This window comes from Halomonas sp., assembly GCF_041689495.1.
GTDB lineage: Bacteria > Pseudomonadota > Gammaproteobacteria > Pseudomonadales > Halomonadaceae > Halomonas.
This window is the reverse complement of sequence record NZ_JBDNGD010000162.1, coordinates 1-53,068: the sequence shown is the minus strand read 5'-3', so window position 1 is coordinate 53,068 and position 53,068 is coordinate 1. Positions and strand designations below refer to the sequence as shown.

Genomic DNA, 53,068 nt, shown 5'->3' with positions numbered 1-53,068 from the left:
GGCCGACAACTGGGTCAGCATCGGCTCCTGCAACTTCGACCACTGGAGCCTGCACTGGAATCTGGAAGCGAACCAGGAAGTGGAGGATCGGCGCTTTGCCACCGAGGTGGCCGGCCTCTTCGAGCGTAATTTCGCCTCGAGCCGCCAGATTACCCGGAAAGACTGGGCCCAACGTCCCCGCTGGCAACGGTTGAAGGAATGGTTGTTCGGCGGCCTGGACGGCTTGTTGACGCGGATGCGCTAGAGTCGAGTAGGCCGGATAAGCCGAAGGCGCATCCGGCGGAGCCGCCCGGTGCGCTGTCGCTTACCGGGGCTACCGCTTTTCTCTTCCCTCTTATCTGCTGTGGCTGCCGCCCTTTCCGGCGGGTATCTTCTTGCGCGGCTTGGGCTTGGGGGTCTCAGGCGGCACGCGGTAATGCAGGTAGAGGTCCAGTATCAGTTCCGGCAACTGGCTGGCCAGGCTCTCCATCCGCGCGGTGTCGGCGATGAAGTCGGCCATGTCGGCCTCGTCGTCGAACAGTCCCGAGAGTGCCATGAAGGGCAGCAGCAGAGTCGCGGCAGCTTCCTCGTCCTCCTCGAACCAGGCCGCCTCCTCGAGGAAGACCCCTTCCATGAAGCCGGCGCACCAGTCTCCGACGGGCGTCTCTTCCGCGGGCAGGCCGTCGAGGGTGAGCGAAATGGGCAGCTCCGGGAGCTGCCCCTGCTCGAGAGCGGCGATGGCATTGCGGCGGAGCTTGTCCAGCAGGCCCAGGATGGTCTCGCGCTCGGTGTCATCGCTGAAGGCCGGTTCGCCATGGAAGAGTTCGGCGACCCAGGTGGCCGGATCTGCATCACAGGGTGCCACGGCCAGGGCCACGAGAAAGCCATGGGCGCCGATCAGGTCGAGGGCATCGGCATCCACGCGTTCCGAGTCGAGAAAATCATCGAGGCGTTCCAGGGCCTCATCGTCCAGCAGGGCTTGGGGCAGGGAGGTATCGGACATCGGTCGTCTCTCGGGGCGGTGTGGTCTGGCGGCGCAGCACCTCTGGCGTTTCCGGCTCAGGTACTTTACGTGCGCCGCGCCAGGCGACATTCTATCACCCCATGAATCGTCCCGTGCTCCCCCATCCCGACCCGGACCGGCTGGCCGGCCTCGACCCCCAGGCACTGCTGGCGGCCTTGCATGCCCGTATCGAGGAGTCATGGCGATTATGTCGAGAGGTCCATCCGAGCTTGCCCCGACCCGGGGTGTGGTGTGACCTGCGCGGCAGGTCGGCCGGCCAGGCGCACTTCGGGCGGGAAGGTCTGCGCTTCAATCCGGTGTTGTACGACGAGAATCGCGAGACCTTCCTGGTCGAGGTGGTTCCCCACGAGATGGCCCACTGGCTGGTGCATCATCTCGAGGACTGCCACCGAGCGCGACCCCACGGCCGCGAATGGCAGGTCGTGATGCGTCGTCTCTTCGGCCTGGTGCCCCGTGCCGCCCATCGCTTCGATACCCGCCGAGCGAGTCCGGCCCCCTATCGTTATCGTTGCGGCTGCCGTGAACACGGCTTCACCGCTCGCCGTCATGGCCTGGCTCTCAAGGGAAGGGGCTATCGCTGCCGACACTGTGCTCAGACCTTGGTCTATCTCGGCCGTGATTTTCACGAAATGCGCATGTAGTTCATTGTTATAAAAGGATATTTTTTTTCTACTAAGGTCTAAATGGAAGACCACGTCGAGACATATATGCTGGAAGCGGTTTTCATGGAGCCGGCACGCTCAACCAGAACGCGGTCGGACGCTGTTGTGCCTGGTTCTCTCCCTGATCAATGAGGTCTATTTTATGACTGAGCAGCACAAGAACATCTACCCGGTTCCCGAGTCGCTGGCGAAAAGTGCCTGGATCGACAAGGCGGACTATGAGGCGCTCTATCGGCAGTCCATCGAGGACCCTGAGGGCTATTGGGCGGAGCAGGCCAAACGGCTCGACTGGATCAAGGCGCCCACCAAGATCAAGAACACATCGTTTGACGTGAACAACGTCGATATTCGTTGGTTCGAAGACGGCACCCTCAACGCCAGTGCCAACTGCCTCGATCGCCATCTCGAGACTCGCGGTGACCAGCCGGCAATTATCTGGGAAGGTGACGATCCCGCTAACGACAAGACGCTCACCTATCGTGAGCTTTACGAGAAGACCTGCCAGCTGGCCAACGGACTCAAGGAGTTGGGGGTCAGCAAGGGCGATGTGGTCACGCTCTACATGCCGATGATTCCCGAGGCCGCCATTGCGATGCTGGCCTGTGCCCGCATCGGGGCGATTCACTCGGTGATCTTCGGCGGTTTCTCACCGGATGCCGTGGCCCAGCGCGTGATTGGTGCCGATTCCAAGCTGATCATCACCGCCGATGAATCGGTGCGTGGTGGCAAGCAGGTACCGCTCAAGGACAATGTCGACGCGGCCCTGACGCGCAAGGGCACCGACGTTTGCGAGAAGGTGCTGGTGGTCAAGCGCACCGGCGGCGAGATCGATTGGAAGGAGGGTCGCGACGTCTGGTATCACGACGTCGTCGACAAGCAGTCCACCGATTGCCCGGTCGAGGAAATGAACGCCGAGGATCCGCTGTTCATCCTCTACACCTCGGGCTCCACGGGCGCGCCCAAGGGCATGAAGCATACTACCGGTGGCTACTTGACGTTCGTTGCCCAGACCCACCAGCACGTCTTCGACTACCACGATGGTGACATCTACTGGTGCACCGCCGACGTCGGCTGGGTCACCGGCCACAGCTATATCGTCTATGGCCCGCTGGCTAACGGTGGCACCACCCTGATGTTCGAGGGCGTACCCAACTATCCGACACCCGGCCGCATGGGCGAGGTGGTCGACAAGCACAAGGTTAGCATCCTCTATACCGCCCCCACCGCCATCCGTGCCCTGCGCGCCCACGGCGATGACGTCATGGCCTCCAGTAACCGCAACAGCCTGCGGCTGCTCGGTTCGGTGGGCGAGCCGATCAACCCCGAGGCCTGGGAGTGGTACTATCGGGTGATCGGCAACTCGAAGTGTCCGGTCGTCGATACCTGGTGGCAGACCGAGAACGGCGGCATCCTAATCTCGCCGCTGCCCGGTGCCACCGACCTCAAGCCGGGTTCCGCCACGCTGCCGCTGTTCGGCGTTCAGCCGGGTATCGTCGACAACGACGGCAACCTGCTGGAAGGAAAAGCCGAGGGTAACCTGGTGATCCTCGATGCTTGGCCGGGGATTGCACGTTCCATCTGGGGCGACCATGAGCGCTTCGTCCAGACCTACTTCTCCAACTACAAGGGGATGTACTTCACCGGCGACGGCTGCCGCCGTGATGAGGACGGCTACTACTGGATCACCGGGCGGGTGGACGATGTGCTCAACGTCTCCGGACACCGCATGGGTACCTCCGAGATCGAGTCCTCGCTGGTGGCCCACGAAAAGGTGGCCGAGGCGGCCGTGGTCGGCTTCCCGCATGACATCAAGGGGCAGGGCATCTATATCTACATCACCCTCAACGATGACTTCGAGCCGAGCGACGAGCTCAAGAAGGAACTCACCCAGTGGGTGCGCAAGGATATCGGCCCCATCGCTTCACCGGACGTGATTCAATGGGCCGTCGATCTGCCCAAGACTCGCTCGGGCAAGATCATGCGCCGCATACTGCGCAAGATCGCTGCCAACGAATGCGATGGTCTCGGCGACACCAGCACCCTGGCCGACCCCTCCGTGGTTGATGAACTGATCGAGCATCGTGCCAATCGCTGAGGCCACGCCTGACGAGATCCTCACTCGCCGTTGATCCGCCTCTCGAGGGCGGATCACACCGAGATGACGCAACGAACGGCATCCTCCCACGCCGGCCCATCGGGTCGGCGTTTTCTTATCCTGTGTCAAGCCAAGCGGTAACGTCGGATCAGCAAGGGAGGTTGCCGGCCCTGCGCTAGGCTCGGGTGCTTGGGAATCGCTCTGCACATGGGGTAACATGCGCTTGATCTCTCATGATGGCGGCCGCCGGCGCGCTGCTCGAGGAACCGGAGGATGATCCATGGCCTTTGCCCAGAAATTCATCGTAGCCGATGACCATCCGTTGTTCCGTGCGGCCCTTACCCAGGCGCTTCGCCAGATGGCTCCCCAGGCAGAGATTGTGGAGTCCGACACCATGCAGGCGACCACCGAGGTGGTCATTCGCCACCCGGACGCCGACCTGATACTGCTCGATCTGCACATGCCGGGTGCTCATGGGTTCTCTGGCCTGATCCAGTTGCGCGGCCAGACACCGGATATCCCGGTGGCGGTGGTATCCGGCAGCGACGAGCCCCATGTGGTGCGTCGCGCCATCGACTACGGTGCCTCCGGCTTCATTCCCAAGTCCTCGTCGCTGGCGCTGATCGCCGAGGCGGTCGGGGAGATCCTCGACGGTGAAGTCTGGCTGCCCGCGGCACTCGCCGAGGCGCTGGGGGAATCCGACGAGGAAGAGACCCGTTTCGCCGAGTCGATCGCCTCCCTAACCCCTCAGCAGTTTCGGGTGCTCAACATGCTGACCGGGGGACTCCTCAACAAGCAGATCGCCTACGAGTTGAGTGTCTCCGAGGCCACCATCAAGGCCCATGTCACCGCTATCCTGCGCAAGCTGGGCGTGCACTCGCGTACCCAGGCAGTGATCGCCGCCCAGAAGCTCGAGGTCGAGCCACCGAAGGTGGTGTCCTAGCGTCAATCTAGGCGCTAGGCGCTAGGCGCTAGGCGCCCGGCTCGCCTGCAGGGTCCGCGTGAGCAGGGCGCGCAGGGCGGCGGGGCGAACCGGCTTGAGGAGCAGCTGGTAGCCCGCGCGGCGGATTTCCTCGGCCACTTCCTCGGTGCGATCGGCGGTGATCAGAATGCCGGGTACGGCACTCTGGAAGCGTTCGCTCAGTGCCTCCAGGGCCATCAGGCCGGTCACTTCATTGTCCAGGTGGTAGTCGGCAAGCACGGCATCCGGATCCCCATCGAGATGACGCAATACCGACTTGGCCCCCCCTATGCTGGTGGCGGTGAAGACCTCGCAACCCCAGCCGGTGAGCATCGCCTTCATCCCTTCCAGAATCAGGGTCTCGTTATCGATACACAGGATCCGTGTATTGAACAGTTTGTTGCCTGCTGCGCGTCGGGGCGAGTCCTCGCCGTCCGGTCGGGTTTCGCTCCGCGCCTCGACGATCGGAACACTGACCGAGAACATGGTGCCGAACGCCTGCCAGGAACGGACGCGGATCGGATGGTCGAGGACGCGACTCATGCGGTCGGCAATCGATAGTCCCAGGCCCAGCCCCTTCTCGCTCTCCTTGTGACGGGAGGCCTGGTCCAACCGCCGGAATTCCTGGAAGATCTCGGACTGCTTGGACTCGGGAATCCCCGGACCACTGTCCCAGACCTCAATGGTCAACCTGTCGCCATGGCGACGACACCCCAGCAGCACTCGACCCTCCTGGGTGTAGCGAATGGCGTTGGACAGAAAGTTCTGGATGATCCGGCGCAGCATCTGGGGGTCGCTGTCTACCCAGCTCCGGGTGGGGACCACCTCCAGGTCCAGTCCACGATCCTCGGCCATTACCTCGAACTCGGCGCGTAATGGCCGGAAGATGTCCGCCAGTGCGAAATGGCTGCGCCTGGGCGTCAGGGCCCCGGCATCCAGCTTGGAGATGTCCAGCAGGGTGCCCAGCAACTCCTCGGCGGCCTGGAGTGAATTGTCGATATGGCCGATGGTGCGCTTCATGTCCTTGGCGTCCATCTCCTGGGCGAGTGCCGAGGTGAAGAGTCGAGCGGCATTGAGTGGCTGCAGGAGGTCATGGCTGGCGGCGGCAAGGAAGCGTGTCTTGGAGGCATTGGCATCCTCGGCCAGCTGCTTGGCCTGTCGCAGGGCCAGCTCGGCCTCGGCACGCACCCGGTTTTCCTGTCGCAGGGCGGCGTTGGCTTCCGAGAGTGCCTGGGTCCGTTCTCGAACGCGTTCTTCGAGGGTCTCGTTGGTCTCCTTGAGGGCGACTTCCGCCAGGCGACGCTCGGTGATGTCCTGGTAGAGGGCGAAGAACCCCAGGATGGTGCCGCTGTCTCCGAGGTGAGGGGTGTAGGTCACCAGCATGTAGCGGGTGCCTTCCGGAAGAGTGAGAGAGACCTCGAAGCTGACCCTCTCGCCGGCCAGGGCGCGTCTGATCCAGGGTTCACGCTCCCGGGCCATGTCCGCCGGGATGACATTCTCCAAATGCTTGCCGATGACGGTGTTGCGATCGATGCCGAAGGTCTGCTCATAGGCCCGGTTGGTGAAGAGGTAGCGGCGCTCCTTGTCGAAGTAGGCGATCAGCGCGGGAACGTTATCCGTGTAGATGCGAATGTTGTTTTCCGAGTGGATCAAGGCCTCCTCGATGCGCTTCTGCTGGGTAATGTCCTGGTAGGTGTAGACGAAGCCGCCACCGGGCATGGGATTCCCCTGGACCTCCAGCACGCTGCCGTCCTGGCGATAGCGGACATAGCGATGGGGGTGGCCCTTGCGGATGTTATCGATCAAGAGGGTGACGTGTTCTTCGGGGTCGCCGGGGCCGTATTCGCCGCTGTGGGCGTTGTAGCGGAAGATCCGGTCGATGGGGGCACCGACCCGGATCAGGTGGTCGGGGAAGCGGAAGAGTTCCAGGTAGCGCTGATTCCACACCACCAGGCGCAGGTTCTGGTCGACCACGCTGATGCCCTGATTGATGTTCTCTATGGTGGCCTGCAGCAGGGCACGATTGAATTCCAGCACCTGGGAGGCTTCGTCGACGATGGAGATCACATCGGAAATGCCGATACCCCGACCCTGGAGTGCCGAGTTGACCACGATGCGTGCCGAGGACGCACCGAGCACCGAGGCGAGGAAACGTTCGGTGAACTGGATGATGTCGATGGAGGCCCGGGTGTTGTCCTCCAGGGGCTTGCCGATGCGTCGTGCATAGTCGTCGAAGGCGCGACTGACCTGACCGGCACCCAGGAAGCGTTCGCACAGCACCTTGAGATCGCCAACGGTGGTGGCGCCCGTCCAGGGCCGGTTGACCGAGGTCTGGCGGGTCTCGACGCTGTCGACGAAGAGGGATGCCTGGATGCGTTCCACCACGCGCTGGGAGGTGACCTGCGAGATGAAGATGTAGCAGAAGAGGTTCACGCCCAGCGACAGCATGACGCCATGGGTGAAACCGTCACCGACATGGAGGCCGAACAGGGAGGTCGGCGTCAGCCATGCCAAGCCCAGGGGGCCGCCATCCATCCAGTGGTCCGGCAGGACACCGGCCGAGATCATGGCAGGCATCAACAGGCTGTAGGCCCAGATACCGAAGCCCGCGTTCATGCCCGCGATCACGCCCAGGCGATTGCCGCGTTTCCAGTACAGGCCGCCGATCAAGGCCGGGGCGAACTGGGCGGCGGCAGCAAACGAGAGCATGCCGATGGCCGCCAGGGAGGTGAATTCGCCGATCAACTGATAGAAGCCATAGGCCATGGCGAGGATGGCGGCGATGGTGATGCGCCTTGTGCGCAAGACCAGCCTGCCGTAGTCGCGTGCCTTGGTGTCGAACCAGCGCAGCCGGAAAAGCGCCGGGATGACGATCTCGTTGGAGATCATGATCGATACCGCGACGGCCGCCACGATCACCATGCCGGTGGCGGCCGAGAAGCCCCCGATGAAGGTCAGCAGGGTCAGCCACTCGCTGCCTGCGGCCATCGGCAAGGCCAGCACATAGGTATCGGCCTCGATGCCACTGTCACCGAAGAGGGTCAGGCCGGCAGCCGCCAGCGGAATCACGAAGAAGGCGAAGGCCACCAGGTAGAGCGGAAACAGCCAGCGTGCCTTGGTGGCATCATCCTTGTGGGTGTTCTCCACCACGGCCACATGGAACTGGCGTGGCAGGCAGAGGATCGCCAGCATGGCCAGCAGTGTCTGGGCCCAGAAGCTCTGGCCGAAGTCCTGCTCGGCGAGTTGCCTTTGCAGCGCGAGTTGGGCCTCGGCGCGGCCCAGGAGGTCGCCCAGGCCATCGAACATGCCCCAGGTGACGTAGGCACCGAGTACCAGGAAGGCGATCAGCTTGACCAGCGACTCGAAGGCCACGGCGTGGATCAGCCCCTCGTGGTGCTCAGTGGCATCGGTGTGTCGGGTTCCGAAGAGGATGGCGAAGACCGCCATGACCACCGCGACATAGAAGGCGGTATCGGCGAACAGCGGGGTTTGGGTAATGTCACTGGCATCGGTGAGCACACTGAAGGAGGTCGACACGGCCTTCAGCTGCAGGGCGATATAGGGCAGGGTGCCGACCAGTGCCACCAGGCTGGCGAAGGCGGCCAGGGATTGGGTCTTGCCGTAACGCGAGGCGATGAAGTCGGCGATCGAGGTCACGTTCTGGTGTTTGGCGACACGGATCATCTTGGCCAGCACCGGCCAGAACAACAGGAAGGTGAGGATCGGACCCACATAGATGCTGGCAAAGGACCAGCCAGCGGTGGCGGCCTGACCCACGGCCCCATGGAAGGTCCAGGACGTGCAATAGATGGCGAGTGCCAGGATATAGATGATCGGGCGCCGTCGCGTGGCTCCGTGTCGCCTCGCGTGACGGTCTCCCCGCCAGGCGATGGCGAAGAGCACGGCAATGTAGACCAGTGAAATGGAGATCAATAGCCAACCGGCGAACATGCACTCTTCTCCCTTCCGGATGCGCCCATTCTAGCAGGCTGTCGGGGCAGCCGGCGGTGAAGAGACGTCGGGTCAGCTCTCCTTGCAGATGGCGTGGAAGAGCGGGCTGGACTGCTCGAAGCGTCGCATCTCATCGGTGCGCGAGGTCCGCGCTTCTCCCTCGAGTGGCAGCATTTCCCGGGTCGCGCAGTTCATCAGCCAGGCCTGCTGGCTCACCTGGTCCACGTACTCCTTCTTGAATCGGTAAAGGATGAATTCCACCAGGCGTTGATCATCCGTTTCCCTGGCGCGCAGGTTGGCGGTATCGACGACGCTGAACGAGATGGTCATCGGGAACATATAGGTCCAGGGTCGCCAGAAGGCGCCGCCCTTCTCGAAGGAGACTATCTCGGTCGAGTCGGGTAGCTGCTGCTGCTTGTAGCTGAACCAAGAGTACTCATGGTGTATCTGGTAGGCCAGCATGCCCAGGTCGGCAAAGACGGGAACGATCCAGCGCGGTAGCCGTTTGCCGCTGATGACGCGCAGCGTCAGGCCGATCCCTGCCGCCGCCAGGCCGGCAAAGATTGCCGCGATCAGGTGCCATACCATAGTCAACCTTCCTGAAAGCGATCGGGCTTCCCTGAGGAAGCCCGATCGAGTGGTGTTGTCCGGCCCGGAGTGACCGGGCCGGGTGACCATTATGGCCTAGTGGTCGATGGCGATGCCAGCGCCTTTCGGGAAGCGAACGCTTTCCACCAGGTCCTGGATTTCCTGCGGAGGTTCTTCGGTGGCGTAGGAAACCGCGAAGGCCACTGCGAAGTTGAACATTGCGCCCACCGCACCGAAGGGCAGCGGCGAGATGCCGAGGATCCAGTTATCCGGCGTGTTGGGCAGCATGTTGGTGCCCGGAATGAAGAGCCAACCCAGGTAGGTGAAGATGTACACCAGGGTGGTGCACAGGCCGGTCAGCATGCCGGCAACGGCGCCCTTGCTGTTCACCCGCTTGGAGAAGATGCCCATCATCAGTACCGGGAACAACGAGGCACCGGCGATACCGAAGGCCAGCGCCACCGTCTGCGCCGCGAAACCGGGAGGATTCAACCCCAGGTAGGTCGCCAGGAGGATGGCGCCGCCCATGGAGATCCGGGCCGCCAGCATCTCACCCTTCTCGGAGATCTTCGGGTTGATCATGGTCTTGATCAAGTCATGACTGATGGCCGATGAGATGGCCAGCAGCAGACCCGCTGCCGTGGACAGTGCCGCGGCGATACCGCCGGCGGCGATCAGGCCGATGACCCAGCCGGGAAGGTTGGCGATCTCCGGGTTGGCCAGTACCAGGATGTCGTTATTGACGGTCAACTCGCTGCCGTTCCAGCCACGCGCCTCTTCCGTCTCGGCGAAGTCCTCGTTGCCGTCGTTGTAGACCTGGATGCGACCGTCGCCGTTCTTGTCATCGAAGGTGATCAGATTGTCTCTTCCCAGGTCCGGACCCACTCGGGACGATCGGCATAGAGGATGGGGTTGTTGGCAGCGTCCTCGTAGCTCTCGACCTGGCCGGCCATGTCCGGATAGACGGTGGTCATCAGGTTCAGGCGTGCCATGGAACCCACGGCGGGCGCGGTCAGGTAGAGCAAGGCGATGAAGACCAGTGCCCAGCCGGCGGACCAGCGCGCATCGGCCACCCTCGGGACGGTGAAGAAGCGGATGATGACGTGGGGCAGGCCCGCGGTACCGACCATCAGGGACATGGTGAACAGCACCATGTTCAGCTTGTTGTCGACGTCGGCCGTGTAGTCGCGGAAGCCCAGTGCATTGATCACGTCATCCAGCTTCGCCAGCAGCGGCACACCGGACTCGGTGTGGGTGCTGAACAGGCCCAGCCCGGGAATGGGGTTGCCGGTCAGCTCCAGGGAGATGAACACAGCCGGGATGGTGTAGGCGACGATCAGCACCACGTATTGAGCCACCTGGGTGTAGGTGATGCCCTTCATGCCACCGAATACCGCATAGAGGAAGACGATGAAGGCGGCAATCCAGATCCCCCAGGTGTTGCTGACTTCCAGGAAGCGCGAGAAGGCCACGCCGGCACCGGTCATCTGGCCGATGACGTAGGTCACGGAGGCCACGACCAGGCAGATGACCGCCACCAGGCGCGCCGTGTTGCTGTAGAAGCGGTCACCGATAAAGTCGGGCATCGTGAACTTGCCGAACTTGCGCAGGTAGGGCGCCAGCAGCATGGCCAGGATGACGTAGCCCCCGGTCCAGCCCATCAGGAAGGTAGAGTTGGCATAGCCCCCGGAGGCCAGCAGGCCGGCCATGGAGATGAAGGAGGCCGCCGACATCCAGTCGGCGGCGGTGGCCATGCCGTTGGTGATCGGATGCACGCCGCCCCCGGCGACATAGAAGTCCTTGGTCGATCCGGCACGGGCCCAGATCGCGATGCCGATATAGTGCTGCACTCCACTTTGTTGGGTTGAGAAGTTGCCCAGTGAGTTGTCGTGGGTTGATCAGAGCAATGGCACGTTTCGCAAACCGTGAACCTGTCTCCCGATGTCGCACCGCGGGGGGAATGTCGTGCCGGAATGTCGTGCCGGAAAGATACAGCTACCAGGAAAAAGGATGATGTCCCTTTATCCTCATTGCCTCTCTCTCGATGGTGACACGATCAAGACATTCCGCTAAGGCAATGAACGTGTGCTGAGCGACCTGCGATTGCCCTGAATGACTCATCGGCAATAGTGGGCAAGAACCGTGAAAAATAAATCCCAGACTTTCGGATCATGAGGAAAATCTCATAAGAAGATTCTTTGAACTATGCAATATAATCAGTATCTTATGATGCTAATTTCCCTGATGCCCTGCTCGTTCGATTGCCCTCCATAGGACGATTGTCTAGGTCTTTCTCCGACACAGGGGGAGCCTTTATCCTGCCCGTCGGTGACGAAGGTCATGGTCATGTCACGGTGGCTGGGTGGTTTCGCAGGTGTCTGCCTTGAACGATGGTCTAGCTGTCTTGGGGAAAGGGTGTCTTGTTATCCTCGGATGGTCATCCTGTTAATGCTCGTCCCGTGGGTACCTGGAGGCTGCTCCCCTACTCAGCGCATGCCGCGCATGTATACCAATTCGCGCATGTACACCATCCGCGCTTGTACACCAATACGCGCAGGTACACCAATAGTCGGATGAGCGGCTCCCGGTATCCTTCCCGGGGGCTTGACATCATTTCCGGCGCTTGGCACTCAGCGAATGCCTTGCCACCGCCTGACGAGGACAGTGCCATGGTCGATATCGATCTTTCACAACCTCCTTTTTCCTTTCTCGATGAGGAGGCACGTGACCGGATCCGGGGTGGTGTCGACCTGGGCTACTACGATCGCGACGAGATTATTCTGGAGGCGAGCCAGCCGGGCGAATTCGTCTTCATCATCCACAAGGGTGACGTATCCGAGATCGATACCACCCAGCCCAGTGCGCGTGAGCGCATCGGCCATTACACCCAGGGTGATCTGTTCGGGGCCATCAGCATCCTCAACGGCAAGAGTCGTTACCGGTTTCGTGCCGAGCAGGAGAGTCTTTGTTACCTGATGCCCAAGGCGTTGTTCCTGAAGCTCTGCGATGACTTTCCCTCCTTCGCTGAATTCTTTCGCCAGACTCTTGCCCACAAGACACGCTTGCTGACCGAACAACGCGCCGAGGGTGGCATGACCATGGCGGGTTTCATGCTGGCCAAGGTCAGCGATTGCATGCGGGAGCCGCTGTTGGTCAACGCCGACACCACCATCGCCGAGGCGGTGGGCACCCTGCGTGACAGCCATGCCGACAGTCTCCTGGTAGAGGGTGAACAAGGGGCGGGAATGATCACCAAGACCGACCTCCTCAATGCCCTGGTATTCGACGGCCGTGATCAGAACAGTCGGGTCGAGGCGGTTGCGCATTTCGAACTGATCACGGTGAAACCCGACCAGTACCTTTTCGAGGTCCTGGTCGTGATGACTCGCTTCAAGGTGGAACAGGCCGGCAGCCTGGAAGCGCTTTCGGCCGCCAGCCACAGTACGCCGGAACTCGTTCAGGCGCTGATGGCCCAGGGGGTCAAGCTGCGTTTCGCGATGGGGCTGCTGGCCGCCCTGAACGGTCGCATCATGAACAAGGCCTGGGGCTTTTTGATCGATGAGACCTACCACCAGGATAGCTGTCTGATGGTGATGGGCAGCGAGGGCAGGGGTGAGCAGATCCTCAAGACCGATCAGGACAATGGCCTGATCCTGTCCGATGACATCCACTGGCCTGATTGTCACGAGTCCATGCAGCGCCTGACGGAGACACTGATCGAACTCGGCTACCCGCCCTGTCCCGGCAATATCATGGTATCCAACCCGGAATGGGTGGGTACCGAGAGCGAGTGGCGGGGACGGATCGCCCAGTGGGCGGCCGGTCGGGACGGCGACAGCCTGATGAACCTGGCCATCATGCTCGATTCGCATTCCGTGGCGGGCAACCCGGCCTTGCTCGATCGAGTGCGGGATGAGCTTTTCGAGCGTTGTTCTCGGGATGAGATATTGCTGTCCTATTTCGCCCGGACGGCCCTGCGCTTCTCGACTCCATTGACGCTGTTCGGCTCCCTGAAGAAACCCCAGCACGGGATCGACATCAAGAAGGGGGGTATCTTTCCCATCGTTCACGGTGTCAGGACCATGGCGCTCGAGCGAGGTATTCGCGTCACCTCGACACTCGAACGTCTCGATGCCCTGGTCGAAGACGGCCGGCTCGAAGCGAGTTTCGCCGAGGATCTGGGCGAGGCGCTGTCGCTGTTCACCGAATTGCGTCTCAGGCAGCAGCTGTCCCGACTGGATGGCGATCAGGAGCTAGGCAGCACGCCTGATCGCGTCGTGGTTCAGGATCTCCCATCGCTTTCATCTGGAGTATTCCTGAATCGCGGCCGTCGTCTCGACGGATCAATCCTGCATTGGAGCCATCCATGCTCAAGGTACTGCGTCGGGTCAAGGACCGTCGCCGACAGGCCGGTGGTGACTATGGCTGGTTATTCCTCCCCTATATGGGCGATGAGGTGGTGGCGATCAATGTACAGACCACCGGCCTGGATGCCCGCCATGCTGACCTGGTGTCGATTGCCGCGGTGAGACTCCGTGGCGAGCGTCTGCGGCTCAGTGAGTCACTCGACCTTCGGCTGGCTCGCCCGGCGAGTCTCACCGCCGAGTCGATTCGCCGCCATGGCCTACGGGGTATCGATCTGGAAGACGGGCTCCCCGTCGGTCTTGCCCTCGCGCAGTTGCTGGACTTCATCGGCAATCGTCCACTAGTCGGCTGGCGACTGGGCCATGCCCTGGAATCACTCAATCGTGAACTGCGTCCGCGGTTCGGCTTCGATCTACCCAATGCCGGTATCGATATCCGCCATAACTATGTTCGGCAGTTGCGCCGCCGCCATCCCGAAATCGAGCCGATATTGCGTTTCGATGAGGTGGCTCGGACCCTCGATGTATCGATGACGGATTGTCGAACTCCGCTGGGAGTTGCCGTGACCACGGCGCTGATGTATCTGCGACTGACACGGGGTGCCATGTTGGCATCCGAGAGAGGTGGCAGCATCGCGGGAAAGCAGGCTGGGTGGTAAGCTATCGCCCTTATTTGCAGATGCACTGGCAGCGCTACCCCCATGCAGGATGTCCTACTTCATACGCCTCACGCCACTGACAGGCCTCTCGACGAGCACAAGGTGCCCCCGCTATCAGACCCCTTGGGGGCAAAGGGGCGTCGCGAGTTCAACAAGCTGCACAAGCGCCTGAGGCGGCAGACCGGTAACGCCATCATCGACTACGGCATGATCCGTGACGGCGACAAGGTGATGGTCTGCCTGTCCGGTGGCAAGGACAGCTACACCATGCTCGAGATCCTCAGGAACCTGCAGCGCAATGCGCCTGTCGATTTCTCCCTGGTGGCCGTCAATCTTGACCAGAAGCAGCCCGGGTTCCCCGAGCAGGTGTTGCCTGACTACCTGGAGGGCATCGGTGTCGAGTATCACATCCTCGAGCGCGATACCTACTCGGTGGTCAAGGAGAAGACTCCGGAAGGCAAGACGACCTGCGCCCTGTGCTCGCGATTGCGGCGTGGCTCCCTCTATGGCTTCGCCGAAGAGATCGGGGCGACCAAGATCGCCCTGGGGCATCACCGGGAGGATATCCTCGAGACTCTGTTTCTCAACCTCTTCTTCGGTGGCAGCCTCAAGGCGATGCCGCCCAAGTTGCTGTCCGATGATGGCAGGAACATCGTCATCCGGCCCCTGGCCTATTGTCGGGAGGCCGATATTGCCGAGTTTTCCCACCTGATGGACTTTCCGATCATTCCCTGCAACCTCTGCGGGTCGCAGCCCAACCTGCAGAGGCAGGTAGTGAAGGAAATGCTGGCCGAATGGGAGAAGAAGCACCCCGGTCGCCTGGAGAGCATGTTCAAGGCGGTGACCAAGGTGGCACCCTCTCAACTCGCCGACCGTGACCTTTTCGACTTCGCAGGCCTGGAGGAGAAGCAGGCCAGGCGGCTCGCCGACCGGATCGATATCCTCAATGAGTGACCAGTGCCGAGCCTAGCGGCAGCCTTCCTCGTCGGCCACCAGGGCCAGGGAGGCGAGGTCCAGGATATGCACCTCGCGCCCGGAGACCGCCACCAGCCCCTGCGACTGAAAGCGTCCGAGGATACGGCTTACCGTCTCCACTGCCAGACCCAGATAGTTGCCGATATCGGCGCGGGACATGGAGAGCCTGAAGCTGTAAGGCGAATAGCCCCTTCGCCGGAAGCGGTCCGATAGGCTGGTGAAAAAGGTCGCCAGGCGCTGGTCGGCGGTCTTGCGGGACAGCAGGCGCATCATCCGGTGATCGTCGCGCATCTCCTTGCTCATGCTGCGATAGATCTGGGCGCGAAGTTCCGGCAACGCCTCGGAAAGGGCGTCGAGTCGCTCGAAGAGGATCTCGCAGACGGTGGTGGTTTCCAGAGCGATGACCGTGCCGGCATAGCGCTTTTCATCGATGCCATCGAGACCGACCAGTTCACTGGGCAGGTAGAAGTTGGTCAGCTGGTCGTCGCCGCTGCCTTCGTTGGAGACCTGCTTGAGACTACCCGAGCGGACCGCATAGACGCTGGTGAAGGGGACCTCCTGACGAAACAGGGTGTCGCCCTTCTTCAGTGTTGTGCGCCTGCGGATGATGGCATCGAACAGGTCCATGTCCTTGAGTTCGAGCGACAAGGGAAGGCACAGCGAGCTCAGGCTGCAGGTCTGGCAGTGTGCCTCCTGCAGCAGGGAACGTGTCCTCAGAGTCGCAGTATCTGCCATCAGTTGCTCCGGCAAGGTGTGTCACAGTCGGATCAGTATGGAGCATTCCTACCGGCTGGCAAAGTTATCACGTCATCGTCAGCGCTGAGAAGGTCTCAGTATCCCGACCCTCGTGTTCTCCTTGGATCGGCGCTGAAGGCCCGGATGATGTCGCCGAGGAGCATCCGCCCGGCGGCGGTTACCACGAGTTGTTGCCCCTGTCTTGCCACCAGTCCATCGCGCTCGAGGGCTTCCAGCCAAGACGCTGAGGCGGCCAGGTAGGCTTCGCCATCCACGCTGAAGGTATCGCCGAGCCGCTTCAGGTCGAGTGTCCCGTCGCAGACCAGTCCTTCGATCGCGTCGCGGCGCAGACGCTCGTCGAAGCTCAGTCGTCGACCGCAAGCGGTGGCCAGTCGTCCGGCATCCAGGGCCCGCTCGTAGCCGCTCGGGAACAGGGCGTTGCGGGCATAGACATCATCCACCCGTGAGATGGCCGCCACACCGAGGCCCAGCTGGACTCCGCTGCCCACGATGGCATAGCCCTGGAGATCCATTGTCAACCTGCCCTGGTCGCGGGCGAGGGTCAGGCTGTCCTCCGGACGGGCAAAATACCCTTGGCCGATATGGACATAGCCGGCCTCCACAAGCCTTTCCAGGCTCGTGATCATCAGTGTCTGGACAGTGTCGGTTGCGGACAGGCCTGGGCCTCGATGTCGGAGTGCCTTGAGGATAAATTGCGGTCTCGGCGGGGGCGGGATGACTCTCACTCTCGCCGGTGCCATGGCGATGACCTGTTCGAGGGTGCCGGCGAGGTTGTCAGGCGTCTGGAAAGGCAGGCCAATCCTCAGCTCCATCGTCAGGGCGTCGAGGTGGAGTCGGTGGGCCTCATCGACCAGCAACTCGACCTTGGCTCTCGGCAGGATCCGGTTGATGGTGTGCTGTGCCGCGGGATCGAGGTCCTGTATGTCCAGGATAAGGCGATTGAACCCCAGCGCCTGCAGATGGCGCAGTGTCAGCACATTGGCTTCCCGAGGGTTGACCTCGATGGCGTAGTCCCGCTCCCTGGACTCGGTAAGGCCGAAACGGACATCGAGTCGATTGATGAGATCGCTCATCTGGTCGAGGGAGAAACTGGTCGCCCCTGCACCTCCCCAGTGCAAACGACGGACCCCTTGGTGGTGGTCGAGGTGGCGCGCGCTCAGTACCATTTCCCGGTCCAGCCGTGACACATAGGCGTCCAGCATTCGCGTGTCCGTCAGCTGGACCTGCGGCCCCGTGCCGGCGATACCGGAAGTGCGGCAGAAGGGGGTCTGGACATGCAGTGACAGCGGCCGCTTGGCGGTATTGCTTCGCACCAGCGCCGTCTGGAAGTCCTCGGCAGTGAAGCTGTCACTGAAGGCGTGTGCCTCAGGGTAGGTCAGGTAGTGGGGGCGGCAGATGTCATAGCCCCGCTGCCCGATCAGGTCTCGAATGAGTCGCGACGTCTCCGCGCCGTCTGATGAAATCGCTTGGCCGGACATGGCGGCACTCCAGGCCGTGAGATGTCTGCGATATCCTAGCCTTGGTGTGAGCTCCAGGCGTTGAGCTGTGTCAAGCGGTGAGCTTTTCAAGCGAGGGAATGATCGGGCAACAGGCGCCATAGCTGCCAGAGGGCAAAGCCGATGATGGTAATGGCCGCCAGGCTCCGGGTCCCCGGATGACGGATCAGGGCGCCGAGCTGGCGGGCGGCGAGACCGGTGACCAGCAGGGCCGGCAGGGTGCCCAGGCCGAAGGCGCCCATCAGGGCGATACCCATCAGGGGGTCGGCGATTGCCAGGCTCCAGGCGAGCATCGAATAGACGAGGCCGCAGGGCAGCCAGCCCCAGACGGCGCCGAGCGCCATGGCCTGGGGAATCTCGACCACTGGTATCAGCTTGCGACCCAGGGGTTCCAGGCGCCGCCAGAGGTGCCTGCCCAGGGCCTCTACCCTCAGTAACCCATTCCACCAGCCGGCGATGTAGAGCGCCATCAGGATCAGCATCACCGCCGCCAGCGCCTGGAGTACCAGACGAGCGCATGCTGGGGGGGACGGCGAAGGTCAGTGCACTCATGATGCCGCCACACATGCCGATGCAGTGGGCGCCGCCGAGCAGGCCGAAGACGAAGGCGGCGACCAGCGGCGAAAGTCCGAGGCCGGTGGGATCCATCAGCGCTCGGCGCCTTTATCTGAATCGATGTCTTCGGCAGGCGGGCTCTGCCGGCGGCGCTTCTCGCGTGCTTCCGGTGGCAGGTCATTCTCATCCTCGTCGAACAGGATGCTATAGGCAGGGCCTTCCAGGTCCTCGAACTGGTCGTGCTTGACCGCCCAGAAGAAGGCCCAGACGGCCAGGCCCAGCAGGATCAGGGGCAGGGGAATGAGTAGGTAGAGAATGGTCATGCGTTCACCAGCCGCGTCGTCGGTGCGGTCGCCGATGTCCGGGAGTGGAACCGGGTCAGCCGCAGGGCATTGCCCACGACCACCAGGGAACTGGCCGACATGCCCAGCGCGGCGAGCCATGGCGGGACAAATCCCATGGCAGCCAAGGGGAGGGCCGAGGCGTTGTAGCACACCGACCAGATCAGGTTCTGGCGGATGATGCGTCGGCTGGCCCGGCTGATCTCGACGGCCTCGACGATACGCGTGAGACGGGGCTCAGCAAGACGGCATCGGCACTGGTTCGCGCCAGGTCGGTGGCGCCGTTCATGGCGATGGATACGTCCGCCCCGGCGAGGACGGGCACATCATTGATGCCGTCCCCCACCATGGCGACGGTTTCACCGGCTTCCTGGCAGGCGCGGATCCGCTCGAGTTTCGCCTCCGGGCCTGCCGAGCCCTGCCAGCTGTCGATGCCGAGATGCTCGGCAAGTTCACCGGCGGACTGGGGTGTGTCGCCGGAGAGCAGTTCTACCCGGATGCCCAGCGCCTTCAGGGCGGCGACCATCTCCGCCGCATCCTCGCGAACCTGGTCCTCGAGGACGAACCAGGCGATAAAGCAACACTCTTTCTGTCTTGACAGTGGGGTCCACTTCACTGAGCCGGTAAGGCGACAGGCCACCCGCTATCCTTTCGTTGGATTCATTAGCCGTGAATGACGAAAGGAGTCGCGAATGACCTGTCACAAGCAGGATAACGAAGGTACGAGCGCAGTGGGACTGATTGCCGAGCGCGGGCTGGATGGTTTGGGAGATGCGGTGTCGATGTTGATCAACGAAGCGATGCGCATGGAGCGTGAGCGTCATCTAGGCGTATCGCCCTATGAGCGCGGTCCCGAGCGTCGTGGCTATGCCAACGGCTACAAAGCCAAGACCGTGAAATCGCGCATAGGCGCACTGAAACTGGCCGTACCACAAGTACGCGAGGGCGGCTTTTACCCACAGTCGCTGGATAAAGGCCTACGCTCAGAACGTGCACTTAAATTGGCATTGGCCGAGATGTATGTCAGCGGCGTATCCACGCGCAAGGTGGCGCGCATCACCCAACAGCTGTGTGGCTTCGAGGTCTCGTCCACCGAGGTCTCGCGCTGTGCGGCGTCATTGGACGAGGAACTGAGCGCATGGCGAGAACGTGATCTGGGCGCGTATCCCTATGTTGTGCTGGATGCGCGTTACGAGAAGATGCGTCATGGCGGCTCGGTCGTGGACTGTGCGGTGTTGCTGGCGATGGGCGTTACCCCGGAGGGCAAACGCGAGTTGCTGGGTGTGTCGGTGGCACTGACCGAGGCCGAGGTGCACTGGCGCACGTTTCTGGCTGATCTGGCCGGGCGCGGCCTGCACGGTACAAAGCTGTTCGTGTCCGACAATCATGCCGGTCTCAAGGCCGCGCGCGTGGCCGTGTTCCCGAGCGTGCCCTGGCAGCGATGCCAGTTCCACCTGCAGCAGAATGCCAGCCACTACGTGCCGAAGAAATCGCTCAAGGCGCGCGTGGCCGCCGATATACGCGCGATCTTCGATGCGCCCGATGCCGTCGAAGCCCAACGCCAGCTCGAGCGCTTTATAACCGCCTATGAAACGGCAGCGCCGAATCTGGCGGCCTGGGCCGAAACGGCGCTGCCAGAAGGCCTGACCGTGTTCATCTTGCCCAAACACCATCGCACGCGCATGCGCACCAGCAACGCCGTCGAGCGCGTGAACAAAGAGATCAAGCGCCGAACCCGGGTGGCTACGCTATTCCCAAACGAAGCCAGCTGCCTGCGGCTGATTACGGCCGTGGTCATGGAAATCTCGGAAGACTGGCAGACCGGCCGACGTTACCTGAATATGAACGAGGACGATAGCGAGTAAAGCATGAGTCCAACGGTGGGATAGCGAATTTACAGAGAGGGTGTTGCTTTATCCTGTATTGATCGGTTACTATCAGCGCATGATAGAAAAACAAGAAACGGCGTCTTCACCCGCGGTGAACGACGGCGACCAGGGGGATACGCTGCTCAGCGTGCGTGACTTGAGCAAGCGCTTCGGCGGGCTGCAGGCCATAAACCGCGCCAGCTTCGATGTGGCGCGCGGCACCATTACCGGACTGATCGGGCCCAACGGTGCCGGCAAGACCACCCTGTTCGGCGCCATTACCGGCTTTCATCGGCCCGATTCCGGCCGGGTCATCTTGAAGGGCCACGACATCACCGGTCTGGAACCACACGCGATCTTTGCCCATAAGCTTTGTCGGACATTTCAGATCCCGCGCGAACACCAGAGCATGACCGTGCTCGAAAACCTCATGCTGGTGCCGCCGCAGCAGATCGGCGAGCGGTTCTGGAACGCGTGGCTGCGACCCTCCGCGGTGCGCGCTCAGGAAAAACAGATTCATGACCAGGCGCTGGAAGTCATGGAGTTTGTCAGTCTGGCCCATCTCAAGGACGAATATGCAGGCAACCTGTCCGGCGGGCAAAAGAAATTGCTGGAACTTGCGCGCACGCTCATGGCCGAGCCCGATATCGTGCTGCTCGACGAGCCCGCGGCGGGCGTCAATCGCACACTCATGAAGAAGCTGGCACAGAACATCGAATATCTGCGCCGCGAGCGCGGGATCACGTTCCTGCTCATCGAGCACGATATGGACCTGGTGATGTCGCTGTGCGATCCGGTCATCGTGATGAGCGAGGGCACCAAGCTCATGCAGGGCCCGCCGGATGCCGTGCGCACCGACAAGCGAGTGCTCGAAGCCTATCTGGGGGCCCGGCATGGCGCTGCTTGAAGTCGACGGCGTGACGAGCGGCTACGGCGACATGGAAGTGCTGCGCAACGTGTCGATTACGGTCGACGACGGCGAGATCGTTTCCATCATCGGACCCAACGGCGCCGGCAAATCTACGCTCATGAAAGCCGTGTTCGGCCTGCTGCATCCCTGGCAGGGCACGATCACCCTGGCCGGCACCGATATCTCGCAGTATTCGCCGTTCCAGATCGTGCGCGAGCGCACCTGTTATGTGCCGCAGGTGTCTAACGTGTTCACATCCATGTCGGTCGAGGACAATCTGGAGATCGGCGCTTATACGCTGGAAAAGAGTGCGATCGGCGACGCGCTCGAGCGCGTCTACGCGCTGTTTCCCGTGCTCAAGGAGCGTCGGCGTCAGAAAGCGGGCACCATGTCGGGCGGTCAGCGCCAGATGGTCGCTATGGGCAGCGCGCTCATGCTCAACCCGGTGCTGATTCTGCTGGACGAGCCCTCAGCCGGCTTGTCGCCCAAGCTCGTGGATACGATCTTCGAGCGGATCGTCACCATCAACGAAACCGGCGTAGCCGTGCTCATGGTCGAGCAGAATGCGCAAGCCTCGCTGCGCATGGCGCACCGCGGCTATGTGCTCGCCAGCGGCGAAAACCGTGTCGACGGTCCGGCACAGTCGCTGCTCGACGATCCCGAAGTCGGCCGCCTGTACCTCGGAGGTTGAGCGAATGAAGAATACCGAAGTGGCTGACGACGATGATGTGACCGACGATCGCGCCGGCGCCGGTTCCCGTATCGGCCCGATCCTGCGCAGCCGCACCGCGCTCGCGGTGTTGTTTATCGCGCTTGGATTTGGTCTGTGGCTGCTGGCCGGCGCGCCCGAGGTGCCGGCCAAGCAACTGCTGTCGCTCACGGTCTGGGGCGTGATGCTCGGCGGCGTGTTGGCGCTCGGCAGCATTGGCCTGACGCTGGTGTACGGGGTGTTGCAGTTTCCCAACTTCTCGCACGGCGCGCTGATCACCCTCGGCGCCTATATCGCCTATGCCGTGATCGGCCTGCTGCCGCCTGGCAGCGAGCTGGGGCCATTCTCCTTCGGTTGGGAGTTCCTGCTGGCATTGTTCATTGCCATGCCGCTGGTCGGCGTGGTCGCGCTGGCGGTCGACCGCTTGATCTATCGTCGTCTGCGCAACCAGCGCGCGGGGCTGGTGCTGTTCGCCATGGCCTCGCTGGGCATGGCGTTCTTTCTGCGCAGCTGTGTCTACATGATCTGGGGGCCGGATTTTCATTTCTATTACCAGGGCCGCAGCAATCCGGCAATGGAACTGCCCCTGGGCGTGCGCGTGCAGGCCGACCAGTTGTTCATTGTGGCGCTGGCCATGGCGCTGGTGGTGGCCGTTTATCTGCTGCTGACGAAAACCCGTATGGGCAAGGCCATGCGCGCCACCGCCGATAATCCCGAGCTCGCCCAGGTGCGCGGTATCAACACCGAGCACGTGATCGCCTTGACCTGGATACTCAGCGGCGCCCTGGCCGCGGCGGCCGGGGTCATGTACGGGCTGACCTCGCAGTTGCGCCCCGAGATGGGGTTCTGGCTGCTGCTGCCGATCTTTGCCGGCACCATCATGGGGGGCATCGGCAACCCGTTCGGCGCGCTCGTGGGCGCCATGATCATCGGCATCGTCACCCAGGTCACGGCGGCATTCATCAGTCCGGCCTATGGCCCGGCGGTGGCGTTCATCCTCATGGTGGTGACGCTGGTCATCCGACCTCAGGGGCTGTTCGGGGGCTCGGCATGAACGCGGAAGCTCTGGCAAAGGCTGTCTTCGTTGCCATACCGCTGGCCTTGCTGTGCCTGCGCGTGCTGCCCCTGCGCTGGGCGCTGCGGGTGCCGGCAGCCATTGTGGCCGCCGCCGGCCTCGCCGTGGCGCTGGTAGTGATTCTGTCGCCCGGCATTCTCGGCTATCTGATCTCGTTCTCGATCATGGCCAGCATCTACGCGGTGCTCAGTCTGGGCTTGAACAGCCAGTGGGGGCTGACCGGGCATCTGAACTTCGGCATCGCCGGCTTTTTTGCGATGGGCGCGTTTACCTCGGCGCTGATTACATCGACGGCCCCGACGGGCGTACTCGCCGATTACTCGCAGCAGGCGTTCGGCCTGGAGATGCCGTTTCTGATCGGCGTGGCGGCTGCGGCTATCGCCACCGGCCTGCTCGCGTTCCTGATCGCGATCCCGGTGCTCAAGCTGCGCGAGGATTATCTGGCTATTGCGACACTGGGGATCGCCGAGGTCATTCGGCTGGTGTTTCAGAACGAGCGCTGGCTGGCGAATGGCCCGCAGCCGCTGCGCGGTATTCCGCGCCCGTTGTCCTGTCTGGTCGAGGATGGCGGCTGCAGCTGGCTGCCGGCGGGCGTGGTCGATTTTCTCGAGCCGCTGGCCCAGCGCGACTATGTATTCGTGTATCTGGTAATCGTGACGCTGTTCGTCGCCCTGATCTATCTCACGCTTGAGCGGATTTCACGTTCGCCGTGGGGGCGCGCGTTGCGCGCGGTGCGCGAGGAGGAATCGTCAGCGGCCATGAACGGCAAGAACGTCGCCTCGCTGCGTATCCAGTCGTTCGTGGTCGGCGGCGTGATCATGGGCATTGCCGGCGCGCTGTACGGGCCGTATGTGGCCTCGATCGACTATAGCCATTTCCGCCCGCTGTTCGCGACTTTTCTGGTCTGGGTGATGCTGATGCTGGGCGGCAGCGGCAACAATCGCGGGGCGATTCTCGGCGCCTTCATCATCTGGGGGGTATGGAGCGGCACGGCTTTCCTGGCCGAGGCGATCACGCCGATACTCAGCATGATCTCGCCCGATTTCGCCTCGCGCAGCCCTTATCTGCGCTGGATGCTGGTGGCCATCCTGCTGGAAATCATCGTGCTCTATCGGCCGGCCGGCCTGTTGAAGGAGCAGAAGGTGGTATCGCGGTTCCTGCCAGGTCAGAGCCGACGCAGCTGATTCGCGCGTCGGTTCGGATCGTTCACCGCTGTCCAGAAAACGGTTCCTCACACATTAGCGGGAACCGCCGGAAGACCAGGGCAGAATATGTCCGCACCTGAACGCGAGCGCAGCAAGCTGCCAAGCACATAGGAAAATCTGATTAGTCTCGAGATCCGATCGATGATTCGATAGCGGTTTGGGCTTCAGACCCACTCAAGAAAAAATCGGTTCACGCAACGCCGCGAAGATGCAAAGAGTACAAGGCCGACGTGTGAAGAACTGTTCCGTCTGACTTTCGCCCTTTTGCGTAAGCTATTCCTGCGTAATGTCTCGAGATCAGCGCGGTCGCTTAGAGCCGGCTGAGTTTCGGACATCATCAAGAACGCTTTATTCGAGGTGCCAGAGCGGCTTATCGCTGCGTATGCCTGTCCGCACCTACGTGCTCGCCGCGGCCTGCTCGCAGCACGCAGTGGTCGCGGACGCCGTATGTTAATCAAGCGTGGCTCGTCTTGTCTGGCGTGCCGCCAATTTGTGAAGGACCAAAAAAAGATCGGCCGCCGGAAACGGCGGCCGATCTTTTTGGCCCGGCGGGTCATCCCTTTCTATTTCTCCGGAATATCCTCGGCCTTCTGGTAGCCGACCGTTTCGATCTTGCCGTCGGCGGTGTACTTCCAGATCACCATCGGGGTGACGACATCGCCAGCGTCGTTGAAGTCGACCGCGCCGGAGGCACCGATATAGTCGATGTCCTGGCCGTCGGCGATCATCTGCAGGGCTTTCGTGACGCCTTCCTGCGTGCCGCCGGTGACCTTGGTGCCCGGACTGTTGGACACCGGCCGCAGCCGGTCACGCAGTGCCGCACCCGTGATTTCCTCGGCGCTCAGGTCGTCGGCGACCGCTTTTGCAAGGGCCAGACCAATCACGATTGCGGCGTCGTAGGCAGAGGTGGTGAACGGCGGAATCCGGTCACGGTTCATCTCGCTTTTATAGGATTTACTGAACTGCTGATAGCCCTGGCTTTCCGGATCCTGTCCCGGCGCCGTACCGAAGCTGCCGGCCAACGTGTCGGCGCCGACTGCCTTAACCACGGCCTCGGACTTGTTGCCGTCGACGAACTGGTACTTATCAATGTCGAAAAAGTCACGGGCTTCCTTGAGGATGACCGACGTGTGGCCGGGATAGCTCACGACCGCGAGCAGATCGGGATCCTCCTTCAACGCTGCGCTCAACTGCGAGCGATAGGTTGGTTGGACCTCTTCCGGATGCGGTACCTGATTGAGTATCTTGCCGCCGCGTTCCTTGAACGCGTCGGCAAACGAGTTGGACAGGCCCTGACCGTACGGGTTGTTGATATAGATCGTCGATGCGGTCTGGTACTTGTTGTCGTCGATTATTTCGCCGTTGGCCAGCTGTGCGGCCACGATGCCCTGGAACGTGTCGGGCGACGTGGTGCGGAACAGCAGGTCGGCGTCATTGTCGGAGGGCAACACCGACAGCAGCGGTGAGGTCGCCCCGTTGGCCACCTGCAGCACGCCGGACGGAATCGTGACCGATTCGGCGACCGCGATGGTCACGCCGCTGGACCAACCGCCGATGATGGCTGGCACGCCGTTGACCTGCACCAGCTTGCGCGCACCTTCGATGGCGGGGGTGGGCAAAGTCGCGGAGTCGGCGGTCACCAGCTTGCCGATGATCGGCCCGCCGAAGACTTCTTCTGCCGCCGTATTGATCTGCTGGACCGCGAGTTGGGCACCGTCCTCGTAGAATGCGCCGAATTCCGCAGCCGATCCGGTGAACGGCGCGATCTGACCGATGTTAATGGTCGGTGGTTTGCTGTCCTGCGCCGCGGCCAGCGTTGCGTTGGACAGTGCAACAATTCCTGCCGCCACGAGTGCGCCTCGAAGCAGCAGGGGCCAGCGACTAGGGCTGGAGTCAAAGTTATTCATGTGTTTCCTCCTCTGGACTTTTTATTATGGACAGATCAGGATCGATAAAGCAACACCCTTTCTGTAAATTCGCTATCCCACCATTGCACCATGGCGTCGATGGCGCCGGAATAGATGGAGACGGAGAAGGTCGAGGTCACCGGGATCGAGGCGCTGTTGACGATGTGCAGCACGGCCACGGTGATGATGAAGGCCGCGTAGAACCAGTTTGCCACGTAGATGTGGGGGGTTTTGCGCAGCTTGATGGTCCCCAGGAAGACGATGGCATAGCTGATCCATACAACGGCCAGCAGAATATCGATCGGCCACTCAAGCTCGGCGTATTCCTTTGTCGTGGTGTAACCCAGTGGCAGGGTAACGACCGCAGACAGGATGACGGCCTGCCAGCCCCAGAAGGTGAAGGCCGCCAGCTTGTCCGAGAACAGTCGCACCTGGCAGGTTCGCTGCACAACGTAATAGGAGGTGGCAAACAGCGCCGAGCCGCCGAAGGCGAAGATCACGGCGTTGGTGTAAGCAGGGGGCGAAGCCGGCCGAAGCTCGTCCACGGTAGTCCCAGGTTGAGTTGCGGCCATACCAGCTGCGAGGCGATGATGACACCGAGGGTCATGCCCACGATGCCCCACACCACCGTCATGATCGCGAACTGCCGAACTACCTTGTAGTTGTAGGTCGGGTGTTCAAATGCTGTGCTCATGTCAGGTTCCCATCGAATGCGGTATTGGGGTTGCCCCGCGGCATTCTGCCTTGGGTCGGTCTTCCGCAGGATGATGCAGATCAATCTTCACAGGAATACTAGCGTAGGCGGCCACTAACCTAAATACGTTAAGGTGATCTATTAACCAATCGAGGTTGTCTCGTGTCCCAGTCTTTCTGTTCGATCAGCGATAGGGTGTCACCCGCCGGATTGGCTGAACGATTACTCGTCGGCGAGCAAGGCGGTTGGGACGTTCAGGGCCTGGGGCCCATCGAGGTGCGGGGTGAGGCCGCGATCGGTCGCCTACTTTTTGCCCATGGGGCGGGGGCCGGGCAGGATTCGGTCCTCATGGAGAGCCTGCGCGACGCCCTGGCCGATGTGGGTGTCCAGACCCTGGCCTTCGAGTTCGCCTACCTCCAGCAGATGCGTCGTGAAGCCCGGCGGCGTCCTCCGCCCCGCATCGATCATCTGGTCGATGAGCTGGCTCGCTGGCGCGACAGCGTGTCGCATCCCGACATTCCGGCACCCTGGCTCGGCGGCAAGTCGATGGGTGGCCGGGCCGCCAGCCTGCTTGCCGCCCGTGATCAGTCGGCCGGCCTGGTGCTTTGCAGTTATCCTTTTCATCCCCCCGGGAAGCCGGACATCTTGCGCCTGTCTCACTGGCCCTTGATCAACTGCCCCGTCCATGTGCTGCAAGGCAGTCGCGATCCTTTCGGTACTCGCGAGGAGTTGGGTGCCCTGGAACTGCCCGAAGGCGTCGCTATTCACTGGCTGGAAGACGGGGATCATGACTGGAAGCCCCGACGCGCCTCCGGTCGCCGTCAGGGCGAACTGATCCAGGAGGCGGCAGGGTCCATCGCCGATTTCATGGCCGCCCACAGGTGATGGCGGCATGCTCGTGAATGGATGCCAAGTCGATGAAAGCGCAGATGATTCTGCAGCGACTGGCCGGATGCCGACGGAGCGCGAAAAGCGTTGACATTGGGCGACGCGCCTGTAGAATTCAGCGCCACGTGACCAGGGGTGGTTAGCTCAGCTGGGAGAGCACCAGCCTTACAAGCTGGGGGTCACAGGTTCGAACCCTGTACCACCCACCATTGCGCTGCAATGGCTGTTCATGTGGGAAAGACACTGGGGACCGGTAGTTCAGTCGGTTAGAATGCCGGCCTGTCACGCCGGAGGTCGCGGGTTCGAGTCCCGTCCGGTCCGCCATGAAGCGTTCGAGTCTGCATCTTGTGGTACAGAATTGTGGGTGATTAGCTCAGTTGGTTAGAGCACCAGCCTCACATGCTGGGGGTCACTGGTTCGAGTCCGGTATCACCCACCATGCGGACCGGTAGTTCAGTCGGTTAGAATGCCGGCCTGTCACGCCGGAGGTCGCGGGTTCGAGTCCCGTCCGGTCCGCCATCATGAATTCCCGAACCCCGAGTCGACTGGCTCGGGGTTCCTTGTTTTTGGCGTTTCTTGCCGTCAAGCACTGGTTGCGCCTAGGCTGGTGAGTCCTGGCATCGTACAGTTGACCTTCGACGCATTCGGCTCTATGCGATGAAGCGCAATTTCTCCAGAACTCTAGGCCGCTGAGATGCTCGTTAGGGGATATCAATATCCATCGTTGATTCGTTGTACGCTAATACGCCCGGTCAAGCGTCTACGCTGATGGATAGCCCCTCCGGAAGGCTGCTCTTGGAGGAGTGGTCGGGGGAATGGGCATATCAGGAGGCATCGATGAGCATCTTCGATCATGTGCAGAACCGTTTTGAGCGTGTCCAGCAGGAAGAAATACCCCTGCAGGAGTACCTTGAACTCTGTCGTCGGGAGCCCGTGGCCTATGCCACCGCCGCCGAGCGGTTGCTCGAGGCCATCGGTGAGCCCGAGGTGATCGATACCGCCAAGGATTCGCGGTTATCCCGCATCTTCTCCAACAAGGTGATCCGGCGTTATCCGGCCTTCTCCGAGTTATACGGCATGGAGGAGGCCATCGAGCAGATCGTCGCCTACTTTCGCCACGCCGCCCAGGGGCTGGAGGAGCGCAAGCAGATACTCTACCTGCTCGGTCCCGTAGGGGGCGGCAAGTCGTCTCTTGCCGAGCGACTCAAGCTGCTGATGGAGAGAGTACCCTTCTATGCCATCAAGGGTTCGCCGGTCTACGAGTCGCCGCTGGGGCTCTTCTCCCCGGAGGAAGACGGCGAGTTGCTGGAGAAGGAATACGATATTCCGCTGCGTTACCTCAAGAGCGTGATGTCTCCCTGGGCGGCCAAGCGGCTCAAGGAGTATGGCGGTGACATCTCCCAGTTCCGGGTGGTGCGTCTCTATCCCTCGCGGCTCAACCAGATCGCCATCTCCAAGACCGAGCCCGGCGACGAGAACAACCAGGATATCTCTTCCCTGGTCGGCAAGGTCGACATCCGCCAGCTTGAGCTCTACTCCCAGGATGACCCGGATGCCTACAGCTTCTCCGGCGGGCTGTGTCGTGCCAACCAGGGGCTGATGGAGTTCGTCGAGATGTTCAAGGCGCCGATCAAGGTGCTGCATCCGCTGCTGACCGCCACCCAGGAAGGCAACTACAATCCCACCGAGGGCATGGGGGCGATACCCTTCGACGGTATCGTGCTGGCCCACTCCAACGAGAGCGAGTGGCAGACCTTCCGCAACAATCGCAACAACGAGGCCTTCCTGGACCGGGTCTACATGGTCAAGGTGCCCTATTGCCTGAGGGTCACCGAGGAGATCAGCATCTACAGGAAGCTGCTCGAGCACTCGTCGCTGGCCGAGTCACCCTGCGCGCCGGACACCCTGCGCATGCTGGCGCAGTTCTCGGTGCTCTCGCGGCTCAAGGAGCCGGAGAATTCGAACATCTACTCCAAGATGCGGGTCTACGACGGCGAGAACCTCAAGGACACCGATCCCAAGGCCAAGTCGATCCAGGAGTATCGCGACGCGGCCGGGGTCGACGAAGGCATGGAGGGGTTGTCGACGCGCTTCGCCTTCAAGATCCTGTCCAAGGTATTCAACTTCGACAATCACGAGATTGCCGCCAACCCGGTGCACCTGCTCTATGTGCTCGAGCAGCGCCTGGAACAGGAGCAGTTGCCCAAGGAGACCTTCGAGCGCTATCTGCGTTTCATCAAGGAGTACCTGGCCCCTCGCTATGTGGACTTCATCGGCAAGGAGATCCAGACCGCCTATCTCGAGTCCTATTCCGAGTACGGCCAGAACATCTTCGACCGCTATGTCACCTCCGCTGACTTCTGGATCCAGGATCAGGAATATCGCGACCCCGAGACCGGCGAGTTCCTGGATCGTCAGGCCCTCAACGAGGAGCTGGAGAAGATCGAGAAGCCGGCCGGCATCTCCAATCCCAAGGACTTCCGCCACGAGGTGGTCAACTTCGTGCTGCGGGCGCGTGCCCAGAACAACGGCATGAATCCCAGCTGGCAGTCCTACGAGAAGCTGCGCGGGGTGATCGAGCACAAGATGTTCGCCAACACTGAGGAACTGCTGCCGGTGATCTCCTTCAATGCCAAGGCCTCGACGTCCGATCAGAAGAAGCACGAGGACTTCGTGGCGCGCATGGTCGACCGCGGCTACACCGAGAAGCAGGTGCGCCTGCTTTCCGAGTGGCACCTGCGGGTACGCAAGTCGCAGTAGGCTCTGGAGCGCCTAGCGCCTAGCGCTGACGACGTCAGAGTGGCGAGCAACAGGAGGTCGTCATGACCTATTTCATCGATCGTCGTGCCAACGCAAAGCACAAGAGTGCGGTCAACCGCCAGCGCTTCCTTGACCGCTACCGCACCCATATCAAGCGGTCGGTCGAGGAAGCGGTGAATCGCCGTTCCATCACCGACATGGAGCGCGGCGAGAAGGTATCGATTCCGGCCAGGGACATCTCCGAGCCGGTCTTCCAGCATGGGCCGGGCGGCAAGCGCAGCATCGTTGCCCCGGGCAACAAGGAGTTCAGCGAGGGGGACCGCCTGCGACGGCCCGATGGGGGTGCCGGCGGCGCCGATGCCGGTGAAGGGGGAGCCTCCGACCAGGGCGAGGGCATGGATGAGTTCGCCTTTAGCCTGTCCCGTGATGAATTCCTGGACTTCGTCTTCGATGGCCTGGAGCTGCCCCATCTGGAGCGCAAGGCCCTGGTGGATCTGGACGAGGTGCGGCCGGTGCGTGCAGGGGTCTCCAGGAAGGGAGTGCCGGCACGCATCAATATCGTGCGCTCCATGCGCGAGGCCTACGCCCGGCGCATCGCCATGCGGGCCCCCATACGCCGTGCCCTGCGCGAGGCTCGCGAGGCACTGGAGGTCGAGGAGCGCAAGGACCCGGTCCTTCGCCATCCGGCGCGCATCAGCGAGCTCAAGGCCGAGATCGAGCGTCTAGAGAAGCGCCTCGAGGCGGTGCCCTTCATTGACACCTATGACCTGCGCTACAACAATCTGATCAACCAGCCCCAGCCCTCCAGCAAGGCGGTGATGTTCTGCGTGATGGATGTTTCCGGCTCCATGACCCAGGCCCACAAGGATATCGCCAAGCGTTTCTTCCTGCTGCTCTATCTCTTCCTGGAGCGCAACTACGCCAAGGTCGAACTGGTCTTCGTGCGCCACCATACCTCGGCCAGGGAAGTCGATGAGGAGGAATTCTTCTACTCACGCGAAACCGGCGGCACCATCGTTTCCAGTGCCCTCAGCCTGGTCGACGGGATCATCGCCAGCCGCTATCCCCCTGGGCAGTGGAACCTCTATGTGGCCCAGGCCTCGGACGGTGACAACTGGGACGATGATTCCGTCACCTGCCGAGACCTGCTGATCAAGCAATTGATGCCGCGGTTGCAGTACTTCACCTATGTGGAGATTACGCCCCACGCCCACCAGGCGTTGTGGGAGGAATACGAGAACGTCGCCGCCGAGTATCCGGAGTGCTTCGCGATGCGCCAGATCGTCCAGCCCGGGGACATCTATCCGGTCTTCCGCGAACTCTTCAAGCGCCGCCTCGTCAGCACTTGACCACCAGAGCAGGCGACCCAGGAGGCACCATGACCCGACGTCAGCCCATAGCTACCGGCTCTGACTGGAACTTCGAGATACTCGATGATTTCGAGCGCGAGATTGCGCGTCTGGCCGACGAATATCGTCTCGATACCTATCCCAATCAGATCGAGGTCATCACCACCGAACAGATGATGGATGCCTATGCCAGCGTGGGCATGCCGGTGGGTTATCACCACTGGTCATTCGGCAAGCAGTTCCTGGCCGTGGAGCAGGCCTACCGGCGTGGTCAGATGGGCCTGGCCTACGAGTTGGTGATCAATTCTGACCCCTGCATCGCCTATCTGATGGAAGAGAATACCCTGATGATGCAGGTGCTGGTGATGGCCCATGCCTGCTACGGTCACAATTCCTTTTTCAAGGGCAATTACCTGTTCCGCACCTGGACCGACGCCTCCTCCATCGTCGACTATCTGGTGTTCGCCCGAAAGTACATCGCCGAGTGCGAAGAGCGCCATGGTGTGACCGCGGTGGAGCAGTTGCTCGACGCCTGCCATGCCCTCCAGAACTACGGTGTCGACCGTTACAAGCGGCCCTCGCCGATTTCCGCTACCGAGGAGGCCCAGCGCCAGAAGGAGCGCGAGGCGCATCTTCAGGCCCAGGTCAATACCCTGTGGCGTACCATTCCTGGTCGTCCGGCCGATGATGTGCTGGCGGCCGGGCCGGATGCAGAAGATCCGCTGGGGCTTCACGAGGGCGGGCGCTACCCGCCGGAACCCCAGGAGAATCTGCTCTACTTCATCGAGAAGAATGCCCCTCTACTGGCGCCCTGGCAGCGCGAGATCGTCCGTATCGTGCGCAAGCTGGCCCAGTACTTCTATCCTCAGCGCCAGACACAGGTGATGAACGAAGGCTGGGCGACGTTCTGGCACTACACCCTGATGAATCGTCTCTACGAAGAGGGCCTGGTGGACGAGGGCCTGATCCTGGAGTTTCTGCAGTCCCACACGGCGGTGGTCAACCAGCCGGCCTTCGATAGTCCCTATTTCAGCGGCATCAATCCCTATGCGCTGGGTTTCGCTATCTTTACCGACCTCAAGCGGCTCTGTGAGTCACCGACGGAGGAAGACCGCCAATGGTTTCCCGACACCGCGGGCAGTAACTGGCGGGAGACCCTGGAGTTCGCCATGCGCAACTTCAAGGACGAGTCCTTCATCCAGCAGTTCCTCTCGCCCAAGGTGATGCGCGACCTCAAGCTGTTCATGGTGGTCGACGATGACCAGGAGGAGATGCTGGAGGTGGCGGCGATCCATGACGAGCGGGGCTACCGGCGCATCCGCGACTCGCTGGCCACCCAGTATGCCCTGGCGGTGCGCGAGCCCAACATCCAGGTCTACTCGGCCGACATACGCGGGGATCGATCCCTGACACTGCGTCATGTCCAGGATGCTCGCCGTCCCCTGGCCCGCAGTGTCTATCCTGTCATCCGCCAGCTGCATCAGTTGTGGGGCTTTCCCGTCAGGCTGGAGTCCGTGGAGGACGTCGAACTGGTGAGGCGTTACCAATGGCCACTTTCGGAGGAAACGGATCAGGCATGAGAGGGTCTTGAGAGAGGGTCTTGAAAGAGGATCTTGAGTGTCCTGAACGAAGCGACCCGTGCCGGGGCACGGGTCGCTTCGTTCACGGGTCGATCAGTTCAGAAAAGCAGTCTCCCCGGATTGCTCGAGGTTGGATCAGGCCTGAGCCGTCCATGACTGGCACCAGCCAGCCGGCTCGACACTGTTCTGCGGGAACAGCTGACAGCCCTCGGAATCTGCCTGGAAGAACATGCAGCTGTCGCAACGCTCTCCTTCCTCGTAGGCCGGATGATCGCTGGCATCCGCCGCATCCTCGACGTAGTTCAGGGCCTGGGCCTGATCGGAATTCGGATCGAGTCTCGGCAGATCCTGGGCGAAGGCAGATCTTGACAGGATCCCGGCCCCCAGTGGCAGGGCGGCCATGCCCATCAGGCTATTGCGCATGAAATCTCGACGGCTTCGATTCGCCATGGTGTCTCCTTGTTTCACGGTTGGTCACCAGAGGTGCCGATGAGTCCTGGTGGGTGGTTGGCCACCGCTCGAAATATCGACTTGCTTTGATGTATGACAACCACTGCCCACCCGAGTTCGATTGTTCTATCGTAGTAGAAGACACCACGGGACGCTAACCACCACCTAGCTGTGCGGCAATCCGTCGCGACCTGGCCATTCCGACATGAGGACACTCCATGAGATTCACACGTTTTGCCGCTCCGCTCGGCGAGATCCTGGTGTGCGGTAATGATCAAGGGTTGCACCGACTGGTGCTGGCCGCCGAGGAAGCTCCCGATCCGCTCGAGGGTCAACGAGATGACGCCGCCTTCGACGATGTCCGGGAGCAGGTCCTGGGCTACCTGGCCGGGCGTCGTCGCCAGTTCAGCCTGGAACTCGCACCGGGTGGCAGTGAGTTCCAGCGGCAGGTGTGGGCGGCACTGGTCCGTATCCCCTACGGAGAGACGCGTACCTATGGTGACCTGGCAAGACGCCTGGGCCGGGATGGAGCCGCCCGCGCCATCGGCGCGGCCAATGGTGCCAACCCCTTGCCGTTGGTGATTCCCTGTCACCGGGTGGTGGCCGCCGATGGTTTGGGAGGATACAGCGGTGGAACCGCCCTCAAACGGCGGCTCCTGGTGCTGGAGGGCAGCCTTCCCGCTTGAGGCGATGCCGTATGGCACCAGTCGCTGCTATACTCGCGCCATTCTCGATCGACATGATGATTCCCGAACCCTGAATGGCCTTGAGCCGGAGAGTGCCCGATGCAGAATGCCGTGATCCTGATCAACACCGACAAGGGCCAGGTCAAGGCGGTGGCCGAGCGCCTGGCTGACGTCGAGGGTATCAGCGAAGTCTATTCCACCTGCGGTCGCTATGACCTGGTGGCGATTGCCAGGACCCGGGATTTCGAGAGCCTGGCCGAGTTGGTGACCGAGCGGCTCAATGTCGTGGAGGGAATTCGGGATACCGAGACCCTCAATGCCATGCAGGTCCACTCCCGTCACGATCTGGAGACGATGTTCTCCCTGGGCTGGTAAACGTCCCTTACCGACTTCTCGCCTTGACGCGACCCCTTTCAGGATGACTCGCCGTAGAGTTCCCGTTCGTCCCCGCTGGCGCCGACAGGTGCGCCGATTCGGTATCTCGCTGCTGTTCGTGGCCGTGGGCTCCGGGCTCTGGTATAGCCAGGAGCGCGAGGTTCGCGACCAGCTCAGCTGGATGGGCGTGCCCGAATGGCAGGCCCTGACGCCGACCCATCTCCATCGTGTCCTGCGCAATGACGGTTTCCTGTTGGGCTGGTCCGATCTGCGGGTCAATCCGCTCTGGGTGAGTTACCTTCTGACCGAAGTGGATGATGCCGCTCTTGGCCCACGCCCGGAATTCCGGCGGGATTGGCGTGCGCTCTGGCCGATCGCCACCGACAGCTACTTCGGCAGCGGCTATGACCGGGGGCACCTGGCACCCAACTATGCCATCGCCACGGTGCATGGGCGCGAGGCCCAGCAACAGAGTTTCCTGATGAGCAACATCTCGCCTCAGCGTCCGGATCTCAACCGACGACTCTGGCAGCGCCTGGAGGAAGTGGTCATCGATCACTTCGTGCCGCGTTTCGGGGTCCTGCAAGTGATCACCGGGCCGGTATTTCCCGAGCGGTTCCTGGACAATGCCTTCAACCGGGTCGGTCTCGTGGAGGTTCCCGAGGCCTTTTACAAGATCATCGTGGTGCCGGCGGAGTCGCCCATGGCCCTGGCCTTCATCATGCCGCAGGCGGTTCGCGGCGATGAACCCCTGGATGACTTCCTGGTCAGCATCGACGAGGTGGAGGCGCGCACCGGCCTGGATTTCTTCCCGAGGCTACCCGAGGACGTGGCGCAGTCCCTGGAGGGGAGGGTGGTGACCGATGGCTGGGGTATTGCCGAGGTGGCCCGTCTGCCCTCACGTTTCTGAAGGCGCTGACAGACAGGGCCAAGCAGACAGGCACAAAAAAACCGCGACGATTTCGCGGTTTCCTGTAGGTGATGTTCTATGCTCACGTATCGATTCGGCTGCATGACGCGAAAATATTGGTGCCCAGGAGAGGACTTGAACCTCCACATCCGTAAGGATACTAGCACCTGAAGCTAGCGCGTCTACCAATTCCGCCACCTGGGCAATCGCTGCGTATGGTACCGGATTGCCGGCCTGATGCAATAGGGTTGCCGGGACGCCCGATGAAAATTCCGGCATCGCCGATCCCGTCGAAGTCCGTCGGTGTGCCCGGCAATGGTTGGGTGACGACAGTGGCGGCGCTATACTGTCGCCATGACAATAGGCCTTCGCAACACCCCATCTTCCCCGAGGCGTTTCCACGCCACCCTTCCCATGCAGTCTCCGACCCTGTCAAGGATGCTATCCGCATGACCCAATGGACGCTCAGCGACGATCCACACGCGAGCCGAGAGGCCCACAAGTACGATAATCCCGCTCCCAGCCGGGAGTACTTGCTGGCCCGTCTCGAGGAAGTCGGCAAGCCGATGACCCATGAGTCCATGAGTCAGCTTCTGGGGCTGGAAGACGAGGAACTCATGGAAGCGGTGCGTCGCCGCCTGGCGGCCATGGAGCGTGATGGCCAGCTGCTGCGTGACCGCCGGGGTGCCTATGCCCTGATCAACAAGCTCGACCTGATCAAGGGCAAGGTACTGGGTCACCGAGACGGCTTCGGGTTCCTGTTGCGTGATGATGGCAAGAAGCCTGACCTGGTCCTGCCGCCCCGGCAGATGCGTCGTGTCTTCCATGGCGACTTGGTACTGGTTCGCGTCAGTGGCCGCGACCGTCGGGGGCGTGATGAGGCGACCATCGCCGAAATCCTGTCGCGCAATACCCAGACGATGGTCGGCCTCTACCGGCAGAACAACGCCGAGTTCGGGGTGCTGATCCCCGAGAATCCGCGTATCACCCAAGAGGTGATCATTCCCCACAGTGCCTGTGGGGGCGCGAAGGATGGCCAGGTCATCTCGGCCAGGATCGTCAAGCAGCCCGAAACCCGGGTTCAGCCGGTCGGGGAGGTGGTCGAGGTGCTCGGTGAGCGCATGGATCCGGGGATGGAGATCGATATCGCCATTCGCAGCTATGAGATCCCCGCCGAGTTCCCGCCCGATGTCCATGACCAGATCGCCGACATGTCGGCCGAGGTGGCCGAGGACGATAAGCTGCATCGTGTCGATCTGCGCGACGTGCCTCTGGTGACCATCGATGACGAGTCGGCCAAGGACTTCGATGATGCCGTCTGTGCCTGGAAGACCAAGTCGGGTAGCTGGAAACTGCTGGTCGCCATCGCCGATGTCTCCCACTATGTTCGCCCGGGCAGTGCCCTGGACAAGGAAGCCATCAACCGTGGCAACTCGGTCTACTTCCCGGGGCAGGTGGTTCCCATGCTGCCGGAGCTGTTGTCCAACGGACTCTGCTCCCTGAACCCCGACGTCGATCGCCTGTCGCTGGTCTGCGAGATGAATATTTCCCAGAGTGGCGCCATCAGCCGATATCGCTTCTACGAGGCGGTCTTCCGCTCCCATGCTCGCCTGACCTACAACAAGGTGGCCGCGATTCTCGATGACCAGGGCAAGCAGGGTGACGAGCTGCGCGAGCAATACCGCCCCCTGGTGCCTTCACTGAAGAACCTCAAATCGCTCTATACCCTGCTGCGGGAAGCCCGTGTGGCACGGGGTGCCATCGATTTCGAGACCACCGAGACCGAGATCGTCTTCAACGACGAGCGCAAGATCGAGAAGATCGTCCCTCGTACTCGCAACGATGCCCACAAGATCATCGAGGAATGCATGCTGGCGGCCAACGTGGCCACGGCGCGTTTCCTCGACAAGCATGACCTGCCGGCCCTCTATCGCATCCACGAGCGTCCCTCGCCGGAGCGCCTCGACAAGCTGCGTCTCTTCCTCAATGAGTTGGGGCTCTCCGTGGGCGGGGGTGACGAGCCGACGCCCCAGGATTACCGGGAACTGGCCGAGGCCATCAAGGGGCGCGAGGATGCCGACGTCATCCAGACGGTCATGCTGCGGTCGATGAGTCGGGCGGTCTATTCGCCACAGAACGATGGTCACTTCGGTCTCGCCTATCCGGCCTATGCTCACTTCACCTCACCGATCCGTCGTTATCCCGATCTCCTGGTGCACCGGGCGATTCGCTCGGTGATCCGTGGCCCACGCAAGACCAATACCGTGCTGCGCGCCGATGGTGCCAAGGTGGAGCCCCCCAGCAAGTGGGCGCCCTATACCTTCGAGCAGATGCTCGAGTTCGGTGAACACAGTTCCATGACCGAGCGACGGGCCGACGACGCCACCCGTGATGTCGAGGACTGGCTGAAATGCGAGTTCATGTCCGACAAGCTTGGCGAGGTGTTCGACGGCACCATTGCCTCGGTGACCCAGTTCGGTATCTTCGTGCGCCTCGACGAGGTCTATGTCGAGGGCCTGGTGCACGTCACCTCGCTGCCCTCCGACTACTATCATTACGAGCCGGAGAAGCATCGCCTCAAGGGCGAGCGCAGTGGCATGAGCTATCGCCTCGGTGATGGCGTGACTGTCCAGGTGGCGAGGGTCGATCTCAACGACCGCAAGATCGATTTCGAACTGGGCGATGACAAGCCGCGTCCCAAGCGGCAACCGCGCAAGCGTGGTGGCAAGGCACCGGCATCGGCTGCCCCCCAGGCGAAAGCGGAATCCGCTGCCGGAAAGGCGCCGAAGCCCGATGACAAGAAGCCCGATGACAAGGGACGGGGTGGCAAGCGCCGCCGGGGCCCGCGCAAGCCGCGTTCCCGCTCCTGATGGGGACTCGCAAGTCGGATCGCCAAGGGGCAAGAAGGCAGCCCGACGTCAGGGTGCCCGGCGCTCCGGGGGGGCTCGATGCGGTCTTCGGGGTGCATGCCGTTCGCGCCCTCCTGGATCGCGGTGAGACGCCCCCTGAGCTCTGGGTTCAGGAGGGGAGTGCCGGATCGCGCCTGGCCGAACTGGTCGAGACGGCGCGACAGGGCGGTGCCCGAGTTCAGCAGCGCTCCCGCGACGATCTCGATCGACTGGCACGTGAGGTCGCCCACCAAGGCATCATCGCCTTTGCCAGGCCCCTGGCCTTCGAGGCCGAGACCTCCCTCTGGCTAAGGCTCCAGGCCTGGCTCCATGAAACTCCGCCTCTCTTGCTGGTGCTTGACGGCGTCACCGATGTCCACAACTTCGGCGCCTGCCTGCGCAGTGCCGATGCCGCCGGCGCCCATGGCGTCGTCGTGCCCAAGGACAAGTCGGCGCCACTCAATGCCACGGTGCGCAAGGTGGCCTGTGGTGCCGCCGAAACGGTGCCGGTCTATCAGGTCACCAACCTGATCCGCAGCCTGACGAAAATGCAGGGGCTCGGCCTGTGGATCACCGGCACGACCGGCGAGGCCGAGGCCAGCCTCTATGAGGCCGACCTTGTCGGTCCGACGGCACTGGTGATGGGAGCCGAGGGCAAAGGCATGCGCCGCCTGACCCGGGAAGCCTGTGACCTCCTGGTCAAGTTGCCCATGGCCGGCGGCGTCTCCAGCCTCAACGTCTCCGTGGCCACCGGCATCTGCCTGTTCGAGGCGGTGCGTCAGCGCCATCTTGCAACCAGGGCCAGGGATCACTAGAATGCATGCGCCTGCTCTCCTGCCGAGCGGGCGCGGCTATTTCAGCCAATGTCGCGTTGCGTAGAGCGTCACGTCGACAATCACTCCTTGCTTCCCCCGAGCGCCACGCTCCCGAGGAAGCTGCCAAACCGCAAGGAGAATTCATGCGTCACTACGAGATCGTGTTCATGGTCCATCCGGACCAGAGCGAACAGGTTCAGGCGATGGTCGAGCGTTACACCAGTCTCATTACCGAGAATGGTGGCACCGTGCATCGCCTCGAGGATTGGGGTCGTCGTCACCTGGCCTACCCGATCAACAAGATTCACAAGGCTCATTACGTGCTGATGAACGTCGAATGCAGCGGTGAAACCCTCGAGGAAATCGAGAATATCTTCCGCTTCAATGACGCCATCATTCGCAGCCTGGTGGTTCGTTGCAACGAGGCCATCACCGAGGCGTCGCCGATGATGAAGCCGGCGGAAGAAAAGCGTGTTCGCCGCGAGGACAAGCCTCGTGACGACAGGCCGCGCAACGAAGAATCCGCCTGAGTCCACTCATCGCACGTTTCAAGGAGTCATTCCATGGCACGTTTTTTCCGTCGCCGCAAGTTCTGTCGTTTTACCGCCGAGGGCGTAAAGCAGATCGATTACAAGGATCTGGATACCCTCAAGGCCTATGTCACCGAGACCGGCAAGATCGTTCCCAGCCGGATCACCGGGACCAGGGCCCGTTACCAGCGTCAGCTGTCTACCGCCATCAAGCGGTCTCGATACCTGGCGTTGTTGCCCTACTCCGATAGCCACCAGTAAGAATCGACGCCTGATGTTGCCGATTGCGCGCTGGTTGATGCGCGGTATTCCCCATGCGGCCTTCGGAGCCGCCATTGCCACGGTCGTCCCCTGGATGTTCTGGCTGGGGGCCGCCATCGCCGGTCTGATGACGCTGCGACGGGGTCTGTCGCCGAGTCTGCCGGTGATCCTGGCCGCGGCCTTGCCGGCCGGCTGGTGGTGGACCCAGGGGGATGTCATCCCGCTGGCCAGCATCCTGCTGGTCGTCCTCATGGCGGTGGTGCTCAGGTCGCGCATGCGCTGGAGCGAGGCCATGCTGGCGGGTGCCCTGGCGGCGGCCGGCATGATCCAGCTGGGGGTGTTCCTTCCCCCGGGCGGTGCGGGTCCCCTGCTTGACCAGCTTCGTCAGGGGTCACCCGAGGTCGAGCGGATGCTCAGTGAAATGACCCAGCAGGGTCTCGACACCGAGCAGCTGGCGACACTCTTGATCGGCGGGGTGACCGGCCTGGTGGTGATGCTGGCGTCCGTGGCCTGTCTGGCAATGGCGCGCAGCTGGCAGGCGGGGATCTACAATCCGGGAGGTTTTCGCGAGGAATTTCATGCCCTGCGTCTGTCGCCCCGGGAGTTGGCCTTCGTGGTGGCGCTTGTGGTTACCGGTGCGGTGCTGGGGATTCCGTCCATTGGCATGGTCCTCTGGGTCCCTCTGCTGGTCGCTGGCGTCTCGCTGGTTCACGGTTTTATTGGATTGAAGGGAATGAACGGGTTGTGGCTGATCGCCTTCTATGTGTTGTTGATCACCACCTGGCCCATGATTCTGATCGTTCTGCTGCTGGCCTTCATCGATTCGCTTGCGGACTTCCGCACGCGGCTGGCCAGCCGCGATTGACAAGAGGTTTACGAGATGGAAGTCATTCTGCTCGACAAGATTGGCAAGCTGGGTGGTCTGGGTGACAAGGTCACCGTGAAGCCCGGATTCGGACGTAACTACCTGGTGCCCTACGGCCTGGCCGTGCCGGCGACCAAGGACAACGTGGCTTCCTTCGAGGCCCAGCGCAGCGAACTGGAGGCCCAGGCCGCCGCGCGCAAGGCCATCGCCGAGGAACGTGCCGCCCAGTTGGCCGAGATCGAACTGTCACTGGTCGCCAAGTCCGGCGACGAGGGCAAGCTGTTCGGCTCCATAGGCTCGCGTGATCTGGCCGAGGCGATTGCCTCCGCCGGCATCGATGTCGCCAAGAGTGAAGTGCGGATGCCCGAAGGTCCGATCCGCCAGACCGGTGAATACGACATCGCCGTGCATCTGCATGCCGAAGTCCACGCTACCGTGCGTGTGGTGGTCGTGGCCGAATAAATCCTGGTCACCGCCATCATGGGGTGTATATCGAGGGGCCCGGGGATCGAGCGATTCCCGAGCCCCTTTTATGTGTCCGGGATAAGCGCATCGACCCCTGCTCACGATGCGTCGGACACATGGGGTATCACCTTGGCTTGGGGTAGAATGAGCCTGCCGTTTCACCCAGGTGTCGCCTTGCCATGAACGAACCCCTTGCCCTCGATCAGGAAACCGCTGCCCTGAAGGTGCCGCCGCATTCGCTCGAGGCCGAGCAGTCGCTTCTCGGCGGCCTGATGCTCGACAATCTGGCCTGGGACAACATCGCCGACCGGCTGACCTCCCATGATTTCTATCGTTACGAACATCGCCTGATCTTCAACGTCATGCAGGGCCTGGCCGAGGCCGCCAGGCCGCTGGACGTGGTGACGCTTTCCGAATCGCTGGACGGCCGTGACCAGCTCGATACCGTGGGTGGGCTGGCCTACCTGGCGGAGCTCGCCCGTAACACGCCCTCGGCCAGCAATATCCATGCCTATGCGGACATCGTCCGCGAGCGGGCGACGCTTCGAAAGTTGATCAAGGCCGCCGGCCAGATCGCCGAGGGTGCCTTCAGTCCCCAGGGACGCCCCACGGATGAACTGGTCGACGAGGCCGAGCGGCTGGTCTTCCAGATCAGCGAGGACAGGCCCAAGGCGGGCGGGCCCGTCGGCATGAACGAGCTGCTGGCCAAGGCCGTGGACCGCATCGATGAGCTCTTCAACCTGCAGGGCGATATGACCGGCCTGTCTACCGGCTTCCGTGACCTGGACGAGATGACCACCGGGCTGCAGCCGTCGGATCTGGTAATCGTTGCCGGCCGTCCCTCCATGGGCAAGACGACCTTCGCCATGAACATGGTCGAGCATGCGGTGATTGCCAGCGAGAAACCCGTGATGGTGTTTTCCATGGAGATGCCCGCCGAGGGCTTGATGTTGCGCATGCTCTCTTCGCTGGGGCGAATCGACCAGAGTCGCGTGCGAACCGGCCAGCTGGAGGACGAGGACTGGCCCCGTTTGACCTCGGCGGTGAATCTGCTCAAGGACAAGCAGCTGTTCATCGATGATACGGCGGCCTTGTCACCCAACGAGATGCGCTCCCGCGTGCGGCGCCTGGTGCGCGAACACGGGAATTTTTCCTTGATCATGATCGATTACCTCCAGTTGATGCAGATTCCGGGCTTTTCCGAGAATCGTACCGGCGAGATCTCCGAGATCTCGCGTTCCCTGAAGGGGCTGGCCAAGGAGTTCGGTTGCCCGGTGCTCGCGCTCTCCCAGCTGAATCGGTCTCTGGAACAGCGACCCAACAAGCGTCCGGTGATGTCTGACCTCAGGGAATCCGGGGCCATCGAACAGGATGCGGACATCATTGCCTTCGTCTATCGCGACGAGGTCTATAACCCCGACAATCCCGATAATCAGGGCCTCGCCGAGTTGATCATCGGCAAGCAGCGTAACGGGCCCATCGGGACCGTCCACATGGCGTTCATCGGCAAGTACACACGCTTCGAGGACCTGGCACCGGACAGCTACGGACAGGCCTTCGGGGAGTGATCGCCTGAGTCCGACACCCGGTACCTGATGTGCCGACCCTCGATCAACCAGCAAGGAGTCACCATGGCAGGCGGATTTCGACGCGGTAATCGCCGCACACCGAAGCTCGAGGCGCGTGGCGAGCTTCAATCCCTGGAACGCGAAGGCCCCTTCAAGGAATGGCTGGGTATGCCTGACCTCTATCGGTATCATCTGGTCGTCGACGGTGAGGCCTACAGCTACCAGACCGAGGACCCCGAGGTGCCGGTAGCGGTCGGCGACCGGGTGGTCTTTCGCTATCGAGAGATCAAGGCAGGCAACTGGGTCGACCGCCGGTCACTGGGGAAAGCGATCGATCCATCCGACTACCAGTGAGTATGGAACCTGACGGTTCGGTCAGGGTCGCAGTGGCGTCACATCCGGGTCATGTCATCGTCATCATGCCCCATCATGCTGACAGTGAATCTATCCCGAAATCACCGACTCGGACGTCAGGGAGAAGTCCCCATGGAATTCAAGGAACTCAAGGCCTTCGTGGCGGCCAATGACAACATCGAGATCCGTGTGATCGGTCATGCCGGCAGTCGCTTCTATCAGGTGGAACTGCAAGACATGGAGGGCGCACGACACCCCCTGACTCGACGGGACAAGCCGGTACTCTTCCGCTCGCTTGACGATGTCTACCTGGAACTCACGCGAGTCGGGATACATCGCGCCTACCTGGTTCATCAGGTTCCCCACGATGAGATGATCGGGCGGGAGGCCCATTACAGCGACCCCCTGACATCGCGTGTGCCGCTCGTGTTCTGATTTCCCGGGTGGGTCATTCCTTGCGCCACCGCTGTAGCCAACGTCCCAGCCGCACCCGATGACGGGCAAACCAGCCATAGCCGATATTCATCATGCCGGCCACGCCCGGCAGGCAACTGAGCCAGACCAGTCGGCGATAGCCGAGGACCGCATAGAGGGCTCGGCTTGCGTCCATGCCGACGTACCAGCGTCCCTCGGCGTCACTGACATGCAGCTTGCCCATCATGGCCGAAAAGCAGGTACCCAGAGTTCGGGCATCGAAGTCCTCGGCCTGGATGTCGACCAGAGCCGCCGCTTCCCGTCGGGGATGTCTCTTCAGCCAGGCGACTTCCCGCTGGCAAAGCGGACAGTGTCCGTCGTGGAAAAGGGTCACCGGCCCACGAGCCTCCAGAGCGGGATGGCGTTTCATGATGTCGTCTCCTGTCGATAGCCGTCACGGGTGCGCCCTGCCCATAGGGTGGTGCCGCTTCCAGGCCGGCCAGGTACCCGTCGCAGAGGGCGATGACAGTTCCCGGGCCGCCGTGATGCAGTACGGCCAGGTTGTGACTTGGCTGGTCACCCAGGACCAGCAGGAGAGGGTTGGACACGTATTGATCCCAAGCTGTACAGATTCATTCTATAGTACAACTTTATGCCGGGCTCAGGCGATTCCCCTGATAGAATATGGCCTGAATCTTCCGTCATCGATAAAGAGGCAATCACCGCATGACATCAACCAATCTGGTTCAGGAACCTTCCGACCTGGACACGCCGGGCAGCGGCCGGCTGGCGCATGCCCCCTCGGACCATCCGCCCGTACCGCCCGGGAAGGTGGGCGTTCTGGTCGCCAACCTGGGAACCCCGGATGCCACCGACTACTGGTCCATGCGCCGCTATCTCAGCGAGTTTCTCTCGGACAAGCGGGTGGTCGATTATTCCGCCTGGTTTTGGCAGCCGCTGCTTCAGCTGGTGATCCTCAGCAAGCGACCCTTCGCCTCGGGCAAGGCTTATCGCGGGATCTGGAACACGGAGAAAGACGAGAGTCCGTTGCTGACCATCACCCGGGATCAGACCCGCAAGATCGCCGAGGGGCTTCAGCACGCCTACGGTGACAGGGTCGTCGTCGATTTCTGCATGCGTTACGGCAATCCCTCCACGGACAGCGTGCTACGTCGGATGCACGCTCAGGGCTGTGAGAGAATACTGTTCTTCCCCCTCTATCCCCAATATGCCGGGCCGACCACCGCCACCGCCAATGATCAGGCCTTCCGCACCCTGATGACGCTCAACTGGCAGCCTGCCTTCCGCACGGTGTCGGCCTATTTCGAGCACCCCGATTATCTCGATGCGCTGGCCAATTCCGTTCGCGAAGCCTATGAGGCCGCGGAGTCGCGACCCGATATCCTGGTGGCGTCCTATCATGGCGTGCCCAAGCGCTACCTGATGGAGGGCGACCCCTACCATTGCCAGTGCCAGAAGACCACGCGACTGCTGAAGGAGCGACTGGGCTGGGGCGATGACGACATCGTCACGGCCTTCCAGTCGAAGTTCGGTCCCGAGGAATGGGTCGGGCCGGCCACCGTGGACCATGTCGCCGAGCTGGCTCGCCAGGGCAAGAAACACATTGCGGTGATCTCGCCGGCCTTTTCCTCCGATTGCGTGGAGACCCTCGAGGAGATCAACGAGGAGATCAAGGACAGCTTCGAGGCGGCCGGCGGGGAGCGCTTCACCTACATCCCCTGCCTGAATGACCGGGACGATCATATCGCCGCCTTGCTGGCGGTGATCGAGAACGAGCTCGGCGGCTGGGTATCCTAGCGGGACGCCGTGCCGGGGGTCAGTGCCCCCGGTCCGGATGCAGGACGGGCTTCTCGCCAACCTCCTCGCGGTGTAGTTCCACGGGCTTGCCGCGGGTCTTCTGCACGTGTCGGAGCTTGAGATGAAGGCCCGTCTTGGCCAGCAGGTGGGCACTCACCGGGGCGGTAATGAACAGGAAAAGGGTGATCAGTAGCTCCTGGATGACGGGTTCACCCTGGATGGTCGAGAAGTAGAGCATCGAGCCGATCAGAATGCAGCCGATCCCCAGGGTGGACGCCTTGGTGGGGCCGTGCAGGCGCATGTAGAAGTCGCGCAGGTGGGCCATGCCCAGCGAGCCGATGAAGGCGAAGACGCCCCCGGCGATCAGGAAGAAGGAAATGACACCTTCGAGGATCACATAGAAATTCATGGTTGCTCCGACCGTGCTGGCCTATTCGATGATGTCGCCGCGCAGGATGTACTTGCAGACCGCCACCGTGCTGATGAAGCCAAGCATGGCGATCAGCAGTGCTGACTCGAAATAGATCCTGGTGTTCAGCCAGAGACCCATGAGCACTATCAGCGCGATCGAGTTTACGTACATGGTGTCCAGCGCCAGGACGCGGTCCGGCATGCTCGGCCCCACCGTCAGACGAAAAGCATTCATCAGGATGGCCATCAGGATCAGTGTCAGGCTGATCGTCAGGGCGATGTCTAGCATTCGTAGATCTCCTTCAGCGGCCGCTCGTAGCGCTCGCGTATCGTCGCGATCAACATCTCCTCATCCTCCATGTCGAGGGTATGGATCAGCAGCGTCTTGCCGTCGAGTCGCATGTTGGCTGATACCGTCCCCGGCGTCAGGCTGATGGTGCTGGCCAACAGCGTGATGGTGAAGCGGTCCTCCAGCATCAGCGGATATTCCACGAAGGCCGGCCGCATGCGCTGCTGGGGATTGATGATCAGCCAGGCCACCTGCAGGTTGGCTACGATGATGTCGCCCAGCACTCGCAGCACATAGCGCAGCAGCTTTCCCGGCTTCTTGATATGGGGCTTGGCGTCCCAGAAGCGGTGGGTCAGCAGCGGGATGGCCAGGGCAAGGAAGCCGCCCAGCAGCACTTGTCCCGGCGCAATGCTGCGGGCCATCAACAGCCAGACGACCAGCAGGAGGATCGAGAGCAGTGGCAGGGGGAGCCAGGGACGGGGCTTGATCATGGTGTATCTCCGGCATCGGACAGGACGGCACGCACCAGGATGTCGGGGTCGGCCAGCTGGTCGGCGGTGGCACGGGTATAGTCGCTGACTGGTCCCGCCAGGGCGACCAGCAGCGGCGAGGCGCCCAGTAACCAGGCCACCCCGAACCAGTGTTGGCGGGACAACGGCTGTCCCCCGGGCTCACCCTGGCTTCGCCAGAATAGCGTCGAGCCTGCCCGAGAGAGGGCGATGATGGCGGCGAGGCCGGTGGCGAGCATGACTGGCCACAGCCACGGCTGCTGCCAGGGCTCGGCGGCGTCGAGCAGCAGGACCTTGCCGATGGCGCCCGACAGGGGCGGCAGGCCGGCCACTGCGATCGCCCCGACGAAGAACAGCCCGGACAGCAAGGCACCATGACGCAGCGGTCGACCCTTGACCAGTCGCGTGCCTGCCTTGCCCCGCTGAAGGCCGATCATCTCGGCCAGAAGGAAGAGCCCGCCGGTCACCAGGGTGCTGTGGACCAGGTAATAGAGGAGGGCGCCGGTGGCTGCTGGCGATCCCATGCCAATGCCCGCCAGCAGCGTGCCCACCGAGACCAGGACCAGATAGGCCACCATCAGGCGCAGGTCCCGGGCGGCGAGGACGCCGACGCCGGCGGCGATCATGGTGCCCAGCGACAACCACCAGACCCATGGCTGTTCCAGGGCGGCGAGGGGGCCGGCTGACTCGCCGAAGATCAGCGAATAGACCCGCAGGATGGCGTAGATGCCTACCTTGGTCATGATGGCGAAGAGCGCCGCGACCGGGGCCGGTGCAGCGGCATAGGCGCGGGGAAGCCAGAAATACAACGGCAGGATCGCCGCCTTCAAGCCGAACACCACCAGCAGCATCAGGGCGCCGGCGGTGACCAGGCCGGCCCGCTCGGCGGGCAATTCACTGACGCGCATGGCCATGTCAGCCATGTTGAGGGTGCCGGTGGCGCCGTAGAGCACGCCCACGCTGATCAGGAACAGTGACGAGCCCGCCAGGTTGAGCGCCACGTAGTGCACCGCTGACTGGATCCGCGACTTGCCCCCCCCATGGATCAGCAGCGCGTAGGAGGCCAGCAGCAGCACCTCGAAGAACACGAAGAGGTTGAACAGGTCGCCGGTGAGGAAGGCGCCGTTGATGCCCATCAGTTGCAGCTGGAAGAGACCGTGGAAGTTGCTGCCGCGCTCGTCGTCACCGGCACAGGCGAAGACCACACAGCCCAGGGCCAGCACTGACGTCAGCAGGACCATCAGGGCCGAGAGGCGGTCGAGCACCAGCACGATGCCGAAGGGCGGCTGCCAGCCGCCCAGCGCGTAGTAGGTGACCTCGCCGCTGGCGGCCCTGGCCAGCATGACCATCGCGACCACCACCAGCAGTGCGGTAGCCGTGACGCCCACCGTGCGGTGTGTGCGCATGGCACCATGTCGGCTTCGCAGCAGGAACAGTCCCGCCAGCAGCGGCAGGACGACGGGAAGAACGATCAGGTGCTGCATCACCGGTGGGGCTCCTCTTGCTTGCGACCGTCGACATGGTCATTGCCCAACTCGCTGCGGGCGCGCATGGCCAGGATGACCACGAAGGCGGTCATGGCGAAGCCGATCACGATGGCGGTGAGTACCAGCGCCTGGGGCAGCGGGTCAGCGAAATCGGCTTTGCCATCGATGATGGCGGCGCCTCCAGTCGTCAGCCCCCCCATGGAGAACAGGAAGAGGTTGACCGCATAGGAGAGCAGGGTCAGCCCGACGACGACCGGGAAGGTCCGGCCTCGCAGCGTTAGGTAGAGGCCACAGGCCGAGAGGATCCCGGTGGTGATGGCATAGAGGCTTTCCATCAGTGTTTCTCCTTGCTGGAACGGGACAGGTTCTCATCGGTGGCCGGGGCGCCCTTGGCCGGGCTGTGGAGCGTGGTAACCTTGCCCAGGTTGGCCAGGATCATCAGGGTGGCGCCGACCACCGCCAGGTAAACGCCCAGGTCAAAGAGCATGGCGGTGGCCAGCTCGAAGTCGCCGACCAGCGGCAAGTGGAAGTGACCGAATGCCGAGGTCAGGAAGGGGCGCCCGAACAGCAGGCTGCCCAGTCCGGTGAGCGTGGCCACGGCGACCCCGGCGATGGCCACCGGCTGGTATTCGAACTGCAGCCGCTGCTGGGCCCACTCCACGCCACGGGCCATGTAGAGCAGGATCATGGCCACGGCGGTGACCAGTCCGGCGATGAAGCCGCCACCGGGCATGTTGTGGCCGCGCAGGAAGATGAACGCCGAGACCAGCAGCGCCAGGGGCAGCAGCGCCATGGAAATGGAGGTCAGGATCATCGGGTAGCGGTCCGTGGACCACAGGCGACCCTCGGCGTCACTGTGGGGCATGAACAGGCGCAGGCGTCGCAGCAGCTTGAAGATCGCCAGCCCGGCCAGGGCCAGCACCGTGATCTCGCCCAGGGTATCGAACCCCCGGAAGTCGACCAGAATGACGTTGACCACGTTATGGCCGCCACCGCCGGACACGCTGTTGTCGAGGAAAAAGCCGGAAATCGAGGCATTGTCGCGGGTCAGGACAGCATAGTTGAGGCTGGCGATTACCACACCCAGGCTGCCGGCCAGCATCATGTCTCGCAGGTTGCGCCGGGGAGACGACTCGCGAGGCGTCTTCTGGGGGAGAAAGAAGAGGGCCAGCATCAGCAGGATCATGGTCACCACTTCCACCGAGAGCTGGGTCAGTGCCAGGTCGGGCGCCGAAAAGCGTGCGAAGGTCAAGGCGACCATGAGGCCGACCACCGACAGCATCAGCAGGGAGATCAGGCGGTAACGGTGGGTGATCACGGTAGCGACGCCACTGAAGATCAGCAGGGCGGCACCGAAGATCAGTACGCCATCGAGGGGTTGATTGCCTTTTGCCCCTGTCAGTGTCGACATGCCGGCCAGGCCAAGAACACCCATGACCAGTGCCGCCATGAGCAGGAGTCCCATGTATCGCTGCAGCGAGTTTCCATCGAATCGTGCCATGCCGGCTTCTGCGATGCGCCCGAGTCGCTGCAGGGCGCCCTCGAAGACCTGGCGGGCGTCCACCGGCTTGAAGAATTGGATCAGCTTGCGCAGGTGAGAGTGCAGCAGATAGCTCGCCACCCCGACGACCAGGGCGGCCAGGCTCATCATCAGCGGCAGGTTGACGCCATGCCAGATGGCCAGGTTGAACTCGACCGGCTGGCCGACTACCGCCCGCGTGGCAAGGTCAAGCAAGCCGGTGGCCAGCAGGGCAGGGAAGAGGCCGACCAGAACACAGAGAGCAACCAGAATCTCAACCGGTACGCGCATCAATCGCTGGGGTTCGTGGGGGGAGCGCGGTGGCGCCACCCTGGCCGGCTTGAAGAAGACGGCATGGATCAGCCGCAGCGAATAGGCCACCGAGAGGATGCCGCCGAGGGTAGCCAGCAATGGCATCACCCAACTCAGGCCACCCAGTACCGGGGTGGCGAGGGTTTCGGTGAAGAACATCTCCTTGGAGAGGAACCCGTTGAACAGCGGCACCCCTGCCATGGCGGCGCCGGCTAGGGACATGAGCAGGGCTGTGATCGGCATCGCTCGACGCAGGCCGCCCAGCTTGCCGAGCTCGCGGGTGCCTGTCTCGTGGTCGATGATCCCTGCCCCCATGAACAGCGCCGCCTTGAATGTGGCATGGTTGAGGACATGGAAGAGGGCAGCCAGTACGGCCATGGGACTGCCGATGCCGAGCAGTACCGTGATCAGCCCCAGATGGCTGACGGTGGAGAAGGCCAGGATGGCCTTGAGGTCGGTCTTGAAAAAGGCGAACCAGGCCCCGTACAGCATGGTCACCATGCCGACCAGCGAGACGATGGCCGACCAGAGCTCGCTACCGGCGATGGCCGGATGCAACCTGGCCATCAGGAAGATGCCCGCCTTGACCATGGTGGCCGAGTGCAGGTAGGCCGATACCGGGGTGGGCGCCGCCATGGCGTGTGGCAGCCAGAAGTGGAAGGGAAACTGCGCCGACTTGGTGAAGGCGCCCAGCAGCACGAGCGCAAGCATCAACGGATAGCGTGAATCGGCCCGGATCGCCTCACCGCTGTCGAGGACCAGGTTCATGTCGAAGCTGCCGACCATGTCGCCGAGCAGCAACAAGCCGGCCAGCAGGGCGAGACCGCCCGCACCGGTCACGGTCAGGGCCATGCGGGCGCCTTTTCGGGCATCGCTGCGATGCGACCAGAAGCCGATCAACAGGAAGGAGGAGAGGCTGGTGAGTTCCCAGAACAGCCACAGCAGGATCAGGTTGTCGGACATCGCGATGCCGACCATGGAGGCCATGAACAGGATCAGGAAGGCATAGAAACGCCCGAATGGCTCCTCGGGCGTCAGATAGAAGTGCGCATAGAACAGGATCAGTAGCCCGATGCCCAGGATCAGCAGATTGAACAGCAACGACAGGCCGTCCAGGCGAAAGGCCAGCTCCAGCCCCAGGCTGGGCAGCCAATCAACGGAGAAGCGCAGCACTTCGCCAGCAGCCAGCCCCGGGATCTGGAACAGCATCAATAGCAGGGCGATGGTAGGCAGCACGGCGGTCGCCAGAGAGCATTCGCGACGCCTACGCCTGGCAGTGAACGCTGGCACCAGGGAACCGAAAAGCGGCAGCAGGGCTATCCAAAGCAACGTCATCGATCGGTCTTCCTGAACGGTTTCGGTAAGCGAAAGGAGACTATCCGCCTGGGATGAAAGCGACGCATGGGCCACGCGTCGATCCCCTCGCAGGTGGGCAGGTCCATCAATGGCATAGGTCACTCCACTCTAACGCAAAGTGGGCAATCTCGCTGCTTCCTTGCCTTTCAACACTTTGTTTCTATCAGAGTTGGCCGATCTGATCGAGCGGACGACATGCATCGGCCTTGGAAACCAAGCGGAGGGGCATCATGCAACTTGCCGTGCTGGATGGCTTTGTGCTGGCGGCCTTTGCGCCATTGTTGCACCACTGGTTCGGTGCTCGCACCCGCTGGTGATGGCGCTGTTTCCTGCCGGGATGGCGGTCTGGCATTGCTCGCCGGTTTTGTGATGATGGGCGTGGCCGGTGGCAGCTGGTCGCTGGCTGAACTCAGCACCCGGGGGATATGCTGCGCGAGCATGCGCTCTATACGCCCTTGCTGATCTGCGTGCTGATCGGGGCCTTTACCAAGTCGGCCCAGTTCCCCTTCCATTTCTGGCTACCCAATGCCATGGCGGTCCCCACACCGGTATCCGCCTACCTGCACTCGGCTACCATGGTCAAGGCGGGGATCTTCCTGCTGGCGCGACTGCATCCTACCCTGGGCGGCACCGATACCTGGGTGATCACCCTCTCCCTGGTCGGCGCCCTGACCATGGCGACTGGTGCCTTTCTGGCGATCCAGCACACCAACGTCAAGAAGCTGCTGGCCTATTCCACAGTGATGGCCCTGGGCACCCTCACCATGTTGCTGGGCATCGGTACCGAGGGGGCGCTGATCGCCTTCGTGATCTTCCTGCTGGCCCACTCACTCTACAAGGGGGCGCTGTTCATGGTCGCCGGTATCCTCGATCACGGGACCGGTACCAAGGACGTCACGGCCATGGGCGGGTTGAAGTGGACCCCATCCTTTGGACCACCTGACAGGTCATCTCGAAGCGAGCGGTCAGCTCCGAGGTGGTCTGGTCGCTCTTCAGGGCGGCGAGGGCCACCTTGGCCTTGAAGTCGCTGCTGTACTGCCGACGTTTCTTGCTCATGATCAGGCTCTCCTGGTCGATCTGATCAGCGCTTAGCGCCTGGTCCGAACTTCAGGGACCACTTCAGCGCTGCAGTGACTGGCGGTGGTGGGAGCGAAATAACAGCCACTCAGGGGGTATGGTGCGGCGAGAGTAGCGAGCCGACCAGAGGGGGCAATGGGAGTCGGAGCCACCCATAGTACTTAGGAAAACGGGGAACCGGCTCGACGGGACCCGGTGGAGGGAAGGGGTGGCCAAGCATCAGAGCCGCAAGAGGGAAACATGGCAGGTGCACAGGAACCTGTGTCCATGTACACGTCACAATTGCGGATAGCAGCGCTGGCAGAGCGCTTCCCGCAGCGTGCCTTCACGTCGCTGGCCCATCATCTTGATGCCCAGT

The 53,068-nt window shown here is 62.3% G+C and carries 45 protein-coding genes, 5 tRNA genes and 4 pseudogenes; 34 read left to right on the top strand and 20 right to left on the bottom strand.

The window, feature by feature from the left end:
• Nucleotides 1-244: phospholipase D-like domain-containing protein (locus ACESMD_RS05635; protein WP_372611136.1), on the top strand; the 244-nt coding region annotated here is incomplete at its 5' end.
• 90 nt (nucleotides 245-334) lie between these two features.
• Here the strand turns inward: ACESMD_RS05635 and ACESMD_RS05630 are convergent.
• The gene (locus ACESMD_RS05630; protein ID WP_372611134.1) at nucleotides 335-982 is read right to left on the bottom strand and encodes a YecA family protein; all 648 of its coding nucleotides are present in this window, start codon (nucleotides 980-982) and stop codon (nucleotides 335-337) included.
• Between the two features lie 101 nt (nucleotides 983-1,083).
• Between ACESMD_RS05630 and ACESMD_RS05625 the strand changes: the two genes are divergently transcribed.
• From ACESMD_RS05625 to ACESMD_RS05615, 3 genes are all read left to right on the top strand, one after another.
• Complete coding sequence (locus tag ACESMD_RS05625) at nucleotides 1,084-1,644, top strand: SprT-like domain-containing protein (protein WP_372611132.1); 561 nt, start codon at nucleotides 1,084-1,086, stop codon at nucleotides 1,642-1,644.
• Between the two features lie 163 nt (nucleotides 1,645-1,807).
• Entirely contained in the window at nucleotides 1,808-3,760 is a 1,953-nt protein-coding gene (gene acs / locus ACESMD_RS05620; RefSeq protein ID WP_372611130.1) for an acetate--CoA ligase, read from the top strand.
• Between the two features lie 280 nt (nucleotides 3,761-4,040).
• Nucleotides 4,041-4,703, top strand: a complete 663-nt coding sequence (locus ACESMD_RS05615) for a response regulator (protein ID WP_372611128.1) — start codon at nucleotides 4,041-4,043, stop codon at nucleotides 4,701-4,703.
• A gap of 21 nt (nucleotides 4,704-4,724) precedes the next feature.
• Here ACESMD_RS05615 and ACESMD_RS05610 read toward each other — a convergent pair whose 3' ends face one another.
• The 3 genes and pseudogenes from ACESMD_RS05610 to ACESMD_RS05600 form a co-directional block, all read right to left on the bottom strand.
• Entirely contained in the window at nucleotides 4,725-8,672 is a 3,948-nt protein-coding gene (locus ACESMD_RS05610) for a NahK/ErcS family hybrid sensor histidine kinase/response regulator (protein ID WP_372611126.1), read from the bottom strand.
• A 72-nt stretch (nucleotides 8,673-8,744) separates the two neighbouring features.
• Complete coding sequence (locus ACESMD_RS05605; protein ID WP_372611124.1) at nucleotides 8,745-9,260, bottom strand: hypothetical protein; 516 nt, start codon at nucleotides 9,258-9,260, stop codon at nucleotides 8,745-8,747.
• A 96-nt stretch (nucleotides 9,261-9,356) separates the two neighbouring features.
• Nucleotides 9,357-11,140 (bottom strand): annotated as a pseudogene (locus tag ACESMD_RS05600) (sodium:solute symporter family protein).
• Nucleotides 11,141-11,929: 789 nt separating this feature from the next.
• Between ACESMD_RS05600 and ACESMD_RS05595 the strand changes: the two are divergent.
• From ACESMD_RS05595 to ttcA, 3 genes are read left to right on the top strand one after another with little or no spacing between them, the layout of a single operon-like run.
• Nucleotides 11,930-13,789 carry a DUF294 nucleotidyltransferase-like domain-containing protein gene (locus ACESMD_RS05595; protein WP_372611122.1) on the top strand — a complete coding sequence of 620 codons (1,860 nt, stop codon included), beginning with the start codon at nucleotides 11,930-11,932 and terminating at the stop codon, nucleotides 13,787-13,789.
• On the top strand, nucleotides 13,720-14,283 hold the full coding sequence (locus ACESMD_RS05590) for a 3'-5' exonuclease (RefSeq protein WP_372611120.1): 564 nt from the start codon (nucleotides 13,720-13,722) through the stop codon (nucleotides 14,281-14,283). Before ACESMD_RS05595 ends, ACESMD_RS05590 begins: the two co-directional genes overlap by 70 nt.
• 42 nt (nucleotides 14,284-14,325) lie before the next feature.
• Nucleotides 14,326-15,237, top strand: coding sequence for a tRNA 2-thiocytidine(32) synthetase TtcA (gene ttcA, locus ACESMD_RS05585; protein ID WP_372611118.1), 912 nt, complete (start codon nucleotides 14,326-14,328; stop codon nucleotides 15,235-15,237).
• Between the two features lie 12 nt (nucleotides 15,238-15,249).
• Here ttcA and fnr read toward each other — a convergent pair whose 3' ends face one another.
• From fnr to ACESMD_RS05560, 5 genes and pseudogenes are all read right to left on the bottom strand, one after another.
• The gene (fnr, locus tag ACESMD_RS05580; protein ID WP_372611116.1) at nucleotides 15,250-15,993 is read right to left on the bottom strand and encodes a fumarate/nitrate reduction transcriptional regulator Fnr; all 744 of its coding nucleotides are present in this window, start codon (nucleotides 15,991-15,993) and stop codon (nucleotides 15,250-15,252) included.
• A gap of 95 nt (nucleotides 15,994-16,088) precedes the next feature.
• A complete protein-coding gene (locus ACESMD_RS05575; RefSeq protein ID WP_372611114.1) occupies nucleotides 16,089-17,492 on the bottom strand; it encodes a coproporphyrinogen III oxidase in 1,404 nt (467 codons plus the stop codon).
• 86 nt (nucleotides 17,493-17,578) lie between these two features.
• A pseudogene (locus tag ACESMD_RS05570) lies at nucleotides 17,579-18,158 on the bottom strand (sulfite exporter TauE/SafE family protein).
• Entirely contained in the window at nucleotides 18,158-18,388 is a 231-nt protein-coding gene (gene ccoS, locus ACESMD_RS05565) for a cbb3-type cytochrome oxidase assembly protein CcoS (RefSeq protein ID WP_372611112.1), read from the bottom strand. Before ccoS ends, ACESMD_RS05570 begins: the two are co-directional and overlap by 1 nt.
• Nucleotides 18,389-18,569: 181 nt before the next feature.
• Nucleotides 18,570-19,046 (bottom strand): HAD-IC family P-type ATPase, encoded by a 477-nt coding sequence (locus ACESMD_RS05560; RefSeq protein ID WP_372611110.1) that lies wholly within the window; start codon nucleotides 19,044-19,046, stop codon nucleotides 18,570-18,572.
• A 52-nt stretch (nucleotides 19,047-19,098) separates the two neighbouring features.
• Here ACESMD_RS05560 and ACESMD_RS05555 point away from each other — a divergent pair, with 52 nt between their 5' ends.
• Genes ACESMD_RS05555 through ACESMD_RS05535 form a run of 5 tightly spaced genes read left to right on the top strand, consistent with a single transcriptional unit; the run spans nucleotide 19,099 to nucleotide 24,152 of the window.
• Nucleotides 19,099-20,271, top strand: a complete 1,173-nt coding sequence (locus tag ACESMD_RS05555) for an IS256 family transposase (protein WP_372611108.1) — start codon at nucleotides 19,099-19,101, stop codon at nucleotides 20,269-20,271.
• Nucleotides 20,272-20,311: 40 nt separating this feature from the next.
• Nucleotides 20,312-21,181: an ABC transporter ATP-binding protein gene (locus tag ACESMD_RS05550; protein WP_372611106.1), complete on the top strand. Its 870-nt coding sequence runs from the start codon at nucleotides 20,312-20,314 to the stop codon at nucleotides 21,179-21,181.
• Nucleotides 21,168-21,875: an ABC transporter ATP-binding protein gene (locus tag ACESMD_RS05545; protein ID WP_372611104.1), complete on the top strand. Its 708-nt coding sequence runs from the start codon at nucleotides 21,168-21,170 to the stop codon at nucleotides 21,873-21,875. The genes ACESMD_RS05550 and ACESMD_RS05545 overlap by 14 nt, the downstream gene beginning before the upstream one ends.
• A 4-nt stretch (nucleotides 21,876-21,879) precedes the next feature.
• The gene (locus ACESMD_RS05540) at nucleotides 21,880-22,947 is read left to right on the top strand and encodes a branched-chain amino acid ABC transporter permease (protein WP_372611102.1); all 1,068 of its coding nucleotides are present in this window, start codon (nucleotides 21,880-21,882) and stop codon (nucleotides 22,945-22,947) included.
• Nucleotides 22,944-24,152, top strand: a complete 1,209-nt coding sequence (locus ACESMD_RS05535; RefSeq protein WP_372611100.1) for a branched-chain amino acid ABC transporter permease — start codon at nucleotides 22,944-22,946, stop codon at nucleotides 24,150-24,152. The genes ACESMD_RS05540 and ACESMD_RS05535 overlap by 4 nt, the downstream gene beginning before the upstream one ends.
• 584 nt (nucleotides 24,153-24,736) lie before the next feature.
• On the opposite strand, the gene ACESMD_RS05530 is transcribed toward ACESMD_RS05535, so the two are convergent.
• Both ACESMD_RS05530 and ACESMD_RS05525 read right to left on the bottom strand, forming a co-directional pair.
• A complete protein-coding gene (locus ACESMD_RS05530; protein WP_372611098.1) occupies nucleotides 24,737-26,080 on the bottom strand; it encodes an ABC transporter substrate-binding protein in 1,344 nt (447 codons plus the stop codon).
• 77 nt (nucleotides 26,081-26,157) lie between these two features.
• Nucleotides 26,158-26,774 (bottom strand): annotated as a pseudogene (locus tag ACESMD_RS05525) (cbb3-type cytochrome c oxidase subunit I); the annotation flags it as partial.
• Between the two features lie 210 nt (nucleotides 26,775-26,984).
• Between ACESMD_RS05525 and ACESMD_RS05520 the strand changes: the two are divergent.
• The 8 genes from ACESMD_RS05520 (at nucleotide 26,985) to ACESMD_RS05485 (ending at nucleotide 33,351) form a co-directional block, all read left to right on the top strand.
• Complete coding sequence (locus tag ACESMD_RS05520; RefSeq protein ID WP_372611096.1) at nucleotides 26,985-27,659, top strand: alpha/beta family hydrolase; 675 nt, start codon at nucleotides 26,985-26,987, stop codon at nucleotides 27,657-27,659.
• 136 nt (nucleotides 27,660-27,795) lie between these two features.
• Nucleotides 27,796-27,871: transfer RNA gene (locus ACESMD_RS05515), tRNA-Val, on the top strand.
• 38 nt (nucleotides 27,872-27,909) lie between these two features.
• Nucleotides 27,910-27,986 (top strand) — tRNA-Asp (locus ACESMD_RS05510).
• A 38-nt stretch (nucleotides 27,987-28,024) separates the two neighbouring features.
• Nucleotides 28,025-28,101, top strand: a tRNA-Val gene (locus ACESMD_RS05505).
• 3 nt (nucleotides 28,102-28,104) lie between these two features.
• Nucleotides 28,105-28,181 (top strand) — tRNA-Asp (locus ACESMD_RS05500).
• A gap of 318 nt (nucleotides 28,182-28,499) precedes the next feature.
• Nucleotides 28,500-30,422, top strand: a complete 1,923-nt coding sequence (locus ACESMD_RS05495; RefSeq protein WP_372611094.1) for a PrkA family serine protein kinase — start codon at nucleotides 28,500-28,502, stop codon at nucleotides 30,420-30,422.
• Between the two features lie 62 nt (nucleotides 30,423-30,484).
• Nucleotides 30,485-31,771, top strand: a complete 1,287-nt coding sequence (locus ACESMD_RS05490) for a YeaH/YhbH family protein (RefSeq protein ID WP_372611092.1) — start codon at nucleotides 30,485-30,487, stop codon at nucleotides 31,769-31,771.
• Between the two features lie 29 nt (nucleotides 31,772-31,800).
• Complete coding sequence (locus tag ACESMD_RS05485; protein WP_372611090.1) at nucleotides 31,801-33,351, top strand: SpoVR family protein; 1,551 nt, start codon at nucleotides 31,801-31,803, stop codon at nucleotides 33,349-33,351.
• A gap of 135 nt (nucleotides 33,352-33,486) precedes the next feature.
• On the opposite strand, the gene ACESMD_RS05480 is transcribed toward ACESMD_RS05485, so the two are convergent.
• Complete coding sequence (locus ACESMD_RS05480) at nucleotides 33,487-33,801, bottom strand: high-potential iron-sulfur protein (protein WP_372611088.1); 315 nt, start codon at nucleotides 33,799-33,801, stop codon at nucleotides 33,487-33,489.
• Between the two features lie 218 nt (nucleotides 33,802-34,019).
• Here ACESMD_RS05480 and ACESMD_RS05475 point away from each other — a divergent pair, with 218 nt between their 5' ends.
• The 3 genes from ACESMD_RS05475 (at nucleotide 34,020) to ACESMD_RS05465 (ending at nucleotide 35,772) form a co-directional block, all read left to right on the top strand.
• Nucleotides 34,020-34,487, top strand: a complete 468-nt coding sequence (locus tag ACESMD_RS05475; protein WP_372611086.1) for a methylated-DNA--[protein]-cysteine S-methyltransferase — start codon at nucleotides 34,020-34,022, stop codon at nucleotides 34,485-34,487.
• Nucleotides 34,488-34,586: 99 nt separating this feature from the next.
• Nucleotides 34,587-34,862, top strand: coding sequence for an Lrp/AsnC family transcriptional regulator (locus ACESMD_RS05470; RefSeq protein ID WP_372611084.1), 276 nt, complete (start codon nucleotides 34,587-34,589; stop codon nucleotides 34,860-34,862).
• A gap of 43 nt (nucleotides 34,863-34,905) precedes the next feature.
• A complete protein-coding gene (locus ACESMD_RS05465; protein WP_372611082.1) occupies nucleotides 34,906-35,772 on the top strand; it encodes a DNA/RNA non-specific endonuclease in 867 nt (288 codons plus the stop codon).
• Nucleotides 35,773-35,889: 117 nt separating this feature from the next.
• On the opposite strand, the gene ACESMD_RS05460 is transcribed toward ACESMD_RS05465, so the two are convergent.
• Nucleotides 35,890-35,976 (bottom strand) — tRNA-Leu (locus ACESMD_RS05460).
• Between the two features lie 245 nt (nucleotides 35,977-36,221).
• Between ACESMD_RS05460 and rnr the strand changes: the two genes are divergently transcribed.
• From rnr to ACESMD_RS05415, 9 genes are all read left to right on the top strand, one after another.
• The gene (rnr, locus tag ACESMD_RS05455; RefSeq protein WP_372611080.1) at nucleotides 36,222-38,642 is read left to right on the top strand and encodes a ribonuclease R; all 2,421 of its coding nucleotides are present in this window, start codon (nucleotides 36,222-36,224) and stop codon (nucleotides 38,640-38,642) included.
• A complete protein-coding gene (gene rlmB / locus ACESMD_RS05450; protein WP_372611078.1) occupies nucleotides 38,642-39,475 on the top strand; it encodes a 23S rRNA (guanosine(2251)-2'-O)-methyltransferase RlmB in 834 nt (277 codons plus the stop codon). The genes rnr and rlmB overlap by 1 nt, the downstream gene beginning before the upstream one ends.
• Nucleotides 39,476-39,618: 143 nt before the next feature.
• Nucleotides 39,619-40,005 carry a 30S ribosomal protein S6 gene (gene rpsF / locus ACESMD_RS05445; RefSeq protein WP_372611076.1) on the top strand — a complete coding sequence of 129 codons (387 nt, stop codon included), beginning with the start codon at nucleotides 39,619-39,621 and terminating at the stop codon, nucleotides 40,003-40,005.
• Between the two features lie 33 nt (nucleotides 40,006-40,038).
• Nucleotides 40,039-40,266: a 30S ribosomal protein S18 gene (rpsR, locus tag ACESMD_RS05440; protein WP_372611074.1), complete on the top strand. Its 228-nt coding sequence runs from the start codon at nucleotides 40,039-40,041 to the stop codon at nucleotides 40,264-40,266.
• Between the two features lie 13 nt (nucleotides 40,267-40,279).
• The gene (locus ACESMD_RS05435; protein WP_372611072.1) at nucleotides 40,280-41,131 is read left to right on the top strand and encodes a hypothetical protein; all 852 of its coding nucleotides are present in this window, start codon (nucleotides 40,280-40,282) and stop codon (nucleotides 41,129-41,131) included.
• Nucleotides 41,132-41,146: 15 nt separating this feature from the next.
• Nucleotides 41,147-41,593, top strand: a complete 447-nt coding sequence (gene rplI, locus ACESMD_RS05430) for a 50S ribosomal protein L9 (RefSeq protein WP_372611070.1) — start codon at nucleotides 41,147-41,149, stop codon at nucleotides 41,591-41,593.
• A 182-nt stretch (nucleotides 41,594-41,775) separates the two neighbouring features.
• Nucleotides 41,776-43,164: a replicative DNA helicase gene (gene dnaB, locus ACESMD_RS05425; RefSeq protein ID WP_372611068.1), complete on the top strand. Its 1,389-nt coding sequence runs from the start codon at nucleotides 41,776-41,778 to the stop codon at nucleotides 43,162-43,164.
• Between the two features lie 63 nt (nucleotides 43,165-43,227).
• Entirely contained in the window at nucleotides 43,228-43,518 is a 291-nt protein-coding gene (locus ACESMD_RS05420) for a hypothetical protein (RefSeq protein ID WP_372611067.1), read from the top strand.
• Between the two features lie 132 nt (nucleotides 43,519-43,650).
• Nucleotides 43,651-43,953 (top strand): DUF6482 family protein, encoded by a 303-nt coding sequence (locus ACESMD_RS05415; RefSeq protein ID WP_372611066.1) that lies wholly within the window; start codon nucleotides 43,651-43,653, stop codon nucleotides 43,951-43,953.
• A gap of 13 nt (nucleotides 43,954-43,966) precedes the next feature.
• Here the strand turns inward: ACESMD_RS05415 and ACESMD_RS05410 are convergent, their stop codons facing one another.
• A complete protein-coding gene (locus ACESMD_RS05410; protein WP_372611064.1) occupies nucleotides 43,967-44,362 on the bottom strand; it encodes a thiol-disulfide oxidoreductase DCC family protein in 396 nt (131 codons plus the stop codon).
• Between the two features lie 296 nt (nucleotides 44,363-44,658).
• On the opposite strand from ACESMD_RS05410, the gene hemH reads away from it, so the two are divergent.
• On the top strand, nucleotides 44,659-45,750 hold the full coding sequence (hemH, locus tag ACESMD_RS05405; RefSeq protein ID WP_372611062.1) for a ferrochelatase: 1,092 nt from the start codon (nucleotides 44,659-44,661) through the stop codon (nucleotides 45,748-45,750).
• 19 nt (nucleotides 45,751-45,769) lie between these two features.
• On the opposite strand, the gene ACESMD_RS05400 is transcribed toward hemH, so the two are convergent.
• The 6 genes from ACESMD_RS05400 to ACESMD_RS05375 are packed head-to-tail and all read right to left on the bottom strand — an operon-like array spanning nucleotide 45,770 to nucleotide 51,612.
• On the bottom strand, nucleotides 45,770-46,159 hold the full coding sequence (locus tag ACESMD_RS05400; RefSeq protein ID WP_372611060.1) for a Na+/H+ antiporter subunit G: 390 nt from the start codon (nucleotides 46,157-46,159) through the stop codon (nucleotides 45,770-45,772).
• A 21-nt stretch (nucleotides 46,160-46,180) separates the two neighbouring features.
• Complete coding sequence (locus ACESMD_RS05395) at nucleotides 46,181-46,450, bottom strand: K+/H+ antiporter subunit F (protein WP_372611058.1); 270 nt, start codon at nucleotides 46,448-46,450, stop codon at nucleotides 46,181-46,183.
• Nucleotides 46,444-46,941, bottom strand: a complete 498-nt coding sequence (locus tag ACESMD_RS05390) for a Na+/H+ antiporter subunit E (protein ID WP_372611056.1) — start codon at nucleotides 46,939-46,941, stop codon at nucleotides 46,444-46,446. Before ACESMD_RS05390 ends, ACESMD_RS05395 begins: the two co-directional genes overlap by 7 nt.
• On the bottom strand, nucleotides 46,938-48,446 hold the full coding sequence (locus ACESMD_RS05385; RefSeq protein ID WP_372611054.1) for a monovalent cation/H+ antiporter subunit D: 1,509 nt from the start codon (nucleotides 48,444-48,446) through the stop codon (nucleotides 46,938-46,940). Before ACESMD_RS05385 ends, ACESMD_RS05390 begins: the two co-directional genes overlap by 4 nt.
• A complete protein-coding gene (locus ACESMD_RS05380) occupies nucleotides 48,443-48,781 on the bottom strand; it encodes a Na+/H+ antiporter subunit C (protein ID WP_372611052.1) in 339 nt (112 codons plus the stop codon). Before ACESMD_RS05380 ends, ACESMD_RS05385 begins: the two co-directional genes overlap by 4 nt.
• Complete coding sequence (locus ACESMD_RS05375) at nucleotides 48,781-51,612, bottom strand: monovalent cation/H+ antiporter subunit A (RefSeq protein WP_372611050.1); 2,832 nt, start codon at nucleotides 51,610-51,612, stop codon at nucleotides 48,781-48,783. The genes ACESMD_RS05380 and ACESMD_RS05375 overlap by 1 nt, the downstream gene beginning before the upstream one ends.
• A gap of 360 nt (nucleotides 51,613-51,972) precedes the next feature.
• Between ACESMD_RS05375 and ACESMD_RS05370 the strand changes: the two are divergent.
• Nucleotides 51,973-52,550: pseudogene (locus ACESMD_RS05370) on the top strand (proton-conducting transporter membrane subunit); the annotation flags it as partial.
• Nucleotides 52,551-53,068: the final 518 nt, after the last annotated feature.

What these genes read in the sequence shown, in the direction of transcription:
- ACESMD_RS05380 (WP_372611052.1), bottom strand. Translation starts at nt 48,781, where the DNA reads ATGGAAAGCCTCTATGCCATCACCACCGGGATCCTCTCGGCCTGTGGC.
- ACESMD_RS05495 (WP_372611094.1), top strand. Translation starts at nt 28,500, where the DNA reads ATGAGCATCTTCGATCATGTGCAGAACCGTTTTGAGCGTGTCCAGCAG.
- fnr (WP_372611116.1), bottom strand. Translation starts at nt 15,993, where the DNA reads ATGGCAGATACTGCGACTCTGAGGACACGTTCCCTGCTGCAGGAGGCA.
- ACESMD_RS05470 (WP_372611084.1), top strand. Translation starts at nt 34,587, where the DNA reads ATGCAGAATGCCGTGATCCTGATCAACACCGACAAGGGCCAGGTCAAG.
- ACESMD_RS05625 (WP_372611132.1), top strand. Translation starts at nt 1,084, where the DNA reads ATGAATCGTCCCGTGCTCCCCCATCCCGACCCGGACCGGCTGGCCGGC.
- rlmB (WP_372611078.1), top strand. Translation starts at nt 38,642, where the DNA reads ATGGGGACTCGCAAGTCGGATCGCCAAGGGGCAAGAAGGCAGCCCGAC.
- ACESMD_RS05420 (WP_372611067.1), top strand. Translation starts at nt 43,228, where the DNA reads ATGGCAGGCGGATTTCGACGCGGTAATCGCCGCACACCGAAGCTCGAG.
- ccoS (WP_372611112.1), bottom strand. Translation starts at nt 18,388, where the DNA reads ATGACCATTCTCTACCTACTCATTCCCCTGCCCCTGATCCTGCTGGGC.
- rnr (WP_372611080.1), top strand. Translation starts at nt 36,222, where the DNA reads ATGACCCAATGGACGCTCAGCGACGATCCACACGCGAGCCGAGAGGCC.
- ACESMD_RS05485 (WP_372611090.1), top strand. Translation starts at nt 31,801, where the DNA reads ATGACCCGACGTCAGCCCATAGCTACCGGCTCTGACTGGAACTTCGAG.
- acs (WP_372611130.1), top strand. Translation starts at nt 1,808, where the DNA reads ATGACTGAGCAGCACAAGAACATCTACCCGGTTCCCGAGTCGCTGGCG.
- ACESMD_RS05545 (WP_372611104.1), top strand. Translation starts at nt 21,168, where the DNA reads ATGGCGCTGCTTGAAGTCGACGGCGTGACGAGCGGCTACGGCGACATG.
- hemH (WP_372611062.1), top strand. Translation starts at nt 44,659, where the DNA reads ATGACATCAACCAATCTGGTTCAGGAACCTTCCGACCTGGACACGCCG.
- rpsF (WP_372611076.1), top strand. Translation starts at nt 39,619, where the DNA reads ATGCGTCACTACGAGATCGTGTTCATGGTCCATCCGGACCAGAGCGAA.
- ACESMD_RS05375 (WP_372611050.1), bottom strand. Translation starts at nt 51,612, where the DNA reads ATGACGTTGCTTTGGATAGCCCTGCTGCCGCTTTTCGGTTCCCTGGTG.
- ACESMD_RS05530 (WP_372611098.1), bottom strand. Translation starts at nt 26,080, where the DNA reads ATGAATAACTTTGACTCCAGCCCTAGTCGCTGGCCCCTGCTGCTTCGA.
- ACESMD_RS05610 (WP_372611126.1), bottom strand. Translation starts at nt 8,672, where the DNA reads ATGTTCGCCGGTTGGCTATTGATCTCCATTTCACTGGTCTACATTGCC.
- ACESMD_RS05555 (WP_372611108.1), top strand. Translation starts at nt 19,099, where the DNA reads ATGACCTGTCACAAGCAGGATAACGAAGGTACGAGCGCAGTGGGACTG.
- ACESMD_RS05575 (WP_372611114.1), bottom strand. Translation starts at nt 17,492, where the DNA reads ATGTCCGGCCAAGCGATTTCATCAGACGGCGCGGAGACGTCGCGACTC.
- ACESMD_RS05480 (WP_372611088.1), bottom strand. Translation starts at nt 33,801, where the DNA reads ATGGCGAATCGAAGCCGTCGAGATTTCATGCGCAATAGCCTGATGGGC.
- ACESMD_RS05630 (WP_372611134.1), bottom strand. Translation starts at nt 982, where the DNA reads ATGTCCGATACCTCCCTGCCCCAAGCCCTGCTGGACGATGAGGCCCTG.
- ACESMD_RS05400 (WP_372611060.1), bottom strand. Translation starts at nt 46,159, where the DNA reads ATGAATTTCTATGTGATCCTCGAAGGTGTCATTTCCTTCTTCCTGATC.
- rplI (WP_372611070.1), top strand. Translation starts at nt 41,147, where the DNA reads ATGGAAGTCATTCTGCTCGACAAGATTGGCAAGCTGGGTGGTCTGGGT.
- ACESMD_RS05540 (WP_372611102.1), top strand. Translation starts at nt 21,880, where the DNA reads ATGAAGAATACCGAAGTGGCTGACGACGATGATGTGACCGACGATCGC.
- ACESMD_RS05465 (WP_372611082.1), top strand. Translation starts at nt 34,906, where the DNA reads ATGACTCGCCGTAGAGTTCCCGTTCGTCCCCGCTGGCGCCGACAGGTG.
- ACESMD_RS05410 (WP_372611064.1), bottom strand. Translation starts at nt 44,362, where the DNA reads ATGAAACGCCATCCCGCTCTGGAGGCTCGTGGGCCGGTGACCCTTTTC.
- ACESMD_RS05605 (WP_372611124.1), bottom strand. Translation starts at nt 9,260, where the DNA reads ATGGTATGGCACCTGATCGCGGCAATCTTTGCCGGCCTGGCGGCGGCA.
- ACESMD_RS05535 (WP_372611100.1), top strand. Translation starts at nt 22,944, where the DNA reads ATGAACGCGGAAGCTCTGGCAAAGGCTGTCTTCGTTGCCATACCGCTG.
- ACESMD_RS05475 (WP_372611086.1), top strand. Translation starts at nt 34,020, where the DNA reads ATGAGATTCACACGTTTTGCCGCTCCGCTCGGCGAGATCCTGGTGTGC.
- ACESMD_RS05390 (WP_372611056.1), bottom strand. Translation starts at nt 46,941, where the DNA reads ATGATCAAGCCCCGTCCCTGGCTCCCCCTGCCACTGCTCTCGATCCTC.
- rpsR (WP_372611074.1), top strand. Translation starts at nt 40,039, where the DNA reads ATGGCACGTTTTTTCCGTCGCCGCAAGTTCTGTCGTTTTACCGCCGAG.
- ACESMD_RS05490 (WP_372611092.1), top strand. Translation starts at nt 30,485, where the DNA reads ATGACCTATTTCATCGATCGTCGTGCCAACGCAAAGCACAAGAGTGCG.
- ACESMD_RS05595 (WP_372611122.1), top strand. Translation starts at nt 11,930, where the DNA reads ATGGTCGATATCGATCTTTCACAACCTCCTTTTTCCTTTCTCGATGAG.
- ACESMD_RS05435 (WP_372611072.1), top strand. Translation starts at nt 40,280, where the DNA reads ATGTTGCCGATTGCGCGCTGGTTGATGCGCGGTATTCCCCATGCGGCC.
- ACESMD_RS05395 (WP_372611058.1), bottom strand. Translation starts at nt 46,450, where the DNA reads ATGCTAGACATCGCCCTGACGATCAGCCTGACACTGATCCTGATGGCC.
- ACESMD_RS05615 (WP_372611128.1), top strand. Translation starts at nt 4,041, where the DNA reads ATGGCCTTTGCCCAGAAATTCATCGTAGCCGATGACCATCCGTTGTTC.
- ACESMD_RS05415 (WP_372611066.1), top strand. Translation starts at nt 43,651, where the DNA reads ATGGAATTCAAGGAACTCAAGGCCTTCGTGGCGGCCAATGACAACATC.
- ttcA (WP_372611118.1), top strand. Translation starts at nt 14,326, where the DNA reads ATGCAGGATGTCCTACTTCATACGCCTCACGCCACTGACAGGCCTCTC.
- dnaB (WP_372611068.1), top strand. Translation starts at nt 41,776, where the DNA reads ATGAACGAACCCCTTGCCCTCGATCAGGAAACCGCTGCCCTGAAGGTG.